Origin of the sequence: Azoarcus sp. PA01, assembly GCA_001274695.2 — a bacterium.
Classification (GTDB): Bacteria; Pseudomonadota; Gammaproteobacteria; order Burkholderiales; family Rhodocyclaceae; genus Aromatoleum.
In genome coordinates this window covers 172317-229987 of the sequence record LARU01000001.1, presented here as the reverse complement: position 1 = coordinate 229987, position 57671 = coordinate 172317, and the positions used below count along the sequence as shown (strand labels likewise).

Annotated in this window: 52 protein-coding genes and 2 pseudogenes (2 of these 54 cut by a window edge); 21 read left to right on the top strand and 33 right to left on the bottom strand. The window is 62.4% G+C overall.

All coding sequences use genetic code 11. From position 1 onward, the window contains the following. From PA01_18405 to ilvD, 3 genes are all read right to left on the bottom strand, one after another. Positions 1-64 carry the 5' end (the start) of a VOC family protein gene (locus tag PA01_18405; GenBank protein ID KAI5913759.1) on the bottom strand. Its footprint begins 110 nt before the window's first position, so the window shows 64 of its 174 coding nt (coding positions 1-64); its start codon is at positions 62-64; the stop codon falls past the left edge of the window. Between the two features lie 123 nt (positions 65-187). Then, positions 188-1318, bottom strand: coding sequence for a cytochrome P450 (locus PA01_01085; protein ID KON82645.1), 1131 nt, complete (start codon positions 1316-1318; stop codon positions 188-190). Between the two features lie 376 nt (positions 1319-1694). After that, positions 1695-3398: a dihydroxy-acid dehydratase gene (gene ilvD, locus PA01_01080; protein ID KON82644.1), complete on the bottom strand. Its 1704-nt coding sequence runs from the start codon at positions 3396-3398 to the stop codon at positions 1695-1697. Positions 3399-3594: 196 nt separating this feature from the next. Between ilvD and PA01_01075 the strand changes: the two genes are divergently transcribed. Next, entirely contained in the window at positions 3595-4239 is a 645-nt protein-coding gene (locus tag PA01_01075) for a rhomboid family intramembrane serine protease (protein KON82643.1), read from the top strand. Between the two features lie 804 nt (positions 4240-5043). On the opposite strand, the gene PA01_01070 is transcribed toward PA01_01075, so the two are convergent. The 5 genes from PA01_01070 to PA01_01050 form a co-directional block, all read right to left on the bottom strand. Continuing rightward, positions 5044-5937 (bottom strand): DNA/RNA non-specific endonuclease, encoded by an 894-nt coding sequence (locus tag PA01_01070; GenBank protein KON82674.2) that lies wholly within the window; start codon positions 5935-5937, stop codon positions 5044-5046. A 190-nt stretch (positions 5938-6127) separates the two neighbouring features. Then, positions 6128-7405 (bottom strand): Y-family DNA polymerase, encoded by a 1278-nt coding sequence (locus tag PA01_01065; GenBank protein ID KON82642.1) that lies wholly within the window; start codon positions 7403-7405, stop codon positions 6128-6130. Between the two features lie 6 nt (positions 7406-7411). After that, entirely contained in the window at positions 7412-7849 is a 438-nt protein-coding gene (locus PA01_01060; GenBank protein ID KON82673.1) for a S24 family peptidase, read from the bottom strand. 406 nt (positions 7850-8255) lie between these two features. Further along, the gene (locus PA01_01055) at positions 8256-8921 is read right to left on the bottom strand and encodes an SOS response-associated peptidase (protein KON82641.1); all 666 of its coding nucleotides are present in this window, start codon (positions 8919-8921) and stop codon (positions 8256-8258) included. A 384-nt stretch (positions 8922-9305) separates the two neighbouring features. After that, the gene (locus PA01_01050) at positions 9306-9953 is read right to left on the bottom strand and encodes a BBE domain-containing protein (protein KAI5913755.1); all 648 of its coding nucleotides are present in this window, start codon (positions 9951-9953) and stop codon (positions 9306-9308) included. A 96-nt stretch (positions 9954-10049) separates the two neighbouring features. Between PA01_01050 and PA01_01045 the strand changes: the two genes are divergently transcribed. Further along, a complete protein-coding gene (locus tag PA01_01045; GenBank protein ID KON82640.1) occupies positions 10050-10496 on the top strand; it encodes a nucleoside deaminase in 447 nt (148 codons plus the stop codon). 428 nt (positions 10497-10924) lie between these two features. On the opposite strand, the gene hflX is transcribed toward PA01_01045, so the two are convergent. Both hflX and PA01_01035 read right to left on the bottom strand, forming a co-directional pair. Further along, positions 10925-12247 carry a GTPase HflX gene (gene hflX / locus PA01_01040; protein KON82639.1) on the bottom strand — a complete coding sequence of 441 codons (1323 nt, stop codon included), beginning with the start codon at positions 12245-12247 and terminating at the stop codon, positions 10925-10927. Positions 12248-12498: 251 nt separating this feature from the next. Continuing rightward, complete coding sequence (locus tag PA01_01035; protein ID KON82638.1) at positions 12499-12732, bottom strand: hypothetical protein; 234 nt, start codon at positions 12730-12732, stop codon at positions 12499-12501. Positions 12733-12738: 6 nt separating this feature from the next. On the opposite strand from PA01_01035, the pseudogene PA01_18400 reads away from it, so the two are divergent. Then, positions 12739-12877 (top strand): annotated as a pseudogene (locus PA01_18400) (transposase). 116 nt (positions 12878-12993) lie between these two features. Here PA01_18400 and idi read toward each other — a convergent pair. After that, a complete protein-coding gene (idi, locus tag PA01_01030) occupies positions 12994-13563 on the bottom strand; it encodes an isopentenyl-diphosphate Delta-isomerase (GenBank protein ID KON82637.1) in 570 nt (189 codons plus the stop codon). A 227-nt stretch (positions 13564-13790) separates the two neighbouring features. Between idi and PA01_01025 the strand changes: the two genes are divergently transcribed. The 8 genes from PA01_01025 (at position 13791) to PA01_00990 (ending at position 23768) form a co-directional block, all read left to right on the top strand. Then, entirely contained in the window at positions 13791-14579 is a 789-nt protein-coding gene (locus PA01_01025) for an IclR family transcriptional regulator (GenBank protein KON82636.1), read from the top strand. Between the two features lie 453 nt (positions 14580-15032). After that, complete coding sequence (locus PA01_01020; protein KON82635.1) at positions 15033-15632, top strand: UbiX family flavin prenyltransferase; 600 nt, start codon at positions 15033-15035, stop codon at positions 15630-15632. 49 nt (positions 15633-15681) lie between these two features. Continuing rightward, positions 15682-17265 carry a UbiD family decarboxylase gene (locus tag PA01_01015; protein ID KON82634.1) on the top strand — a complete coding sequence of 528 codons (1584 nt, stop codon included), beginning with the start codon at positions 15682-15684 and terminating at the stop codon, positions 17263-17265. A gap of 73 nt (positions 17266-17338) precedes the next feature. Then, positions 17339-18484 (top strand): CoA transferase, encoded by a 1146-nt coding sequence (locus PA01_01010; protein ID KAI5913754.1) that lies wholly within the window; start codon positions 17339-17341, stop codon positions 18482-18484. After that, positions 18481-19701, top strand: a complete 1221-nt coding sequence (locus tag PA01_01005; protein ID KON82633.1) for a CoA transferase — start codon at positions 18481-18483, stop codon at positions 19699-19701. The genes PA01_01010 and PA01_01005 overlap by 4 nt, the downstream gene beginning before the upstream one ends. Positions 19702-20010: 309 nt before the next feature. Beyond that, positions 20011-20991 (top strand): TAXI family TRAP transporter solute-binding subunit, encoded by a 981-nt coding sequence (locus tag PA01_01000; protein ID KON82632.1) that lies wholly within the window; start codon positions 20011-20013, stop codon positions 20989-20991. A 244-nt stretch (positions 20992-21235) separates the two neighbouring features. Further along, on the top strand, positions 21236-23158 hold the full coding sequence (locus tag PA01_00995; protein KON82631.1) for a TRAP transporter fused permease subunit: 1923 nt from the start codon (positions 21236-21238) through the stop codon (positions 23156-23158). Between the two features lie 34 nt (positions 23159-23192). Then, positions 23193-23768 carry a hypothetical protein gene (locus tag PA01_00990; GenBank protein KON82630.1) on the top strand — a complete coding sequence of 192 codons (576 nt, stop codon included), beginning with the start codon at positions 23193-23195 and terminating at the stop codon, positions 23766-23768. A gap of 136 nt (positions 23769-23904) precedes the next feature. Here PA01_00990 and PA01_18395 read toward each other — a convergent pair. The 4 genes from PA01_18395 to PA01_00970 all read right to left on the bottom strand — a co-directional run bounded on the left by PA01_18395 (position 23905) and on the right by PA01_00970 (position 26468). Then, positions 23905-24697, bottom strand: a protein-coding gene (locus PA01_18395; GenBank protein KAI5913753.1) for an IS5 family transposase whose coding sequence is annotated in 2 segments (ribosomal slippage) — positions 23905-24204 and positions 24206-24697 — 792 coding nt in all. Because the reading frame shifts where the segments join, the coding sequence is not laid out codon by codon here. Positions 24698-24901: 204 nt separating this feature from the next. After that, a complete protein-coding gene (locus PA01_00980) occupies positions 24902-25336 on the bottom strand; it encodes a conjugal transfer protein TraM (protein ID KON82629.1) in 435 nt (144 codons plus the stop codon). Then, entirely contained in the window at positions 25336-26061 is a 726-nt protein-coding gene (locus PA01_00975; GenBank protein ID KON82628.1) for a conjugal transfer protein TraL, read from the bottom strand. Before PA01_00975 ends, PA01_00980 begins: the two co-directional genes overlap by 1 nt. After that, positions 26061-26468: a TraK family protein gene (locus PA01_00970; protein KON82627.1), complete on the bottom strand. Its 408-nt coding sequence runs from the start codon at positions 26466-26468 to the stop codon at positions 26061-26063. The genes PA01_00975 and PA01_00970 overlap by 1 nt, the downstream gene beginning before the upstream one ends. 375 nt (positions 26469-26843) lie before the next feature. Between PA01_00970 and traJ the strand changes: the two genes are divergently transcribed. From traJ to PA01_00925, 9 genes are all read left to right on the top strand, one after another. Further along, positions 26844-27218 carry a conjugal transfer transcriptional regulator TraJ gene (traJ, locus tag PA01_00965; GenBank protein ID KON82672.1) on the top strand — a complete coding sequence of 125 codons (375 nt, stop codon included), beginning with the start codon at positions 26844-26846 and terminating at the stop codon, positions 27216-27218. A 33-nt stretch (positions 27219-27251) separates the two neighbouring features. Next, entirely contained in the window at positions 27252-29474 is a 2223-nt protein-coding gene (locus PA01_00960; GenBank protein ID KON82626.1) for a relaxase/mobilization nuclease domain-containing protein, read from the top strand. Then, positions 29471-31375 carry a type IV secretory system conjugative DNA transfer family protein gene (locus PA01_00955; protein ID KON82625.1) on the top strand — a complete coding sequence of 635 codons (1905 nt, stop codon included), beginning with the start codon at positions 29471-29473 and terminating at the stop codon, positions 31373-31375. Before PA01_00960 ends, PA01_00955 begins: the two co-directional genes overlap by 4 nt. Continuing rightward, positions 31372-31908, top strand: coding sequence for a conjugative transfer signal peptidase TraF (gene traF, locus PA01_00950; GenBank protein ID KON82624.1), 537 nt, complete (start codon positions 31372-31374; stop codon positions 31906-31908). The genes PA01_00955 and traF overlap by 4 nt, the downstream gene beginning before the upstream one ends. A 14-nt stretch (positions 31909-31922) precedes the next feature. Further along, positions 31923-34004 carry a DNA topoisomerase 3 gene (locus PA01_00945; protein ID KON82623.1) on the top strand — a complete coding sequence of 694 codons (2082 nt, stop codon included), beginning with the start codon at positions 31923-31925 and terminating at the stop codon, positions 34002-34004. A gap of 5 nt (positions 34005-34009) precedes the next feature. Then, the gene (locus PA01_00940) at positions 34010-34249 is read left to right on the top strand and encodes a conjugal transfer protein TraD (GenBank protein ID KON82671.1); all 240 of its coding nucleotides are present in this window, start codon (positions 34010-34012) and stop codon (positions 34247-34249) included. A 4-nt stretch (positions 34250-34253) separates the two neighbouring features. Beyond that, positions 34254-37910: a zincin-like metallopeptidase domain-containing protein gene (locus tag PA01_00935; protein ID KON82622.1), complete on the top strand. Its 3657-nt coding sequence runs from the start codon at positions 34254-34256 to the stop codon at positions 37908-37910. A 192-nt stretch (positions 37911-38102) separates the two neighbouring features. Then, positions 38103-38429, top strand: coding sequence for a type II toxin-antitoxin system RelE/ParE family toxin (locus PA01_00930; protein ID KON82621.1), 327 nt, complete (start codon positions 38103-38105; stop codon positions 38427-38429). Then, on the top strand, positions 38426-38707 hold the full coding sequence (locus PA01_00925; GenBank protein ID KON82620.1) for a helix-turn-helix domain-containing protein: 282 nt from the start codon (positions 38426-38428) through the stop codon (positions 38705-38707). Before PA01_00930 ends, PA01_00925 begins: the two co-directional genes overlap by 4 nt. Positions 38708-38743: 36 nt before the next feature. Here PA01_00925 and PA01_00920 read toward each other — a convergent pair. The 18 genes and pseudogenes from PA01_00920 to PA01_00840 form a co-directional block, all read right to left on the bottom strand. Further along, positions 38744-39959: pseudogene (locus tag PA01_00920) on the bottom strand (IS701 family transposase). Between the two features lie 233 nt (positions 39960-40192). Next, entirely contained in the window at positions 40193-40543 is a 351-nt protein-coding gene (locus tag PA01_18390) for a c-type cytochrome (protein ID KON82670.2), read from the bottom strand. After that, positions 40540-41679 (bottom strand): hypothetical protein, encoded by a 1140-nt coding sequence (locus tag PA01_00910; protein ID KON82619.2) that lies wholly within the window; start codon positions 41677-41679, stop codon positions 40540-40542. The genes PA01_18390 and PA01_00910 overlap by 4 nt, the downstream gene beginning before the upstream one ends. Continuing rightward, on the bottom strand, positions 41676-42185 hold the full coding sequence (locus tag PA01_00905) for an FAD-dependent oxidoreductase (GenBank protein ID KON82618.1): 510 nt from the start codon (positions 42183-42185) through the stop codon (positions 41676-41678). The genes PA01_00910 and PA01_00905 overlap by 4 nt, the downstream gene beginning before the upstream one ends. Continuing rightward, positions 42185-42730: a hypothetical protein gene (locus PA01_00900; GenBank protein KON82617.2), complete on the bottom strand. Its 546-nt coding sequence runs from the start codon at positions 42728-42730 to the stop codon at positions 42185-42187. The genes PA01_00905 and PA01_00900 overlap by 1 nt, the downstream gene beginning before the upstream one ends. 149 nt (positions 42731-42879) lie before the next feature. After that, entirely contained in the window at positions 42880-43887 is a 1008-nt protein-coding gene (locus PA01_00895; protein KON82616.1) for an NAD(P)-dependent alcohol dehydrogenase, read from the bottom strand. Between the two features lie 44 nt (positions 43888-43931). Further along, the gene (locus tag PA01_00890) at positions 43932-44249 is read right to left on the bottom strand and encodes a hypothetical protein (GenBank protein KON82615.1); all 318 of its coding nucleotides are present in this window, start codon (positions 44247-44249) and stop codon (positions 43932-43934) included. A 39-nt stretch (positions 44250-44288) separates the two neighbouring features. Continuing rightward, the gene (locus PA01_00885) at positions 44289-45473 is read right to left on the bottom strand and encodes a lipid-transfer protein (protein ID KON82614.1); all 1185 of its coding nucleotides are present in this window, start codon (positions 45471-45473) and stop codon (positions 44289-44291) included. 37 nt (positions 45474-45510) lie between these two features. Next, positions 45511-46257, bottom strand: coding sequence for a glucose 1-dehydrogenase (locus PA01_00880; GenBank protein KON82669.2), 747 nt, complete (start codon positions 46255-46257; stop codon positions 45511-45513). A gap of 41 nt (positions 46258-46298) precedes the next feature. Continuing rightward, the gene (locus tag PA01_00875; protein KON82613.1) at positions 46299-47102 is read right to left on the bottom strand and encodes a glucose 1-dehydrogenase; all 804 of its coding nucleotides are present in this window, start codon (positions 47100-47102) and stop codon (positions 46299-46301) included. A gap of 22 nt (positions 47103-47124) precedes the next feature. After that, entirely contained in the window at positions 47125-48660 is a 1536-nt protein-coding gene (locus tag PA01_00870; protein ID KON82612.1) for an FAD-binding oxidoreductase, read from the bottom strand. A gap of 127 nt (positions 48661-48787) precedes the next feature. Then, positions 48788-49669, bottom strand: a complete 882-nt coding sequence (locus PA01_00865; protein ID KON82611.1) for an HAD hydrolase-like protein — start codon at positions 49667-49669, stop codon at positions 48788-48790. Next, a complete protein-coding gene (locus PA01_18385; protein ID KAI5913752.1) occupies positions 49662-50492 on the bottom strand; it encodes a hypothetical protein in 831 nt (276 codons plus the stop codon). Before PA01_18385 ends, PA01_00865 begins: the two co-directional genes overlap by 8 nt. Next, a complete protein-coding gene (locus tag PA01_18380; protein ID KAI5913751.1) occupies positions 50489-51148 on the bottom strand; it encodes a hypothetical protein in 660 nt (219 codons plus the stop codon). Before PA01_18380 ends, PA01_18385 begins: the two co-directional genes overlap by 4 nt. Before the next feature lies 1 nt (position 51149). After that, positions 51150-52532, bottom strand: a complete 1383-nt coding sequence (locus PA01_00855; protein KON82610.1) for an acetyl-CoA carboxylase biotin carboxylase subunit — start codon at positions 52530-52532, stop codon at positions 51150-51152. Next, a complete protein-coding gene (gene accB, locus PA01_00850) occupies positions 52529-53020 on the bottom strand; it encodes an acetyl-CoA carboxylase biotin carboxyl carrier protein (GenBank protein KON82668.2) in 492 nt (163 codons plus the stop codon). Before accB ends, PA01_00855 begins: the two co-directional genes overlap by 4 nt. Beyond that, positions 53017-54261, bottom strand: coding sequence for a Tm-1-like ATP-binding domain-containing protein (locus tag PA01_00845; GenBank protein KON82609.1), 1245 nt, complete (start codon positions 54259-54261; stop codon positions 53017-53019). The genes accB and PA01_00845 overlap by 4 nt, the downstream gene beginning before the upstream one ends. Positions 54262-54295: 34 nt before the next feature. Continuing rightward, positions 54296-56290 (bottom strand): acetoacetate--CoA ligase, encoded by a 1995-nt coding sequence (locus PA01_00840; GenBank protein ID KON82608.1) that lies wholly within the window; start codon positions 56288-56290, stop codon positions 54296-54298. A 342-nt stretch (positions 56291-56632) separates the two neighbouring features. Here PA01_00840 and PA01_00835 point away from each other — a divergent pair, with 342 nt between their 5' ends. Next, positions 56633-57671: the 5' portion of a sigma 54-interacting transcriptional regulator gene (locus tag PA01_00835; protein ID KON82667.2), read on the top strand. Its footprint extends 773 nt past the window's final position; the window shows 1039 of its 1812 coding nt (coding positions 1-1039); its start codon is at positions 56633-56635; its stop codon lies beyond the right edge, outside the window.

Below are 57671 nucleotides of genomic sequence, written 5' to 3'. Positions count from 1 at the left end.
ACTTGTTTTTGCACTCGCCGCATGCGCTTTCCTGTCCGTCATTTTCTACAGTCGCATTCCACAGGCGGTCCGTTTCAGTCTGGTCGTTGGCCCAACCTGAAATCCCACGGCAACAGCATCTGCGGGCGCCGAGTTAATGCTAGGGGGCACGTGCCAGCATCAAACTCATGCGCCAAGGCGAACGGGGTTACGCCAGCACGATCGGTACCATGGCCCAGCCGCCAACTGGAGACACTGCCCGCTCGGCTGGCCGCTGCGAGTCGAGTGCAATCGACGACGTCGCGGCGAGGAGTTCTTGCATCGCGATGCGCATTTCCAGCGTCGCCAGCAAGCGTCCGGCGCACGCGTGCCTTCCGATGCCGTACACCAGGTTTCGGTCGGCGTTACGCTCCGGACCCATGGCGTCCGGGTCGCCGAAGACCGCCTCGTCCCGGTTCGCGGACGTCCAGTTCAGTTTCACGCGTGCGCCTTGCGGCAGTTCCGCGCCACCGATCGTGACAGGGCACGTCGTCACGCGGCGATTGGACACGAACGGGTCGTCGATCCGAAGGATCTCATCGATGATGGCATCGATCTCGGCGTCAGGTACGCCCGAGCGCAGATGATCCTGCACAGCTGGGTGCGTCGCCAAGTAATGGACCAGCACACCGATACACTGTGCGATGGAGCCCAGGTCCCCACCCGTCCAGTTACGCAGAGCCGACACGATCTCCGCGTCGGTCAGCGGCCGGCCGTTCACTTCGGTCCGCATCAGCCCGGCGGTGACATCGTCCGCGCCGTCCTCGCGCGCAGCGCCGCGGCGCGGCTCGAGCACGGAGCGGATCAGGTCGTCGAACGACTCTGCCACCCGCTGCGTCCACGACCGATCGCCCGAGCGCGTCGCGGCATGGTTCTCGGCAACCCAGTCCACGAGGCGATCTTCGAGATCGGCCGGCCAGCCCAGCCACGCGCTTTGCACCCGGACCGCAAACCGGACGCCCACTTGGGACACGGCGTGGACGGCAACGCCCCTGGGCAGCGACGCGACCAAGCCGGTCGCCACCCGACGGAATCGCTCACGGAAGGGCGCGAGCGCCTCCGGGGTGAGGAAGCCGTCCAGGGCCTGCCGGTATGCCGTGTGCTCGGCCGAGTTCATGCCGTTCGGGACGTGGAGATGGCTCGACACCGCGCTGGAAAACCGGTCATCGCTCAGCGCAGCCTGCACGACCAGTTCGTGTCTCAGCAACACCCACTCGCCATGGACGTTGCGTACGACGCCGTGCCGGGGACGCAGCTCGTCGGTGTAGGCCCAGGTCCCTGCCAGTGGCAGACAGGTCATCAGGCATGTGGTCGGTCATCCCTATCTCCTCCATGCGTTCCAGGCAGACGGCGGTCGATGCCCGGGTCACCAGAACAAATCGCCGGTGCCACTGGGGTGGCGCTACCAAAAGGCGATTCGCCAAGCAGCACCGGCGCGGGCACCCCGTCGGTGACGGTTGCTGTACCGGGCGGGCCTGGACAGGAATCGGCCCGGCACCGAGACTGTGTGTGGCTGATAGAAGCGCGCTCCGGCGTCAGATTCCCGACGGCAACAATTCGAGACCGCCTGTCACCGACCGGCGTGAGAACGCCTGCTGCGACTTCTCGCGATCTGCGCAAGATGGGCTTCGCCAGGCCCGATCCCGCGGCCTCCGGCCGGCTCTGCGGGTCACCACCTACAAGTCCAGATCCGTAACCGCACCCTTGCTGGCGGAACTGGCGAGCTTCGCAAACTTCGCGAGCACGCCGCGCGTGTAGCGCGGGGACGGCGGCGTCCAGTCGGCGGCTCGGCGCGCGAGCTCTTCCTCGCCGACATTGAGCTGGACGAGCTGCCGGTGCGCATCAATCGTGACCGAATCCCCGTCGCGGACCAGCGCAATCGGGCCGCCGACGAACGCTTCGGGGGAAACGTGGCCGACGACCATGCCCCAGGTGCCTCCCGAGAACCGGCCGTCGGTGATCAGCCCGACCGACTCTCCGAGCCCCTGCCCGACGAGCGCCGACGTCGGGGCGAGCATCTCGCGCATGCCGGGGCCGCCCTTCGGCCCCTCGTACCGGATCACCACCACGTCACCCTCTACGATCTTGCGCGCCATGATCGCCCCCATCGCGTCGTCCTCGGAGTCGAAGACGCGCGCCGGGCCGGTGATGGCGGGATTCTTCAGACCCGAAATCTTCGCCACGCAACCTTCCGGCGATAGATTGCCCCTGAGAATTGCCAGATGGCCCTGCGCGTACAGCGGATCGGACAGCGGATGGATGACGTCCTGATCGGCACGCGCCGCCGCCGGAACGTCCGCAAGCAGCTCCGCGATCGTCCGCCCGGTGATCGTGACGCAGTCGCCGTGCAGCAGCCCGGCCTCGAGCAGCAGCTTCATCACCTGCGGAATGCCGCCTGCCCGATGGAGATCGGTCGCGAGGTACTGCCCGGACGGCTTCATGTCGACGATCACCGGCACGCGTCGCCGGATGCGCTCGAAGTCGTCGATCGTCCACGGCACCTCGGCCGCGTGGGCGATCGCCAGAAAGTGCAGCACCGCGTTGGTCGAGCCCCCCGTCGCCATGATCACGCTGACGGCGTTCTCGATCGCCTCCCGGGTGACGATGTCGCGCGGGCGAAGGCCACGTTTGATCGCCTCCACCAGCACCCGGGCGGACTCGGCGGCGCTCGCGAGCTTCTCGGCGTCCTCGTTGGCCATAGTCGAGGAATACGGCAGGCTCATGCCGAGCGCTTCGAACGCGGCGCTCATCGTGTTGGCCGTGTACATCCCGCCGCACGAGCCACTGCCGGGGCAGGCACGCTTCTCGATTTCCTTGAAATCGATCGGATCGAGCCGCCCCGCGGTAAATTCCCCCACCGCCTCGAAAACCGAGACGATGTTCAGATCCCTGCCCTTGTAATGCCCCGGTTTGATCGTGCCGCCATAGACGTAGATTCCCGGCACGTTGGTGCGGACAAGCGCGATCATGCCGCCGGGCATGTTCTTGTCGCATCCGCCGATCACCACGACCCCGTCCTGCCACAGCCCATTGACGCAGGTCTCGATGCTGTCGGCGATCACTTCCCGCGACACCAGCGAATACTTCATGCCCTCGGTGCCCATGCCGATGCCATCGGACACGGTAGGAGTGCCGAACAGTTGGGGATTGGCGCCGGCCTCCTTCAAGGCTGCGACGGCAGCATCGGCCAGCGGTTGCAGCCCGCTGTTGCACGGCGTGATCGTCGAATGTCCGCTCGCCACGCCGACCATCGGCTTGCCGAAATCCGTTTCCCGATAGCCCATCGCGTAGTACATCGATCGATTGGGCGCGCGCATCACGCCTTCGGTCACGTTGCGCGAACGTTCATCGATCCGGGCTGGACGGGTGGGGTCGGACATATCGTCTCCTTGCGGGTAGCGGTTCGCATCCCCGGCTTCAGGGCATCGGCCGCGCCCCGACGTTTCCTGAGAATCATAGGCCGGGCCGCCCTCGGCCGCACTGGCCGGCTGCGCCGCCCATCCAGGTCGCGAGCGAGCCTAGAATGAAGCAAGACGCGCACATAGCGGGCCGAAGTCGGCCGATGAGGCAAGGACGATGGACGTAGACATTCCCGACCCGGCCTACACGAGCTCCGAGCGCGCCCGCGCGAGCTTCCGCCTTGCGTTCAGGATCGCACTCTGCCTGGTCGCTTTCCTGTGGCTGATCCAGGTGGTGAACACGGCGCTCGACTTGGGCCTCGAGAGGTTCGGCGTGCGCCCCCGCGAGTTGAGCGGACTGCCCGGCATCGTACTGGCGCCGCTGCTGCACGGCAGCTTCGGCCACCTGATCGCCAACACGGCGCCGCTGCTGGTGTTGCTTACGGCGATGCTGCACCTCTATCCGGGCTCGGCCGTCCGGGCACTCCCGGCGATCTTCCTCGGCCCCGGCGCCGCGGTGTGGCTGCTCGGCCGCGCATCGGTCCATATCGGTGCGAGCGGTGTGGTCTACGGCCTGGTCGCCCACATTTTCCTGGCCGGCGTGATCCGACGCGATCGGCGCGCGATCGCCGCGTCCCTGCTCGTATACTTTCTCTACGGCAGTCTGGCCTGGGGAGTCCTACCGATTCAGCAGGGGCGGTCGTGGGAAACTCATTTGGCGGGTGGCCTGATCGGCGCGCTGTCGGCGATAGCGCTGCGGCGTCTCGATATCCCGCCTCGCCGCCGCTATGCCTGGGAGGACGAAGAAGGCGAGCGCGAATGATCCATTGCATGGCGCGACGAAAACCGGCCGCCCGCGCGTGAAGCGCCGCGCGAGCGTCCCTTGCGGTCATTTCTGCCGCCGCGCCGCCGCGATGAATCGCCCCCACTCGCATCCACGGCAACATCACGTTGCGTCAGGAGAACGTCTGGATGAGTTGACGTAGACGGTCGCAGGCGACGGGGAGATGAGCTTCGGGTGTGGTGGCAACACCGAGAAAAAGCCCCGGGCGTTGAATTCCGGCGGGACTGAACCACGCAGACAGTGGAGACGGCGCCAACCCGAAGGCCAGTGCTTCTCGGGCGATAACGCTGTCACGCGCCCCCCGACCGTCGGCAATTCATCAGGGTATTGCGGCGGGAGCGCGGTGGCTCCAAGCCGTGTGCAGGCAAACTTCCGCATCGCCGCGAAAGCCGCAGCATTTTTGACACCTTTTCGGGTTGCCAGCGTGTGCCTCGACGCCTGAAGGTCTGCTTCTGCGGTCCACGCCCGACCGATTTGGGTCGAAAATTCGAGTTCCTCGACCGAAGAAGCGGTCAGTGGCCGCCATCAGCGGCTGAATGGCAGTTGACCGGCAGCTTACCGCCCGACATCGCCTATCAGATCAACGACCGTTCAGGACGAAGTCCCACCGTTCGCGAGGATTCCGGGGAAGGGGGCGGCCTCGAGAAACCTGGCGGCCAACTGACGATAGGTGATGGCCGCCAGCCACAGATCCGGGCCTTTCTTGCCGCGGTCGAGCCTTGTCCTCCTTCCTCGTCTGGGAGTGGTCTAGGAGTCGGAGATAGAGAAGGCCGCTTGGGCGGCTCACCCGCGGCGCTTCGTGCTGCCAGTGACAGTCACTTCGTTGAGCAGGGGCCAGCCCGTGCGCTCCACGAACTCCTCGTAGCTAACCGGTGGACGGACACGCGTGTGCGCTGTGTTCTCGATGACGTACGCCCATGCCCGTCGACTTCGCTCGTCATAGACGAGTTTGAATAGGTGGCTTGGTACCCGCACCCGGTTGGCGCCGATCGTCTTCTTTTGACCGGTGAATAGTGGGCCGGTGAAGACGTACACGTCGCCCCCCGCGCGTCGTGCGAATTTCCTGACGTCGGATTCGATCTTGGACCAAATTTTCCGGTTGTTGGTCGGGTCCTGCGGGACGATGTTCGAGAGTGCAAAGGACTGCGCCATTGAAGTCTGGTCGGGTTGCTCGCCCGCAGGCGCAAGATGACCACGGTCGAAGCCGCTGCCCGCGTAATCCTGCAATTCGGCGCGGGTGTCGTGAGGCAGACGGGGATCAGCGAAGAACGCGTCGGTGCGGCGTTCGTTGCTCGCGTCGTTGAGCTGACGGGCTGTCAGGCGTTCGATAACCAGAAGGGGAGTTCGTGTAAGGCCCGAATACACGACCGCAAAGCTATTCGAACACAGGCCGATCGGGCGCCAATGCTGGGGAAGACGTCCCAGATCGAGCGGTTTGGCAGCGGGAAAGAAGTGCGTACAAGCGGCGAGCCCGGTTTTCTTCTGCGCTCGCGAATAAAGGCTTTCGCCGAGTAGATCGCCGACAAAGCGTCCGAGCAGGTCATTCTCTGCACCAGCGGTGGGCGAGAGGCAGAACCCGGCCAGAAATACAAGGAGGGCACGGAGGAAACGACGTGAAATCAGCATGTAGGGTTCGATGAACAGATCAGTGGCAATGACGCCGCCGCCAAGGCGCATGTCAAGACGAGCCGTACGGGGATCCAGCTCATTCCAGCCGGCCGCCGATCAAGACGATTACGATGACGTGTCGCGGTCGGTGATGTTACGGTCCACGACGCCGCGGCGAAGCTTGTAATATGTGTTTTACGCGGCATCGCAGATGACGTCTCCTGAAGGGCTGACCGGCCCGCAGCACCTTTGCGGGGGGTCATTTCGCACGCACCACCGGCAGCTCGTCCCACGATGTCGTATACGCTGGCGACAACCGCTCGCGACGCATCCTCCAGCCCTGATCGACACCCGTGGCAGAGGATCGCAATGTTCCGCGCCCCCAGCGTCGATTGATGGCATCCATTACCGTCATCAGCTCTCGTGATCGATCTACTTCTGTCACGTCAGCCGCGAAGAGCTCGCCCTGTGTGTGGGCGCGCGGGACGAGCTGACTCAGCATCACCCCGGCTTTGTGGTAGGCGTACCCCGGGCGGTAGATGCGTGTGAGGATGCGCGTCGCGGCGGCGATGAGCGCTCGCGAATCGCTCGAGGGTGGCGACACGGGATCGGTCACTGTCCGCTGATACTGGGGCTCGTCAGATTTGAACGGGTTGGTCCGGATCAATACCGACAGGGCGCCAGCATCGCATTGCTGCTGCCGCAGTTTCTCCGCCGCGCGGCTGGTATGGGATGAAATCGCCTCGCGCAGTTCGTCCAGATCATGGAGGAGGTGCCCGAAGGATCGGCTTGCCATGATCTGCTGCTTTGGGGGAGCGACTTCCTCCAGGGCGAGACAGGAGATGCCGTTCAGTTCCCGCACGGTGCGCTCCAGAACCACCGAAAAACGCCGCCTGATCCAGTCAGGATCTGCACGAATGAGATCCAGTACGGAGCGGATCCTCATCTCACCGAGCCGCTCGTTGATCTGTCGGCCCACGCCCCAGACTTCGCCGACATCGAGTTGAGCGAAGAGCGCCGCCCGAGCCTCAGGTGCAAGACGGGTCAGATCGCAAACGCCCGCGAAACCCGGCTGTTTCTTGGCAACGTGGTTGGCGAGCTTCGCCAGGGTCTTTGTCGGTGCAATGCCGACGCAGACCGGCAGCCCGAGCCACTGTGCTATCCGGCTTCGAATCTGCTGTCCATAGAGAACACGGTCGAGATTGCGGAATCCGGATAGGTCGAGAAACGATTCATCAATGCTGTAGACCTCGACGCGTGGCGAGAACGCGCAGAGCACCTCAACGACGCGGTTGCTCATGTCTGCGTAGAGGGCGTAGTTCGACGAGAGCCCTACGATGCCGTGTTGTGCGGCCAGTTGGCGCAGCTTGAACCAGGGCGCCCCCATCGGCACGCCCAGCAGCTTGGCTTCGGCCGAGCGCGCGACGACACACCCATCGTTGTTCGATAGGACGACCAGGGGTCGGTCAGCGAGCGCGGGATCAAACAACTTCTCGCATGACGCATAGAAGTTGTTGCAGTCGACAAGGGCAAACATCCGGGACTAGGCGGGGAGACGTTTGAACTTTCCAACCACGACGCCCCAGATCTCGAGTTCATTGCCCTCGGCAAGCTCAAGTACCGGGTAGGCGGGGTTTTCCGCAACGAGTGCCACACGGCCGCCGCGGCGATACAAGCGCTTCACGAGGCGTTCGCCGTTCACGAAGGCCACCACAATGTGGCCATGAAACGGGGTGACGCTGCGATCGACGACCAGGATGTCGCCATCGAATATCTCAGCGCCCTGCATCGAGTCGCCCTTCACAGGAAAGAAAAACGTCGAGACCGGATTGCGCACCAGGAAGTCGTTGATGTCGAGTCGCTTGGCCTCGTAATCTTCGGCGGGGGAGGGGAAGCCAGCGGAGACGGGAGTCAGCCCGAGCGGGAGGCAGAGCACCGGCGCATCGAGCGCGGCGCGCCAGAGATCGCCAGGCAGCGGCATGCTCGCGTCAAACATCGGCGTCTGCACCCCCATGCGAGGGAAGGGCGCCTCCGGTTCCTGCTTCCGATTCCTTGGCCGCTGGTGCCCCAGGCATCGGCATCGAGAAGTCACACTCCGGGCAGATGCGATAAGTGTGAGCCCCGCTCGAGGCGTACTCGTATCGGTCGACGCGGATCGGGGTATGGCAGTAGGGGCAGGTGAGGGTCGTTGGCATGGCGGGCTTCCTATGCTGTAATTTTATACAGTATCCCGCTTAGAGCAAGTCTATCGAAGGTGCGAAACACGCCTAGGTTAAGTATTCGTTAATCCATTCAAAGGCTTAACGACAGAGCCCTTCTGCGAGAGTTGAACCAGGACGACGCTAGGTCTACGCCACCGATGCCCACCCCCGTGAGTCCTGTCAAATTTACTCGCCGGGCGGATTACCATCAGCCTCGGTCTTTGCACCCCGCGCCGGCCGCGGATCCGCCGTGGCAGTCATCAAATCTGGGTCAAAGGAGCGCAAAAATGACCGCACGTGGGCTTCCGATGTCGCACTGAGCCAATCCCGCCATTCGTCATCCGGAATGATCACGATGGAACGCTTCTCGTCCCCAGGCTTGTGGAAGCGACGCATGAACGGGTGTGCGTCAGCGTTGATCGTCAGCATGGACATCGACCAACGCGGAAGCCCATCGTCTCGAAGTCGCCGTTCCCAAATGCCGGCAATTCCAAAGGGCTCGCCGTCGGCGCGCTCGATGCGCCATCGGACGGCCTTGCCCGACTGGTAGTTGGGTTCGTAGAAGGCCTCGGCCGGGATGATACAAAGCTGGCGCTGCTTCCAGGAATGCCGAAACGATGGTTTCTCGGCGACTGTTTCGGATCGTGCGTTGTACGTGCGACGAGCGATCGTGGCGTCCTTTGCCCAAGCCGGCACCAATCCGAATGCTGCCGGAAGCCAGACCGAGCGGTCGAAATTCGTCAGCACGGGCGCCGTGCGCCCGGGGTAAGCTTCGCCGTAGTCGAAATCGGGCAGTTCGAGCTGGTACTTCTGCAGCAACTGACGCGCAGCCGGACGGTAGTTTGAGCACATAGCAGGGCAACCTCTTACGTATCACGGGTAGCGCGAAAGTAATGCCTAGGGTAAGTGATCTTCCCCGAGTTCGCGGGCTCGCCCTGGCGCATTCCGGGCCGAATCCGTCGATCGTGATACGCGAATGCCTGATTCGTGGTCTGCCCCAGGCCTGAAAGGCCATGGCGAGCTTTCAGACTGATCCGGGCATTGATGATCGATTTCCGGCGCCTCTTGGCCTGGTTGGCCGTTCGCGTTTGCAAGGGGCCAGTGAGTTGTCACGGTCTGTGGACGGCGGTCGACCCCAAGCGGAAGTGGCAGTTGCACGAAAGCAGCCTTTGAGCGCCGCTGCCGATGTGCAGCGACGTCAGGCGTCCGCACCATTGTTTGGCGCGTGATCTCCTCTCAAACCGGCTTGATGTTCTGGTTCATCCGGAAGAGGTTCGTCGGGTCGTACTTCTTCTTGAGCTCCACCAGCCGGTCGTACGTCCCCCCGTAGGCGAACGCGATGCGGTCGGTTTCGTCCTGAGTGAGGAAGTTGATGTATGCGCCGCCGCTGGCGAACGGCTTTGACTTGGCGAAAAAATCGCGCGCCCAGGCGATGCAGCGTTCGTCCTCGGCGGAGGATTCCCAGCGGGCGTGCACGTTCATCACGTAGTTGGCATCTCGGGCCGAGTAGGCCATCGCCTCGGGCGCTACACGGGCCGTCTGGCCGCCGATCGTGGCGACGAAAATCTCGCACTGCGGCGACGGCAGCGTGCCGGCGTATTCGATGATCGCGTCGATCGCGCCCGCGCTGAGCTGCGAGAAGTTATGCGACTTCCAGTAGTTGCGCGCACCGGGCGTCAAGAGGGGATCGAAGGCCTGCTGCCAGGCGGTGTACGGCTGCACGCCGATGTGCTCGCCGAGCGTCGTGCCGAACCCGCGCAGCGGCTCGATCAGTTTCTCGCCCTCAATGGGGTCACCCGCATAGCACAGGGCGAGCACGACGATCTCTTTCCCGTGGACGTCTTCGGGCAGGAAGGGCAGCGGGGGCGCCTTACGGGTGACCATCCCCCATGAAGCGACGAGCGGCCGCTCACGGGACCGATGCTGCCAGGGTGGCACATCGGCTATATTCCCGAATTATCAGTGTAGGGGTGAGCGACCATGGATCCATTCATGCTGGCGGCCGTCGAAGAAGCTCGGTCAGGAGGGGCGGAAGGTGGCATTCCGATCGGATCGGTGATCGTCCATGGCGGAAAAATTATCGGTCGAGGGCATAACCGAAGGATCCAGCAGGGAAGCGTCATTAGACACGGCGAGATGGATGCCTTCGAAAACGCTGGCCGACAGCCGGCGCAGATCTATCGCGAGTCTGTGCTTTACACGACCTTGTCGCCCTGCGCGATGTGCAGCGGCGCGATCCTTCTTTATGGCATTCCCAAGGTCGTCGTCGGGGAAAATCTGACCTTTATGGGCGAGGAAGAATGGCTGCGTTCCCGGGGCGTCGAAGTCACCGTCCTTCAGGATCAGGTTTGTGTGGATTTGATGCAGAACTTCATCGCCAGAAATCTGGAACTCTGGCATGAGGATATTGGCGAGACGTCGGCTTGAATCGCCACGGGAAAGTCTGGCGCTAATACCTGCCCTTGATTAGGCATACCGACAGACCGCTCCACTCAGTTATCTGATCTTGAGCAATTGGAACTGAGAAAGGCCGGATGGGGTCGGGTCCGACTGTAAGGTGAAATTCGAAGCGGACGTAGCGGCCGACATGCGGAGCTACATCCGCTGACCGGCCCGTTACTGCCTTTGGCGGCGACATACCTTAACGACGGTTCAGGCCGAACTGCACTATCTGGCAATGCGGCAAATGGCAGAGTCGAGCGGGCGCTCGAATGTCGCCTCTGAAGCCGAGGGGACCGAACGGAAGTGGCCGAACGAGCTTCGCGGCATACTGCTTGGCAGCGGAGCGCACCGCCTGTCTGTCAAAGTGGACAGGCGCTGGTTCTTCGCTTGCTTGTAGAGCCGATACCCTCAGCTCATCGCACCTGCTCGAACTGCTCGCGCAGGTTCTCCACGGTGTCGCGCTCCCCGCGCACGTGGAAGAACGCGCCCTCGTCGTCGGCCCGCTCCTCCATCACCTCGCAGTTCGCGTAGATGTCCTTGCGCCATTGCTGTGCCGACCAGGGAAGGAAGAGTTCGGCGGCGACAAGGTCCTGCTGGAAAAAGGCGACGATCCGTTGGCGCAGCTTCGCCACGTCTTCGGGACGACGGGCGCTCATCACGACGCAGTCCGGGTACTGCGCCCGCAACGCCGCTTCGCGTTCGGCTTGCGCCTGGGCATCGCCGACGTGGTCGATCTTGTTGAAGACGCGCAGGCGCGGCAGCACATCGGCGCCGATTTCCGCAAGCACCTGGTCCGTGACCTCCCGCTGGCGCTCGAAACCGGGATCGCTGGCGTCGATGACGTGGAGCAGTAGCGATGCATCCAGCGCTTCATCGAGCGTCGACTTGAATGACGCGACGAGCCCGTGCGGCAGGTTCTTGATGAATCCGACCGTGTCGCTGACGAGCACCCTGGGCACGCTCTCCGGGTAGAGGACCCGCACGGTGGTGTCGAGCGTCGCGAAAAGCTTGTTGGCGACCAACACCTCGCTGCCGGTGAGCGCCCGCATCAAGGTCGACTTGCCGGCGTTCGTATAGCCAACGAGCGCCACGTTCGCGAGGCTCTGACGCCCTTGCCGACGCGCGCGCTGCGTCTTGCGCTCGACCTCCATCGCATCGATTTCCTCCTGCAGTTCGGCGATGCGGTCTCGCACTTTGCGTCGGTCGAGCTCGGTGTGCGATTCACCCGCCCCGCGGCCGCCGGTGCCGCTGCGCTGCCGACCTTGCGGTCCCGCGAGCTTCGCCGCCTCACGCAGGCGCGGGGCCATGTAGCCGAGGCGCGCAATCTCCACCTGCGCGCGGGCTGCGCGGGAGCGCGCATTGCGATGGAAGATTTCAAGGATGACCATCGTGCGGTCCGTCACCTCGCAGCCCACCTCCAGCTCGAGGTGGCGCGCCTGCGACGGCGAAATCTCGTGGTCGACCAGGATCACGTCGATCTCGTGGGCCTTGCCGTCGACGACGCCACCGCCATTGATGAACTCGTGGATCTCCTGCCGCTTTCCGGTGCCGAGGTAGGCGGTCGTATCGAAGCCGGAACGCTTCTGGATGAAGGTGTGGACGACCGTCAGCCCCAATGTTTTCGCAAGTTCGCGCAGCTCGGTCAGTGACGCCTCGAACTCGACATCACTCACGTTCGGCAGTTGTACGGCCGCGACGACGGCGTACGTGGGCTTTCCCTGGACTTCGCTTTGCATTAGGAGATTGCGTCTCGTGAGTGGGCAAAGCCGGATAGTACACTTCGACGACGGCCTATTCGGTGAACTTCGCCAAAGCACGTATCCTTGCGTCCGTCCCGATTCGGTCGAGCTCCGCAGTGCGGTCGCCGCGCGCGTTCTTTTCCCTATCCGCCCGCAACCGCAAACCCCCCTATCAGGGCCCTAATTTCATGATCACCCTCAAGGTGCCGAAAGCTAACGCAGCGGCTGGCCCGAGAATGCCAAGCACATCACCGGAAGCCGTTCTCCAGGAATGAGTGGTCCGAAGAAATCAGGCAGGTCAGGACGATGCCCGCACACAGCATGCGCACCACCTGTCGCACTAGAAAGGCGTGGTGTCGCCGCGCATCCTCTTCGCTCATCACGATGTCGTTGAGCTGCGGCGCCGGTTCCCCGTTCTCATCGGCCACCAGCTCCATCAGCAGCACGCCTTCGTGGAAGTTGTACGGTATCGGCACGCGCACGCCGGCCGCCGCTGGATCGTCGAGCGCAGCTCTGCCTGGCTGGAAAAGAACAGGCGACTATGGAAAAAATTGCGAGCGGCTGCTCAACACCAGCTTGCAGTTCATCCACCTCGCATTCCTGGCCCTTTTGCTCAAAAGACTCTGAACAGGTTTTCAGCGACGTCCGGTGCCTCTCGGGTCGATGCCGCACCCGATTCGGAGGTCTAGTGGCGTCCCCGCGCCGGCGACACTGTTGGACTTAAGCTTTATCCCTGGCAGCACTCATGCCATCAAAGTGCTTGTCGATCCAATTTTCTGTGCTGCCGCCCCGGCTCCTTTCAAGGACCGACAGCTGATGACACGATCGAGGCAGGCCGCCAGCCAGAAACTGTACGTTTCGGGGCGCTTGCGGACGTCAACAGTCAATTCCGTCAAGTCCACCCACTTCCAGTCGTCGGCCTCGTCCGGATTCAATACCGGACGACCGTCATGGTTGCCGAAGAACACGTGATCGAATTCGTGTTCGATGAGACCGCTGCCGAACTTTGTCCGGTACACAAAGCTGAACGCCTTCTTCAGTTCGCAATCGACGCCCATTTCTTCCCGCAAGCGACGATGTGCCGCATCGGAGCTTTCTTCGTTTGGACGGGGATGGCTGCAGCAGGTATTGCTCCAGAGGCCGCCAGAATGATATTTGGCTGATGTGCGTCGTTGCAGCATCAGCCTGCCACAGGAATCGAACACGAATATCGAGATGGCGCGGTGCAGCGCGCCGCGCTGGTGCGCCGCCATCTTGCCCGCGAAGCCAACCTCATTGTCATGCTCGTCCACCAGAATCACTTGGTCTTCCATTGGGCCTCCTGAACACAGGATAGAGATGCACCGCCTGCCCGGAACCTGGCAACGCCCCGGATCAGACTTCGCCTGATGTAACAGTCCGGAATATGAACTATTTCCAGTACTGATACTGCCAATAGAACCCTGCGTGTCAATAAATCTAATCCTTGAACTGAGCATTGACAAGGCGAAAGTGGCCGATAAAATTCCAGAACATGGACTTATGTAAGGGAAGCTTCCGCATGAGCGACAGCAATGGCCCCGGTGCAGGAACACAAAGTATCCAGCGCGCCGCGCACGTCTTGCGGATCCTCGCTTCACGCAATAGCACGGGGTTGCGCCTTGTGGATATCTCGTCCCACTCGAGACTTGAGCGACCCACTGCCCATCGGATATTGAAATGTCTGATCGTCGAAGGCTTGGTCAAGCAGGATCCGCAGACGCGCCGCTATTTTCTTGGGCACCTGGCTTTCGAGCTTGGACTTGCTGCCTCATCGAGCTTCAATCTGCGCGACATTTGTCGGCCGGTCCTCGTGAGACTCGCCGAAAAGACCGGCGACACGGTATTCCTCACGATACGAAGCGGCTTTGATACGGTATGCATAGATCGCGCCGAGGGTTCCTTTCCGATCAGAACGCTCACTCTCGACATCGGCACTCGACGGCCTCTGGGCGTGGGGGCGGGGGGGCTGGCGTTGCTGATGTCCTTGCCGGATCAGGCCATCGACGACGTCGTTTCCGCCAACGCTCTGAGATTAGGGGCGTACAACAACCTCACGGTCCCGGCGCTGATGCGCTTGTTGAGTCGGTGCCGAGAACTGGGGTACGCGCTTAACGATGCCCGGATAACACCTGGCGCCACCTCAGTCGGGTTGCCGATACGCTCCCGGTCGGGCGAGCCGTTTTTAGCGATCAGCATCGGGGCAATCTCCAGTCGGATGAGCGACGAGCGTCAGAAGGAGCTGGTCGCGCTAATTCGCGCCGAAATCATTAATCTCGAGGCTGCCGTGAGCGACACGGCCCACCCTTGAGGCCCGCTCCACACGCGTAAGCACTCAGCTCACCTGATGCCTTGGTGGCATCCGGGAATTCATTTGCGCCTCGATTTCGCGTGCGTCGCCAGTTCTGCCGACGTCGAACGCGCTTGCGTTCCTTGTCTGCGCAGTCGCGTATGTCCAATTGACCTGGCTTCGTAACCCGACCGGCTGCGGCGAGTCAATTCAAAGCACCTATGCATTCAACTCCGTCTCCCATTTCGCGGGAGCGGAAGCACCTTCTTTACCTACAAAGGGTCTGATAACAACAGTCCAAAATATGGAATGAAAAGTCCGAAAGACGGATTGTCTGCTTGCGTGATCCTCTCTAGAGTTGCTTCGAAACCGTAAATATCGCGGCTTAGGCACCGAACAGGGTTGTTTAAAAAGTCCATAATATGGATTATCGGTTCGAGCTGAATATACGTTGACTCCTTGAGTGAGAGGCATATGAAAAGACTGATAGTGGGGATCACGGGGGCGACGGGGGTGGTGTTCGGGGTTCGGTTGCTCGAGGCGCTGCAGGGCAGCGACGTGGAGACGCACCTGGTGCTGAGCAAGTGGGCGATCCAGACGATCGAGCACGAGACGCCCTACACGGCCAAGCAGGTGCGCGCGCTCGCCGCGGTCGATCACGTCGAGGGCAACATGGGCGCGTCGATCTCGTCGGGCTCGTTCATGACCGAAGGGATGGTGATCGCGCCGTGCTCGATGAGGAGCCTCGCGGCGATCGCGCACGGCACGGGCGACCACCTGGTGCACCGGGCGGCCGACGTGATCCTCAAGGAGCGGCGTCGCCTGGTGCTCGTGACGCGCGAGATGCCGCTCTCCGACATCCATCTCGAGAACATGCTCAAGCTCTCGAAGATGGGCGTGACGATCATGCCGCCGATGCCGGCGTTCTATAACCACCCGCAGACGGTCGACGACATCGTGGATCACGTCGTTGCCCGGATTCTCGATCAATTCGGCCTGCCGGCCGAGTTCGCGCGGCGCTGGGAGGGGGAGATGCGCAACCGCAAGGTTGCCAATCTCCAGCCGCAGAAGTAATCGCACATACCCCCGAAATTCCCGAGTAAAGCAACCTGGAGGTAACACGATGAACGATCTGGCAACGAAAGAAATCGATGCGGTGGCCCTGCGGGCCGGGGTCAAGGACCTGCGCGAAGCGCTCGAGTGGTTCCGCACCCAAGGCTACTTGGTCGAGACCGACAAGGAAGTCAATCCTGACCTCGAGATCACCGGTCTGCAGAAGATCTTCGACGGCAGCCTGCCGATGCTCTTCAACAACGTCAAAGGCATGCCCCATGCCCGCGCGATCACGAACCTCTTTGGCGACATCCGTGTCGTCGAAGGCCTCTTCGGCTGGGAGAACTCGCTCGACCGCGTCAAGAAGGTCGCACGCGCGATCGACCATCCGCTCGCGCCGATCATCATCGGCCAGGACGAGGCGCCGGTGCAGGAAGAGGTGATCACCGATGACCTCGACGTCAACAAGTGGCTGACGGCGATCCGCCATACGCCGCTCGAGACCGAGCTGACGATCGGCTCGGGCATCTCGTGCGTCGTCGGCCCGTACTTCGATGGCGGCAGCCACATCGGCTACAACCGCATGAACTTCCGCTGGGGCAACGTCGGCACGTTCCAGATTTCGCCCGGATCGCACATGTGGCAGGTGATGACCGAGCACTACAAGGACGACGAGCCGATCCCGCTGACGATGTGCTTCGGCGTGCCCCCGTCGTGCACCTTCGTCGCCGGCTCGGGCTTCGACTACGCGATCCTGCCCAAGGGCTGCGACGAGATCGGCATCGCCGGCGCGATCCAGGGCTCGCCGGTGCGCCTCGTCAAGTGCCGCACGATCGACGCCTACACGCTCGCCGACGCCGAGTACGTGCTCGAAGGCTATCTGCACCCGCGCGACAAGCGCTACGAGACGGCCGAGTCGGAAGCGGCCGACGTCCAGGGCCGTTTCCACTTCCATCCGGAGTGGGCCGGCTACATGGGCAAGGCGTACAAGGCACCGACGTTCCACGTCACCGCGATCACGATGCGCCGGCGCGAGAGCAAGCCGATCATCTTCCCGCTCGGCGTGCACACGGCCGACGACGCCAACATCGACACTTCGGTGCGCGAGTCGGCGATCTTCGCCCTGTGCGAGCGGCTGCAGCCGGGCATCGTGCAGAACGTGCATATCCCGTACTGCATGACCGACTGGGGCGGCTGCATCATCCAGGTCAAGAAGCGCAACCAGATCGAGGAAGGCTGGCAGCGCAATTTCCTCTCCGCGATCCTGTCGTGCTCGCAAGGGATGCGCCTGGCGATCGCGGTGAGCGAAGACGTCGATATCTACTCGATGGACGACATCATGTGGTGTCTGACCACCCGCGTGAATCCGCGCACCGACATCCTCAACCCGATCCCGGGCGGGCGTGGCCAGACCTTCATGCCGGCCGAGCGCATGACTTCGGGCGACAAGCAATGGACCGCGTCGAACACCCAGTTCGAAGGCGGCATGGGGATCGACGCGACGGTGCCGTTCGGCTACGAGAGCGACTTCCACCGCCCCGTCTATGGCGTCGATCTGGTCAAGCCGGAAGCTTTCTTCGGCGAGGGCGACATCCGGAAGATGCGCTCGCGCATGGAAGGCTGGGTGCTGTCCCTGGCGCGCACGGGACGCTGACCGCTGCTGCCACCACAAAGGAGTCCGTGATGCTTAAAGCATACCGGGTCCTGGATCTGAGCAACCGCACCGGATGGCTCGCCGGACGGTTGCTCGCCGATCTCGGGGCCGATGTGATCAAGGTGGAGGCGCCGGGGCCGGTATCGACGATCCGGACTGGCAGGCCTACAACGTCAACAAGCGGCTGCTGCGTCTCGATCTCGAAACGCCCGAAGGCCGGTCGGGCTTCGATCGGCTGATAGGCGGCATCGACATCCTGATCGAATCGGCAACGCCGGGCGAGCGCGCCCGGTGCTTGGATCCGACCCGGCTGCGCAACCTCAACCGAAGACTGATCCACGTATCGGTCACGCCGTTCGGCTCGACCGGTCCGCGCTCGGACTGGCTCGCGTCCGACCTCGAGTTAATGGCCGCGGGCGGCGCGATGTCGCTTGCGGGCGAGCCCGACGATGCGCCCAAGCGCGTGACGGTGCCCCAGTCGTACTGCTGGGCGGGCGCGCAGGCGGCCGTCGGCGCGCTGACGGCCCTCCTTCATCGCACAACGACAGGGGAGGGGCAGCATGTGGACGTGTCGGGACAGGCGGCAGTGATCCTTGCGCTGTCGCACGCGCCGGCGTTCTGGGACATGGAAGGCAGCGTTCCGACCCGCGCCGGCGCCTACGTCACCGGTCGTTCGATCAAGGGGGCACGCTATCGCGCCTTCTGGCCCTGTGCGGACGGCTATCTGAATTTCGTGCTCTACGGCGGCCCGGCCGGGCGGCGCACGAACGCGCAGCTGGTCGCGTGGATGCGCGAGTGCGGCGCCGAACTCGGGGATCTCGCGCAAATCGACTGGAAACGATTCGATCCGAGGCTTGCGACGCAGGAAGAGGTCGACGGGCTGGAGCGGCCGATCGCCGCCTTCTTTCTCCGACTCACAAAGCGGGAATTCCTCGACCAGGCGAGCTGCCGCGAGATGCTCGGCTATCCCGTGTCGACGATGCGGGACATTGCCGACGACCCGCAACTGGCGGCCCGGGAATTCTGGCACGACCTGAAGACGCCGAACGGCGAGCCGCAGCGGCATTGCGGCAGTTTTGCGATTATCGACCAGCTACGTGCGCCGCTTCGCCATGCGCCGGGTTCGGAAATCGATCTGAACGCATTGCTGGCCGAACTCGGCCTCGGCGCCGCCGCAGGCGAAGCTGTCGATACGGCAGAGGAGGGGCAATTCGTATGAGCGCGATCTCTCAAGCCCTGTCGGGTGTGAAAGTGGCGGAATTCGGCGCGTATGCTGCCGGGCCGCATATCGGCAAGATGCTCGCGACCTTCGGCGCAACGGTCGTACACGTCGAATCCCATCAGCGTCCCGACGGGTTCCGCAACGAGTACCCGCCCTACAAGGATGGCCGCCCCGGACCGGATCGGAGCGGATGCTTCGCGATCTTCAACGACTCCAAATATGACGTGACGCTGGACCTGAAGACTCCCGCCGGAGTCGAGGTGGCGCAGCGACTGATCACGTGGGCCGACGTCGTCATCGAGAACATGCGCCCCGACGTCATGTCGCGCCTCGGCCTTGGCTACGAGACGGCCCGCCAACTGAATCCGGGCATCGTCATGATCTCGAGCTGCAACATGGGGCAAACCGGCCCGCGCGCGCAGACGCCCGGCTTCGGCTCGCAGCTGTCGGCGCTTGCCGGCTTCTGTGGCCTGACCGGTGATCCCGACGGGCCGCCGATGCTGCTGTACGGGCCGTATATCGACTTCATCGCCTCGACACTCGGGGCCAGCGCGGTCCTTGCGGCACTCGATCGTCAGCGGAGGATAGGCCAAGGGGCGTGGATCGATCTGGCGCAGTACGAAAGCGGACTGATGTTTGTCGCCGGCGCGCTGCTCGATTACCACACCCACGGACGCGTGGCGGAACGGGCGAACAACACCGACCCCGGCGCGGCGCCGCACGACGCCTACCAATGCAGCGGCGGCACCTGGCTCGCGCTTTCGTGCTGGTCTGACGAGGAGTTCGCGCGCCTCGCCGCAGCACTGATGCGCCCCGATTTGCCGGCCCATCCACGTTTCGCGACGCTGGCGGCGCGCAAGGCAAATATTGCGGAGCTCGATGCAATCATTTCCTCGTGTCTGGTCACGCAGGACGCCGAGGAGGCTGCCGTTCGGTTCCAGGCAGCGCAGGTTCACGCCTACCCGGTCAACACGATCGCCGATCTTTTCCGGGATCCGCAGCTCGCCTACCGCCGGATCTGGCGCCGCCGTCTGCACGGCGAAATCGGGGATGTCGCGTGTTATTTCTCGGCATTCGATCTTTCGGCCACGCCCGGCGATGTGATGGCCGCAGCGCCTTGTCTCGGCCAGGACAACGAACTCGTGTTCCGCGAATTTCTTGCCATGACCGACGTCGAGTATGCGGACTATCAGATCGAAGGAGCGTTCCAGTGACGCTCTGCTCGTTGCGCGCCGATCATCACGTCCGCGGTCAGGGTTCGCGAAAGGGCCGAATCTCCAGTGCTCGCGCGTCAGTTTCGCTTATCAGGCGTCGAGTCGAGATGAAAATTTCCCTGATGGATCGAGCGTCCGAGTGGTGGACGTTTAATTGGATCCGACGCGCCGCGCGTCCTTGTTGCGGGGAAACTGCAATGATAATCTGAACATAAGAAGCCGAACTGCTCGTAGGAAAACAATTTATAAGTCCTTGGCTGGGACCTCACTCCGACGTTGTTGGTAATCATTACTAAGGAGGAGACACTCATGTTACGAAACATCGTTTGTGGACTTGCCATTGCATTCTTAAGCCTCGGTGCAGCGGCGGAATCCTACAAGATGACTCTCTCCGGGGCGAGCCCGAGCGGGTTGTGGACGATGATCGGGGTAGGCATCGACGGAGCCGTGAAAGACGCCTTTCCTGGATCGACGATCACATATCAGACGTCGGGCGGAGGACTCGCTAATATTGCCCTTCTCGATCAGGGAAAAGTCGAATTGGGAATCGCGCACGACGCCGAACTTCATATTGCCACCCTCGGCGCCAAACCTTTCAGGAAACCTATCACCAATTTGCGTGCAATCGCGCTGCTGTATGACTGGGCGCCAATGCAGATGGTCATCACGAAGGCATTTGCTGAGGAATACGGGATCCGAACTTTTGACGATATTGCGGTGAAGAAACCGCCGATCAGGGTGGCTTTCAACAAACGGGGCAATATCACCGAATATGTCGCAGTCGAGATGTTCAGGGCGATCGGCGTGAGCCTGGACGACATCAAGAAATGGGGCGGCGATGTCATCTATGCGGCATCGGACGAACAGGGCGATCTGATGAAGGACAAGCGGATCGACATGTTCACGAATGGCGTGTTCGTGCGAACGAGTTTCATCGTCCAGGCCGGCGACGCGGTCGAACTCGTTCTGCTCCCAGTGTCGGACAGCGTCATCAAAAAAGTATCCCAGGAGCTGAGTGTCGCCCCGTTTGTCGTGAAGGCGGGAAGCTATTCTTGGCAACCCGCCGATGTCCCGACCGTTGCACTCAGCGCGATATTGGTGGTGAATGACAAGATGGACGACAAAGTCGCCCATGATCTGGCGGAAGCCTTGCACAAGCACATTGAAAAACTTCAGGAAGCGCATGGCAGCCTGAAAGCCATAACTCCCGAGTTCCTCACGAACCAGAAAATCGTCCCCTACCACAAGGGGGCAGAAGCTTACTACCGTGAAGCTGGACTACTGAAATAGATATGACCAATCAGAGCCGCGGTGGATAAATTTCACCGCGCTCCGGTCCTTGTCGAGATGAATTGCGGCAAGGTCATTGATTGCTCTTGGGCGGGTCCGAATAGATCCGTCTGATCGTCGCTGCGTGCAGCTCCGGTTTATACCTCTCGAGCGTTCGTTCATCTTCGACGCGCGACCGGAGATCCATTCCATATGAATGGCCTGCAGACGCTCCTGGCATTGGGGAGAACCGAGCATGTCCAGTATGAGCCTCGATTTCTTTAACAAGTTTTTCACGACCGGTGCGCGCCGAGATCCCGCTAGTTGGGCCGGTCAACTTCTGAAACCCTTTGCGGCCCTGATCGCGCTGGGCATCGTCTGGGTGACGACGATCCAGATTGTCCAGATCTATGCAATGACCATCGTATTCCTTGGCTTGATGCTGGCATTGGTCTTCCTGACGACCGGGGCGACTGCAGCCTCGAGCCGGGAGCGGGTTCCGGTATGCGATCTGCTGTTCTCAGCGGCGAGCATTGGAATTTCCGCTTATTTCTGGTTTCACAATGAGCGCATCGTGACTCGGATCACGCTCCTCGACGAGCTGACTTTGTGGGACATTATTTGCGGAAGCGGGCTGCTGCTCATCACTCTCGAAGCGACGCGACGCACGGTCGGCCCGGGACTGACGACGATCGTGCTGGTGTTCCTTGGCTACAATCTGTGGGGCGACCGATTGCCCGGAGTGCTTGGCCACGGTTCGATCGACTATCTCCACTTTCTCGATATCCTTGCCTTCACGACCGACGGCATCTTTGGTGCGCCGATCAGAGTTGCGTTGACTTATGTCTTTCTGTTCGGCCTGTTCGGAACCTTTCTGTCGCGCACGGGAGGCGGCGATTTCTTCTTCGATGCCGCTTCAGCCGTGAGCGGCAAGAGTCCCGGAGGGCCGGCGAAGATCGCGGTGGTGTCGTCGGGGCTTTATGGGACCATTTCCGGAAGTCCCACGGCCGATGTGGTCACCACCGGTTCGATCACGATTCCGATGATGAAGAAGCTGGGCTACACGGGCGCCCTTGCCGGCGGAATCGAGGTCGCCGCCTCCACCGGCGGCAGCATCCTGCCCCCCGTCATGGGTTCGGCTGCTTTCATCATGGCCGAGTTCACGGGCATCCCTTACACCGATATCGCCGTCGCAGCGATCATCCCGGCATTTCTCTACTATTTCTGCGTTTATCTGCAGGTGCACCTCAATTCCCTCAAGCTGGGAATCGCCGGTCTCGACAACGTGCCGGCCTTCGGCGATACGATGCGACGAGGAGGGATGTTCCTGGTCCCATTGATCGCTCTAGTGGTGGCGCTGCTGATAGGCTACTCCCCCAATTTCGTCGCCGCATTCGGCACCCTCGCAGTGATCGCGGTGGCGATGTACAAGCGCGAGACCCGTCTCAGTTTCAAGGCGTTCTATGAGATTCTCGCGGAAGCGACGTTGCGAGTTGTGCCGGTCGTCGCCGCCTGTGCGGCTGCGGGACTGGTCGTCGGCGGGCTGTCGATGACCGGACTCGGCGCAAAGGTGACCGAACTCATCTTCCTCCTTGCCGGCACGGATCTGTTTTTGTCGCTGGTGGTCGCCGCAGTCATCACGCTGGTGCTGGGCATGGGGATGCCGACCCCCAGCGTGTACATCCTCGCCGCGGTGCTGGTCGCGCCGGCGCTCACGAAGCTGGGCGTTTCGCTGATCGCTGCGCATCTGTTTCTTGTCTATTACGCTAGCCTGTCGGCGATGACACCGCCGATCGCCGTTGCCGCGTTTGCCGCTGCCCCGATCGCGCTCGCCAACCCTCTTGCCGTCGGACTGGCGGCGGTGAGAATGGCGATGATCGCGTTCGTCGTTCCTTTTGCCTTCGTGTATAACGACGGCATTCTCCTCTCGGGGACGCCGCTGCAGATTGCATTTGCCTGTCTGGCGGTGATCCTTGCCGTCGTCTGTCTGTGTCTGGCTGCCGAAGGTTTCTGGAAACGGTCGCTCGACATTGTGCAGCGCTTGTGTTTCCTGGTCGCGGGACTTGGGCTGTTGGCTCCCTCGCCTAAGGTGCAGGTAGCTGGGGGAATTGCCGCAGTATTCGGAGCATGGATGGCGATACGTGTCCGTTCAGGTGTGGACGACTCTCACGGAAAATCGACTCCTTGACGGACAAAGCACAGCAGCAGAGGAGGGAGCGTGATTGATTGCTGAAGAGCAGGTACTCAAGGATCCTGTAACCCTGATGGTTACGCGGGTGCCGAAACTCGGGCGGGAGACGGAGTGGGAAGTCCTCATCGGTGGAGGCGTTCGGGCGGCGCGCCAGTTCCCGGGCAACCTGGGTGCCACTATCCTCAAACCCACCGGCACCGGAGAACGTGCGTACCGAATCATCATGAGTTTCGACAGCTTCGCAAGCCTGCGGCGATGGGAGGATTCTGCGCAACGGCTGGAACTGGTGAGGCAACTCGAATCGGTGGAGAGCGCACCGGTGCTGATCGAGCAGGCCGTCGGTTTGGAAACATGGTTTCAGTTGCCGGCAAACGCCGGCTCGCCCCAGCCGATGATTCCACCCCCCCGCCACAAGATGATGATCGCCAGCGGGCTGGGCGTGTATCTGACGATCACGCCCCTGCTGATGGTATTGCGACCCGTGCTCGAAGGGCTGCCGGTGTATATGGCTACGATGGTGCTGATTCCGATCGCGGTGGTCCTGCTGACGTACGTCGTGATGCCGGTCATCACGAAATTGCTACGTCGCTGGCTCCGAGGGGAGTGAAGGGATGTGTGACCCCTGAAGGCCACGGAAGGCAGGTATAAATCGTCGATTCGAATTCTTTCGCAACACGGGAGAAATGCGATGCACTTGACCAGCCGCTGTTTTCAGGAAAATGGAAGAATTCCTGAGAACCTGTTTAAAGTCTATTGAGCAAAAGGGCCAGGAATGAGAGGTGGATGAACTGCAAGCTGGTGTTGAGCAGCCGCTCGCAGTTCTTCCATAGTCGCATGTTCTTTTCCAGCCAGGCAAAGCTGCGCTCGACGATTCCGCGCTTGGGCATCACCTTGAACGCGTGGGGTTCGCGGCGCTTGGCGATCTGCACCGTCACGCCCTGACCCAGGATCTCGCGCACGCCCTGCGCGAAGGGCTGGCCCATATAGGCGCTGTCGCACAGCACGCTTTGCACCCGCTCGAGCCCAGGCTTGCAACGACGCAGCCGCCTGCAGCGCGCCCTTGCGGTCCGTCACCTCAGCCCTGTTCACCGCCACCGCATATGGCAAGCCTTGGGTGTCGACCGCGATGGGGCGCTTGATCCCCGACACCTTCTTGCCCGCGTCATAGCCCTTCTGGGCCGCCGTATCCGTGTTCTTCACGCTTTGCGCGTCCACGATCAAGAGCGTGCTGCAGGCGTTGCGCTCCAGTCTCTGCCGGGCCGCGCCACCCTGATTTTTTAAAGTCTGCTCCAGCAGGCTACCACCCTCGCGCGGCTCGCTCCAGATGGCAAAGTACGCGTGCACGGTGCGCCATTTGGGAAACCCCTCGGGCAGCATGCGCCACTGGCAGCCACTCCTGAGCAGATACAACACCGCGCAGAACACTTCGTACAGGTCCACGCGCCTCGGACAGGTCTTCCTGCGCGCACTCTCCAGCAGCGGACGGATGAGCTCGAACTGTTCGCCACTGATGGCGCTCGGATAGCTCTTCCTCATTCCTCAAAGTTCTCATAACTCCAGAGACTTTGAGCAGGTTCTTAGGCGCCTGGCTCCCTGAGTCGGCCACGACGGCACTGGCCCCGGCCGCCGCCCAGGAGGTCATCGCCCGGCGCCCGACCCGAGATACCCAAAACGGATTTAGTGTCAAAGCGTCAACCTGAGCCATAAAAAAACCGGTCTGGATCTCCCTATCCGCCGGTTTCATAACGTCGAGAGCAGCGCCATGGCTGCTGCAAAGACAGCCAGGGCGCCCGCGATCATGTTCATGATCGCGATCCGCCGGCCGTCCCGGATTGAGCCGGCGAGCCGCCCGACCGCGGCCTCCACCTCGCAGCGCGCCGATTCGGCGGCCGCTTTCGCACCCTCCTGCATCCCTTTCATCATGGTTTCCTTACTCGCTGTCAGCGCCGCATTCAACGTCCGTTCCGCCTTGCTCTTGGCGTCTTCGCCCCACCGGTGTGCGATGGATTCCAGTTCTTCCTTGAAGCGGTCCAGCGTTTCCTGCTGGGCGACCGCGCTGTCCTGCATCAGTCGCTCATTGATCGTTTGCAGGACCAGGATCGGATCATCGCGGCCAACGGCGATGCCGTGCTTGGCCGCGATCTCCTTGATGATCGACTCGATCTTGTCCGACATCACAGCACCGCCGTATTCTCGAGCTGGGCGAAGAGCTGGCCTTTCACGATCTTGAGCCGCTGCCGCGTCATGATCGTGAGAGAGCTCATCGCCAAGGCCTCATCAAAGGTAAGGCGAGCTTGGAGCATTTCCGTAAAGTCGCGGCCGTAGGTTTCTTCCTTGAGCGACGGAATCTGGATGATGGCCGACACGCGATCCTTGTTCGTGATGTACGCCTTCATTTGCTCGAACCCCTTGCCCTCGTGCTCGATGGCGCCCCAATAGGGGTTCAGCCAGGCGACGAACAGGCATTCGGCGGGGAATTGGCTGGCGAGCTGGGCGAAACCGCTCACCGTATCTTGGAGAGCCTGCCCGCCCGTAATGACGGTGTGCACCACCAGCTCATGCCCCATGTCCCGGAGTAGCGCCGGCACCTGGTTGCTAATGAGGTAGTGCGAGAGCGGCACGAAAGAGCTGGCACCGTTGTCGACGATGACGTCGACCTCGGCGGTGGCGATCTGCTCGACCAGGATATCGAAGTTCCTGGTGTTGATCTCATCGCCCTCCAGGATGTTGAGGCGCCGCACGTCGAGGGCCTTGTATCCCTCGAACGTCGCATTGACCGGATCCGTGTCAATGCATATGGGCTTCTGCCCCTTCCCTGCCTTGTACTGCGCAATGACCGCCGAGATCATCGACTTGCCGACGCCGCCTTTCCCTTGCAGAACCATGTGGATCTTGGCCATTAGAACAAGTCCTCTTTCTTCGGTGTTGCGTTGAACGTGAAGCCTCCCACGGAGGGCAGCGAGGTCTTTCGGGGCTCGCTTTGCGCCTGGTCGGGCTTCGTTGGGGCCGCCAGAACTTGTGGCTTGCTCTGCTCCTGCGGTAGCTGCTGCTCGACTTGGTGTTCGGCTCGAGGCTTGGCCCGGATGTACCGCTTCACATGCAGCGTGAAAGTCTCATAGCGATACTCGATGCGCTTCGTTTCGTGCAGGTGCTCCCAGATGGTTTTCATGGAGTAGCCTGCATCGAGCGCTGCCTTCACGTCGCCCTTCACGGCCAAGAACGCAACGATGTTCTTGTCCTGGCGCGGTCTTTGTGTCTTGTGTTTGCTCACCCACCCGGCAAGTTCTTCGGTGTAGCTCTTCGCCATCGTGCTCGTTCCATAGGTCCCGTCGCTTCAATTCTTGCGCTATGCGGCGTGTAACAAGACCGCGAAAAGGTGCAACTACATCGTGTCCATACCATTACGGCACAGGGATTATGGGAGCGTTCACGTAATTTCGCTATATCCATTAAATGTTTTACACTTGTTTTGCGCGCCACTGCGGATAAATCAAAAGTGATGGCGTAGACTTTTCCTGGGGTAATGAACGCCGAATGGCGGGCAGGATGGGCGAAGTTAGCTAACCAGCGGAGCCGGTTATCTAACTTCGCTATCCCTTATTCGCGCCGGGGGCGCTCAACGGGCATCCTGCTCTGCGAGGCTGGGCCGGCTACCGCCGGCATGACAAGCGAGGTTTGGACGATGCGGAAAGGCGCAAGGCCAACCGCCGGGAAGCGCAAGCACCACCTACGGGTGCCTGTGTTCCCGGAAGAGAAGAAGCTGATCGAAGATCAGGCCCGGCGAGCCGGGATGAGCGTTGCCCGCTTTCTGCGCGAAGTCGGGCAGGGCTACCGCATCGGTGGTGTGGTCGATTACGAGCAGGTGCGCGAACTCGCCCGAATCAATGGCGATCTTGGCCGCCTCGGCGGGCTGCTGAAGCTTTGGCTCACCAACGACGAGCGCACCACGCAGTTTGGCGAGGCGACTATTCGCGCGGTCCTGTCCCGCATCGAGGCGACCCAGGACGAGATGGGGCAGGTCATGATGACCGTCGTCATGCCGAGGGCCGAGCGATGATCCTTTTAGCCGCTAAAACGCCGGGGCTCGCGCGTGATCGCGAAGCACGTCCCAATGCGGTCCCTTGCCAAGAGCGACTTCGCCGAGCTGGTAGAGTACATCACCGACGAGCAAGACAAAACGGAACGCCTCGGGCAGGTCACAGCTACGAATTGCGAGGCCGCCACCCTGCAGGCGGTCATCGGGGAAGTGCTTGCTACGCAGCGGCAGAACACCCGGGCGGCCGGCGACAAGACCAGTCACCTGCTGGTGAGTTTTCGGCCCGGTGAACACCCGAGCGTGGAGACTTTGAAAGCGATTGAGGAACGTATCTCTGACGGCCTCGGTTACGGCGAGCACCAGCGTGTCAGTGCGGTACACCATGACACCGACAATCTTCACCTTCACATCGCCATCAACAAGATCCACCCGGAGCGGCACACGATGCATGAGCCGTTCCAGTCCTATCGCATCCTTGCGGATCTGTGCGCCGTGCTCGAGCGGGATTACGGGCTGGAGCAGGACAACCACCAATCGCGGCGCTCGATGGCCGAGGGGCGCGCCGCGGACATGGAGCGTCATGCGGGCGTCGAAAGCCTAGTGGGCTGGGTCCGGCGGGAATGCTTGAAGGAAATGCGCGGGGCGCAATCGTGGACCGAGCTGCACCAGGTCATGAGGGAAAACGGCCTTGCGCTGCGCGAGCGCGGCAATGGCTTGGTTGTAGAAGCGGCAGACGGTACGCGAGTCAAAGCCAGCACCCTCGCCCGTGAGCTTTCCAAACCGGGTCTTGAGGCCCGGCTTGGTCCCTTCGAGCCGTCGCCGGATCGGCTGGCGAAGCCGAAGATCCGGCGGCAATACGAAAAGTCTCCCATTCGCCTGCGCGTCAATACGGTCGAGCTCTATGCGCGGTACAAGGCCGAGCAGCAGACCCTCACAGCGGCACGAGCCGACGCGCTGGCGAAAGCCCGGCGCCGCAAGGATCGTGCTGTAGAGGGTGCGAAGCGGGCCAACCGGCTCCGGCGCGCGACCCTCAAGGTTGTCGACAGCCAGGGCGTCGGCAAGAAGGTGCTCTATTCGCAGGCCAGTACTGCCCTGCGCGACCAGCTGACCGAGATCCATGAGGAGTATGCGAAAGAACGGGAAAAGCTCTACCAGGGCTTCCAGCGGCGGGCGTGGACGGACTGGTTGAAGCAGGAGGCCCTACAGGGCAATGCGGACGCGTTGGCCGCCCTGCGGGGTCGTGAGGCGGCCCAGGGCCTCAAGGGCAACACCGTCGCCGGACAGGGTGCAGCGAAGCCCGAGCGCGCCCATGTTCTGGACAACATCACCAAGAAGGGCACGATCATCTTCCGCGTCGGCCAGTCGGCTGTCCGCGACGATGGCGACAAGCTCCAGGTTTCCCGCGAGGCCACGCGCGAGGGGGTGCAAGCCGCGCTGCGTCTGGCGATGGAGCGGTATGGCAGCCAGATCACCGTCAACGGCACCCCCGACTTCAAGGCTCAAGTTATCAGGACTGCCGTCGATTCCCAGCTACCTATCACGTTTGCCGATTCCGCTTTGGAATTGCGGCGGCAACAGCTTTTGAGCAAGGAGAAAGCCTATGAGCGAGCGGCACGAACTGAGCGAGGACGAACTGATCGACGCCGCCTTGGCGGCGCTGGACCAAGCGCCGCTGCCGACGACAACCTTACCCGAACCGGGGCTGGAGCCGGCCGAGGCGGCAACGACACCAGAGGCGGGGCGGGCATGGACGCCTCCGCCCATGTCGGCCGCAAGCCCAACGTTGGAGGCCTTGGACGAGTTCCGCCGCCCCAAAGCCAGCACCGTTTGCGAGGAATGTCCGAACTCGGTGTGGTTCGCATCGCCAGCGGAAGTGAAGTGCTATTGCCGCGTGATGTTCATCGTCACGTGGAGCAGCAAGGAGCCCAATCAGATCACGCATTGCGACGGGACGCTGTTGGGGCAGGACGGCTGAAACCCGCGCAACAGGCTGCAGCGGACAAATCCCTCGCCGAGGGCAAAGATAAGCACCTAAAATACTTCGATATAACGAAAAACAGTCTATATAATGTGAATGCCCGTGGTTTTTCATTTGCTGGCCTTCGTCATGTCGAGGGTCAGACGTCGGCTCTTCTCAGGCGAGACGATGCTGACGTTGTCATGGTTCTGTCCATCGACCACGCCACGGCCCGGCGCTTGTCCCGTGTAGCGGTCGGCGATCCCGTCACCGTCACCCCCCGGGGTTCGATCCAAACGTCGAAGGGAAGGAGTCGATGAAGATCAAGATGAACAATGCGGTCGGGCCTCAAGTTCGCACCAAGAAAGGCGCGGGCGGCAAGTTGTTGCCCGTGCTCGGGGCGGTGTCGCTTGGGGGGGGATTGCAGTCTGCTACTCAATTTTTCGCCCACACCTTCAATTACCCGGCGAACCTCGGCGACCATTTCAACCACGTCTATGCGCCGTGGTCGATCCTCGAGTGGGCCTCGAAGTGGTATTCCCACTATCCGAACGAAATCATGCAGGCGGGGAGTATCGGCCTGATGGTTTCCACGGTCGGGCTGCTGGGCGTGGCGGTGGCGAAAGTCGTGTCCTCGAACTCGTCGAAGGCGAACGAGTACCTGCACGGCTCCGCACGTTGGGCCGGGAAGAAAGACCTCCAGGCGGCCGGATTGCTGCCCCGGCCCCGCCGCCTCTTCGATGTTGTCAGGGGCAAGGACGCTGCCCTGTCCACGGGCGTCTATGTCGGCGGCTGGGAGGACAAGGGCGGGAATTTCTATTACCTGCGCCATAACGGCCCGGAACACGTCTTGAGCTATGCCCCTACCCGCTCGGGCAAAGGTGTCGGCTTGGTTGTTCCGACGATGCTGTCTTGGGATGCCAGCGCCGTCGTCACCGATCTGAAAGGCGAGCTGTGGGCAATGACTGCCGGGTGGAGGAAGAAGCACGCCAAGAACAAGGTGCTGCGGTTCGAGCCGGCTACTGCGAACGGGAGCGTGTGCTGGAATCCGCTGGACGAAATCCGGCTGGGTACTGATTACGAGGTTGGCGATGTTCAGAATCTCGCGACCCTGATTGTCGACCCGGACGGGAAGGGCTTGGGTTCGCATTGGCAGAAAACGGCGTTTGCACTCTTGGTCGGCGTGATCCTTCACGCGCTCTACAAAGCGAAAGATGACACCACCACGGCCACGCTGCCATCGGTCGATGCGATGCTGGCCGATCCGAACCGCGACATTGGCGAGCTGTGGATGGAGATGGCGACCTATGGGCACGTCGCCGGGCAGAACCATCCTGCCATCGGTTCCACCGCCCGCGACATGATGGATCGGCCTGAGGAAGAAGCGGGCTCGGTCCTGTCTACAGCGAAGTCCTACCTCGCCCTGTACCGCGATCCCGTCGTGGCCCGCAACGTGAGTCGCTCCGAATTCCGCATCCGCGATCTGATGCATTCGGATGACCCGGTGACGCTCTACATCGTCACGCAACCCAATGACAAGGATCGGCTGCGGCCCTTGGTTCGCGTCATGGTGAACATGGTTGTCCGTCTGCTTGCGGACAAGTTGGATTTCGAGAATGGGCGGCCGGTGGCGCACTACAAGCACCGGCTGTTGCTGATGCTCGATGAGTTTCCCAGCCTTGGGAAATTGCAGATCGTGCAAGAGTCGATGGCGTTCGTGGCGGGCTACGGCATCAAGTGCTACCTGATCTGCCAGGACATCAACCAACTCAAGAGCCGTGAAACGGGGTACGGACCCGATGAAACCATCACCTCCAACTGCCATGTGCACAACGCCTATCCCCCGAACCGTATGGAGACTGCCGAACACCTGTCTCGGCTGACCGGACAGACCACCGTAGTCAAGGAGCAGATCACGACCAGCGGGCGCCGCACGGCCGCGATGCTCGGGCAGGTTTCCCGCACGTTCCAAGAAGTGCAGCGCCCCTTGCTGACACCGGATGAGTGCTTGCGGATGCCCGGTCCTCGGAAGAACGCGGACGGCCACATCGAAGAGGCGGGCGACATGGTGGTGTACGTGGCCGGTTATCCCGCCATTTACGGCAAGCAACCGCTCTACTTCAAAGATCCGGTCTTCCAGGCGCGCGCTGCGGTGGAGGCGCCGAAAGCCAGTGATCGCCTGATCCAGTTTGCGGAAGCAGGGGAGGGGATCACGATATGAGCACCCTCTTCAAGAGGATCGCCGCGGGGGTGGCGCTGGTCGGCGCGGTCAGCATGGCCGGTGCGGCGCTGGCCTATGCGGCCGGCGCTCGCATCAACACCACGAAGAGCATCCCGGTCGGCCTGTACTGGACGAGCCGCGCAGCGGTGGAGAAGGGCGCCTATGTCTTGTTCTGTCCGCCGCAAGTCCAGGTCTTCAACGAAGCGCGAGAGCGAGGCTACATCGGCGCCGGTTTTTGCCCCGGCGGCTACGGCTACATGATGAAGCGCGTTTTAGCGGCTAAAGGTGATGACGTCGCCGTATCCAACGAGGGCGTACGCGTCAATGGCGAACTGCTACCCATGAGTGCCCCCAGGGCTGTCGACGCTGGCGGACGTCCGCTGCCCAGGTTCCACGCAGACCGCTACACCCTTCGCGCCGCCGAAGTGCTGCTCATGTCCGACGTCAGCGGCACGTCCTTCGATGGCCGTTACTTCGGCCCCATCAATCGTTCGCAGATCCAGACCGTCGTTTCCCCAGTCATTACCTGGTAAGGGAGGACAGGACAATGCGATTGTTCATCGCGGAAAAACCGTCCGTCGCAAAGGCCATCTCAAGCGAGCTGGGTCAGACCGGAAAAGGCCACGGCTTCATCCAGTGCGGCAACGATACCGTGACCTGGTGCTTCGGGCATATGCTCGAACAGGCCGAACCCGACGACTACACGCCCGACGAGATGCCCCGCAACGGCAGCGGCAAGAAAGTCTGGCGGATCGACGAGCTGCCCATCATCCCGACCGACTGGCTTCTCAAGCCGAAGGACGACGCGAAGAAGCAGCTCGCCGTGATCGGCAAGCTGCTCAAGGAAGCCGCCGAGATCGTCAACGCCGGCGACCCCGACCGCGAAGGCCAATTGCTGGTCGATGAGGTCCTGGAATACTTCCGTTGCAACAAGCCTGCGCGCCGCTTTTGGGTATCCGCCCAGGATTCCGTTTCCGTGAAGCGTGGCCTTGCCGCTCTCAAGGACAACGGCGCTTATCGTTGCTGGGCCGCTGCCGCGCGGGGGCGGCAGCGGGCCGACTGGCTGATCGGGATGAACCTCAGTCGCGCCTATACCCTGCGCGCGAAGCGCGGCGGCTCGCGGGCGCTCCTCACGGTGGGCCGTGTGCAGACGCCGACCCTTGCCCTCATTGTCGCTCGAGACAGGGAAATCGAGGCGTTCAAGCCGGTCCCGTATCACACCATCCGGGCCGAGATTCAGCATCCTGGCGGCGCTTTTCTCGCCTCCTGGCGAGCGAAGGAGAATCAGCCGGGCCTTGATCCCGAGGGGCGGCTCGTCGACACCGCCGCGGCAAATGCGCTGGTGGCGAAGGTGACGGGCAGGGCCGGCGCCGTCGCGGAATACAAGCAAGAAGCCAAGAAACAGCACCAGCCGCTCGCGTTCGCACTGTCGGACATCACTCTGCTCGCTTCCAACAAGTTCGGGTACAGCGCCGAGGACGTGCTGAACGCCTGCCAGGCGCTCTACGAAACCCACAAGCTGACTTCATACCCCCGTACCGATTGCGCCTACCTGCCCGAGTCGCAGCACGCCGACGTGCCCCGCGTCCTCGAGGCGATTCAGCACGTGAACGCGGAGCTGGCCGGCCTGGTGGCCGGCGCCGATCCGCGCTTGCAGTCCAAGACATGGGACGACTCGAAGATCACCGCGCACCACGGGATCGTCCCGACCCTGCACAAGGGCAGCAAGGCCGGCCTGAGCGAGAAGGAGCGCAACATCTATGACCTGATCGTGCGGGTGTACCTGGCGCAGTTCTATCCCGTCCATGAGTACCTGAGCACTACGGTCGGCGTAGATATCGAGGGGGAAACCTTCGTTGCCGCTGGCAAGGTTGTTACCCGCAACGGATGGCGCGACGTGTATCAGGAAGTCGACGAGCAGGACGCGGACAAGGACACCGACGAGAGCGTGAACCAGAGCCTTCCCGCCATGAAGAAGGGCGACGGCGTGACCTGCAAGCACGCCACCCGGAAGGATGCCAAGACGAAGCCGCCGGCCCGTTTCACCGAGGGCACGCTGATCCGGGCGATGGAGAACATCCATAAGTTTGTGCCTGATCCGGAGCACAAGAAGATGCTGCGAGAGGGCGACGGCATCGGTACGTCCGCCACCCGTGCATCCATCATTTCCGAGCTGAAACGCCGCGAGTTCCTGGCATCCAAGGGTAAGCAGATCGTTAGCACGACTTTGGGGCGCAGCATGATCGACGCCCTGCCGGAAGTGGTGAAGAGCCCCGTTCTGACTGCCCTCTACGAACGCATGTTGAAGGGCATCGAGCAGGGCACCGCCGAGCTGGCGGCCTTCAGCGCCAAGCAAGAGGCTTTCATTCGCGACCAGGTAGCGAAGGCGAACGACGGCGCCGTGACCATTACCGGCGGCCGCGAGGCCTTGCCGATTTCCAGCCTCTACAAGTGCATGGCGTGCGGGCACGGCCTGATCCGCCGGCCCACCAAGAAGCCGGGCGTCTTCTGGTGGGCGTGTAGCAACTTCCCGATGTGCAAGCAGAGCTATCCCGAGAGCAAGAACCCGAAACTCAAGGACAGACCCGACTACAGCGCCAGCCGCCACAACAACCACGAACAGGAGTAGTGACCATGACAGAGGAGATTACCGATCCCAAAGCCGCGATCCTCCATGATCTGATGAATGCGATGGACGTGATCCGCGAGAAGCTGATCGACGCCCAGACACCCGGTTATCAGGCCGAGTTCGATCCGGATGAGGCCGAGCGCGTTGGCGCCTTCGCGGAAGACGCCTTGAGCGAACAAGACGCGCTCGACAGCGATGTTGATCTGGTTGACGCGACCGTTCCGACCGAGCGGCAGGAGGGTTGATGTCATGGCAGAGGCCAAGAAACCGTTCCATGAAACGGTCGCGGAGAACTTGATTGAACAGCTCAAGGCGGGCACGGCGCCGTGGCAACGGCCTTGGGAGCCTGGAGAGCCCGGCGGCTTCCTGCCGTTCAATCCTACGACTGGCAAGCGGTACAAGGGCATCAACGCGATCCACCTGATGAGCCAGGGGCGCACGGATAACCGCTGGATGACCTACAAGCAGGCGGCGGCGGCCGGCGCCCAGGTCCGCAAGGGTGAGAAGGGTACCCCCGTTCAATACTGGAAGTTCAGCGAAGAGCAGGAGAAGCGGGACGAGCACGGCAAGCCCGTCCTGGATGGCGACGGCGAGCCGGTCAAGCAAAGCGTGATGCTGGAGCGGCCGCGCGTGTTCTTCGCCACCGTTTTCAATGCGGAACAGATCGAGGGTCTTCCGCTCATCGAGCGCAAGGAACAGACGTGGGATGCTGTCGAGCGGGCCGAGCACATCCTGAAAGCTTCGGGGGCAGTCATCCGCCACGGCGAGAATAATCGCGCCTTCTATCGGCCGGCGACCGACAGCATCCACCTTCCTGACCGGGGCCAGTTCCAGACCGCCGACAACTACTATGCGACGGCGCTGCACGAGCTCGGGCACTGGACCGGGCACGCGTCCCGGCTGGACCGCGATCTGGTGCACCCGTTCGGCAGCGAGGGGTACGCCAAGGAAGAGTTGCGCGCGGAGATCACGTCAATGATTGTCGGCGACGAGCTGGGCATCGGCCATGATCCCGGCCAGCATGCCGCGTATGTCGGTTCGTGGATCAAGGCTTTGGAGGACGACCCGCTGGAGATCTTCCGGGCCTCGGCCGAGGCCGAGAAGATCAAGGACTATGTGATGGCCTTCGAGCAACAACAGGTGCAGGAGCAGGGCCAAGGGCAGAGCCAGGCGCACGAGGAAGCCACCGTTGCCCAAGCGTTGGCGGTGGACATCGTCGAAGTCCTTAACGACCCGGCCCTGACTTTCAGCCACTACGAAGCCTTGCAGGGGGCAACCCTGGAGGAAGCCTTGCGCAGCCGAGGCTTGACGACCGTGGGCAGCGTCACGGGGCACGATCCCGGCCAGTTTTGGGAGAAGGCGCATGATCGCCTTTCCCCCGTGTTCGGCATTAACCCGGAGCACTCGGAAATGGGTGCCCCCTATCTGGAGCGCAAAGGGTTGGTCCAGGCGTTCACATTGAAGGCCGAACAGCTCTTCCAGATCATGCAACAAGGACAGGAGGCGAGCATGCAGCAGGCACCGCAGCAAGAAGCGGCCCCGGATGTAGCCGAGGCGTGGACGATGGGACACCTGGAGCGTGGCACGCTGGCGCACGCCCTCGATACCGCGAACCTTGCTCAGATCGAGCGCGCCACCAATGTCCTTAATGCGATGCAGCCGCTTAACACGCAAAACAAGTTCTGGACACGGCATGAGCTGCCGGCGGATGTCGATGCCCTGGACGCGCAGATCGAGGCGGTCATCGAGCCGGTGGAACAGCTTCTACGGGAAGCGCGCGTTGCCGAGGTCCGGAAGATGGGGGACATGGGAGCGTTCGATGTTGCGGCGAGCGATGTTTTCGATCTGCCGCCCAAAGAGCGACTGCCGCACGACTGGAATGGGGTGATCCAGGTTCAGGCCAATGCGGAGCATGAGGTGGACGGCGAATGGTTCGTGGCAGCTGCGGCAGACTTGGGCGTCGCCCCTGAGTTCTGGAGCGTCTATACCCAACGCGCCGATGGGCGCTTCGAAGTCGTGAAGGACTTTGACACTCCCAAGGATGCCGAGCAGCTTGCATACCGTCTGGCGGTTGTCGTTGCCAATTCGACCGACAACGAGCACGAGCGGGACGCGATCCTGGCTCGCGCGCATGAGGATCGGGTTCGGCGAGATCCCAGCAGCACGGACGAGGACATTTCAGCGGCTAAAGAGGCGCGCAAGGCAGCGGAAATGAACGCGACGCTCAACGACGCGGACATGCAGAAGCGGATCGCCGAGCTGGAGCAGCAGCAGAAGCAGGCGGCGGATCGGCACGCCCAGGACGAGCGGACCTATCTCGATGTTCCGTACAAGGAGAAGGACGAGGCCAAGGCCCTCGGGGCGCGCTGGGACCGCAAGGAACAGTCCTGGTACGTCCCGTCCGGTGTCGACGCAGCGCCCTTCGCCAAATGGGCGCAAGGAGCCGCCCAGGCCCGCACAGCCGACATGCCGGCCCAAGACCAGGGCGCAGGCCAGAAGGCCGCCCAGGAGCGCGTCTATCTGGCCGTCCCATATGGCGAGCGCGGCGCCGCGAAGGCGGCCGGCGCCGCTTGGGACAAGGCGGCGAAGTCCTGGTATGTCGGGCCAAAGGCCGACATGGAGAAGCTGCAACGCTGGTTCCCCGACAACGTGCCGGCGCAGCAGGCCCCCGCGATGAGCCCCCGCGAAGAGTTCGCCGATGCCTTGCGTTCGATGGGCTGCGATGTGAACGGCGAGCACCCCAACATGGACGGTGCGAAGCACCGGATCGGCGTTGAGGGTGACAAGAAGGGCGAGCAGGCGGGATTCTATGTCGGCCACCTGGACGGCCATCCCGCCGGCTACATCAAGAACAACCGCACCGGGATCGAGATGAAATGGAAGTCGAAGGGCTATTCCCTCGATCCCCAGAAGAAGGCCAAATTGGCGGCCGAGGCAGCGAGCAAGCTGGTCGCCCGTGCCGAAGAGCAAGACCGCCTGCACGAAGCGAGCGCGCAGCGCGTCGGCAAGCAGATGGCCGACCTGGTGCCGGTTGGCGATCTGACCCCTTACATGCGCAACAAGGGCATTCAGGCCCATACCGGGGTCTTCACCGACAAGGACGGGCAGAAGACCTACATCCCGGCTTTCGACGTCGATGGCAAGCAGTGGACGATGCAGTACATCCAGGACGACGGCACCAAACGCTTCGCCAAGGACAGCAAGAAGGAAGGTTGCTTCCATCCGGTCGGCGGCATGGACGCGCTGGCCCAGGCCCCGGCGCTGGTCCTTTCCGAAGGGTACGCGACGGCGGCCACCAACGCCGAGGCGCTGGGCTTCGCCACCGTCGCGGCGTTTGATTCCGGGAATCTGCCCGCAGTGGCCCAGGCTCTGCACGAGAAGTTTCCCGACAAGCCGGTAATCATCTTGGGCGACGACGACCGGCAACTGGAGCTGACGCAGGGCGTCAATTCCGGCCGTTTGAAGGCCCAGGAAGCCGCAAAGGCCGTGGACGGGAAAGCCTTCTTCCCGATCTTCGCGCCGGGTGAGAACGCTTACCCGGCCGCCCTGGCCCCGATTACCCCGCACATCTACCGGGAGCACTTGCGGGCCACCAAGGCCCTGGAGGACGCGCAGAAGGACCCCGAGGGGGGGAAGCTCACCGAGCAGCAGACGGCCGAGCTGAAACGCGCCCAGCTCAGTGACAAGCAACTGGCCGCGCTGGAGCAGATGAAGGCGCATACCGATTTCAACGATCTTGCGACGCGCAGCGCGCTCGGCAGGGAAGGGGTCGAACGCCAAGTGAAAGCCGAGGTCGGCCGTGTGATCCGCGAGGCCGAAGAGAAGCGCGAGCGCACCCAGGCGCAGGAGAAGAAGCACGTTCAGGAACACGAGCAGAAGCCGAGGCGCACGGCGCGGATCGCGTGACTGATGCAACTCTCTTACCCTAGCCCGCCTCATGCCGAGGCAGTTTTTTCGCTTGGCGCGGTCACGAGCTCGGCGAGGTCGGTATTGCTCCACAGGGGTAGTCGGAGGGAGATCGATTCTGTCAACGTGGCGCGGCCCCGACGGCAGTCTGCTGGGCTTGCGTTTTATATCCAAACGGATATGATTTAAGCCATGAAGCTACTTCGATTCCTCGGCGACTCGCTCAAATGTCTGCGGGAGTTTCCCGAGGATGCCCGGCACGATGCCGGCTACCAGCTAGACAAGGTGCAGCGCGGCGAGCAGCCTGACGACTTCAAGCCGATGCCGAGCATCGGCAAGGGCGTCGAGGAACTTCGAGTATGGGACGACTCGGGCACGTACCGCGTGATCTACACCGCACGCCTGGCCGATGTCGTCTATGTGCTTCATGCTTTTCAGAAGAAGACGCAGGCCACCGGCAAGCGCGACGTGGATCTGGCCCGGAAGCGATACACTGACCTGATGAGAGGTGCCGAATGACCAATGCAGAGACTTTCAGCAGCGTGTGGGACGCTGTTGCCGATACCCCCCAGCAAGCCGCCAACCTTCAAGCACGGGCCGAACTGATGCGGCAAATCGCCGCGATCATCAAGGCGGCCGAATGGACGCAGGCCGAGGCGGCCGAGCACTGCGGCGTTACCCAGCCGCGCATCAACGATCTGCTGCGTGGGCGCGTTTCGCGTTTCTCGCTCGATGCCTTGGTGAATATCGCCACGGCCCTCGGCCGGCGCGTGCACCTGGAACTCGAGGCGGCCTAGTACTACAACCGGAGTTGTTCTCAGGCCCCCGTTCTCTTAGCCCAGTGACATTGCTTGGCGCGCTGCTGGTGTCGGCGTCGCCATCGTGACCACATGCGGATAGCCGCCGGCGCGATTCTGCGAACCAGGACCAACGCGACGAGCAGCCGGCGTACTTCGGGCACGGTGAGCGGCAAGAGCGCGCGCCACAGCGCGGGACCGGCTTTTTTTCCCGCTGCTGTGAGCGCGTACCACCGCCAGGTAGGCATGCGCGAGCAACGCGAGGGTGATGTGTCGATACCAGCCGTTATAGCGGCGCACTTCGTACTGATCCAGGCCGACTTCGCCCTTGGCCTGCTCAAATCCAGATTCGATGGTCCAGCGGCTGCCGGCGACCTCGACGAGTTTCTCGAGCGTCGTGCCGAGCGGGGCGTACGTGACGTAGTAGGCACGCTCACCATGGCGCCGCCGGTGGCGCCGGACCAGCAATCCGAGAATGAAGCCCTCGCTTGGCTTTGCCTGCCGATATGCCCATTCATACAGACGCGGCCCCTTGGCGCCTGCCCCACAACTGATCTTCCCGCCAAGCGTCGGCGGGTAAGGACGCGGCGTGCTCGGCGACCGTCTGGTACGGCCATCCCCATACTTGGCCGCTCGTGACGGCCAGGACATAGCCGCGCCCGGCTGGAACAATCGTCTGCCGCAGCGACCACGTGCTGCCATAGACGCTGTCGGCGGTCACCCAGGCAAAGGGCACCGCCGTCTCGATGGCGCGCTCGAGCAGGGCCTGGCCAATCTGCGGTTTGATATGGAAGGCAACTTCATGGGGCACGTGCCTTTCGCGCCGCTGTTTCGCATCCTGCGCCCACGATTTGGGCAGGTACAGTTCGCGGTCGATGAATGCATAGCCCTGTTGGCTTGCATAGGTCATGAATACGCCGATCTGGCAGTTCTCGATGCGCCCGGCCGTGCCCGAGTACTGGCGTTGGACCCCGACGCTGTGCTCGCCCTTCTTGACGAATCCGGTCTCATCGAGCACCAGCACCCCATCCGGATCGCCCAAGTGCTCAATCACATAGGTCCGCAATTGGTCTCGCACCGCATCCGCGCTCCAGCGGGTGCGTGCCAGAAAATCCTGCACGCCATCGGGACTGCGGTCGCCCGCAGCCTCAGCCAACTGCCAACCGTTCTTACGCTCGAGCGGTTCGAGCAGAACGCGAAGATACACCCGCGCTCGATCACGCGGTTCGCTGCGCGCAAAACAGTCGGCGATTCACTCGTTGACGCGCTCGAACTCCGACTGCCACGCTCTTACTCAGAAGACAGTTAGTTAGGTAACTCTTTCGTCCATAGTTTGAACGTAAGATGCTGAAAATAAGTAAAAATACATTGTATTTTGTCGCCTTACTTCCCGTCTTCTGAGTAACAGTTTCGCTTGTATCTCTGAGCCTCCCATTTCTGGCTCTTACCGATCTGCAAACGACGTTCCCAACTCCGGCTGTAGTACTAGTGTGGGTTATTGCGCGACAGGTAGGCTCCCAGAGCATCGAGTTCGGCATCGCTGATCTCGGTCTTGCGGAAAAACGGCATGACCGAAATGCCGTTCCGCACGAATGCCTCGACGGTCTCGGGGGTCAGGTCGAGGCGCTGTTCCAGCGCCCCCGGCAGCGAGCCCTGATAGCGAAGATCAAGGGCCTGCGTTCCCGGATGACCGGGGCCGGTGCCGTGGCAGGAAACACACCATTCCTGGAATACTGCCTGGCCGCGCTCGGCCCCTGTCTGTCCGCTGGCTCCTACCGGGCAGGATGCAATCATTATCAACATGGCGGCGCACGCGCCAAGTAAATTTTTCATCATGAATTCTCCCGGTAGCGTTTGGGCCAGATCCCGCCACGCCCTGGCGCTAGGATACCGCGAGGGTCGATGGCGTCCTTGAGCTGCTCCTGGAATTTCAGCAGGATGTTGTTGTTGAAGGAGTAAGTTGCTGCAACCGCATCTTGGAATATGGGGGCAGTGCGATATTCTGACCAGCCGTTTTCGGCGGCTAGTTTGATCAGCTTGTTGAAGTCGTCTATGGATTTCCTGTTGCGCTCCTTGTCGGAACGGGAAACGAAAACCGGGAACAGGTAAAGGTAGGTGCGGTACTGCCATGACATCGGGACGTTGGTGACGCTGATTGGGGCCGAGGTGATGTTCATTTCGCGCGCGGCCTTGGTGAAGACCCCGTGTGCGTAGATGAATTCTTCACCATTGCGCGGGACGATCGGTGAAAACCATGCATGGCCGTCTCCGGGTTGCGGCATCGCCGCGGAGCGCGCGCCGATAGAAAAGATCGACATGTTCGGAATGCCCAGCGCGACCTTGTTGCGGACCTTCTTGATGGCTTCCGGGTTTTCGAGCGGAAACGCATAGTTTTCGATTTCTTCGAAGCGGACGCCGGGAATGGAGGCGAAAACCGTTTTTTTCGCGTATTCCCAGTTGGCAAAGACGGTCTCCTTCGGGCCGTAAAAATTCAGCACGACGTTCCAGAATTCGTGGCCCTGTTTTTCGGCGTAGGCCTGGTATTCCTCGACCGATGAGCCACCCGGATGGCTGTTGAGCGCCATCAGTTCAGGCGTGGGTTTGTATATCTCCGGCTCCATCTGCATGCAAAGCGGATCCATCGGGCAACTGTAGCGCGGATGGCCGACCAGGCCCTGGTCTTCCATCTTGTTGACGCCGTCGATCAGAGGGATCAGGTCGCGGTATTTCGGGACCTTCACCAGGCAACTCAGGAAGTGATCCGGCTGCGGTTGCATCCAGAAGCCCATCTTGGTGACGATGCCGAAATTGGACTGAGCAAACAGGCCATCGACATAGGCGCCATAGCCGTATTTGTTTTCAGCCCAGGTCTTGGAACCCGGTATCGCCGCCATGCCGGTGCGCATGACCTCGCCGTCGGGGAGCACCACTTCCATGCCGCAATGAGAGCCGAAGTGGTCGCGATAATTCATCCACGTGTAGCCCACGCCATGGTCGAGCGCATTGCCCAGCGGGCTGCCCCAGCCGGGTCGGGTACGTCCATCATGACCTTGAAGCCGCGCTCATGGATGTACTTGTACAAATCGAAGTAGGAGACGCCCGGCTCGACGATGCAGAAGTTCCTCTTGTCATCGACTTCGATGACCTTATTCATGCGCTTGAGATCGACAATGACGTTGCCCGCCATGTTCGGAGCAGAGCCGCCGTAGCCCAGGTTCTTGCCGGTGGAAATGGCGAACAGCGGGATACTGTATTTGGCGGCAACGCGTACCACGCCCTGGACCTGCTCGACATTTTCCGGAGCAACCGCCGCGGAAGCGACCAGTTCATTGGGCTCTCCCCACTGCAGGGAATAGGCATCCCGGTAAAGATGCATGTCCTCGTCGCTCATGAAAAGCCATTTTTCACCCACGACACGACGAAATTCTTCTAGTGCGGCGTTAAAGTCTTCAGCCTTGACGTCTTTCGGAAGTTTCATTAGAGGATCCTCTCGACAGTATCAAAATCATTACATGCGGAAGCAAAGGAAGACTGTGGGGCAATGACCCACGAAACCAGCGGGATATTGCCGTGATCGCTGCCCGCTCCGGGGCGGGACCGCGCCATGATCGACGTTGCTGATGAAGCCTGTTCCGCAGCGTGACAATGGGACAATATTCCAGCCACGCAAACGCCAAGGCTGACATCCCGCGAAATGGCGGCTTCGAACGCATTCAGCATGGGAGCGGGGCCGGACAACCGATGTTCGAGATGGCCGTGGGCCTGGACGTCATGGCGAGCGCGAAAAATGACGCGCAAACCATGATCCCAGCCCAGGCGTTCGAGCACGAACAGAGCGCTGGCGTGGGTCAGACCGGCAATCGCCACGGGCGCGCGCTGCCACTGTTCGGCAAGGTGATCCATCCAGAATCCGGCGACGTCTCCTTCGATGTCATGGATCGAGTGGCCTTGCTGCCTCGCTGCAGCGCCAAAAGCTGCGCTGGCGGAAAAACCGCCGTCGTAGATTGCGGAAAAAAGGGACAAGGAGGTCTTGTCCTGGCCAAGGGCTGGAGCGGAAGAGAGGGCGGGGAGCGAAACTCCGGCAAGTGCCAAACCTCCCATTGCCATCGACCCTTGTAGAAAAACTCTTCTCGAGATCACTGTGAGTCTCCAGGAAGGCTATCGGGATGCGGTCAAAATTCCAGGCATATTTTCCCGAAGTGCCGTCCCGCCTGTTGCAGACGGAACGCATCGGCGATGTTTTTGAGCGCGAATGAGCGGTCGATGACTGGCGTAATCCCGGTCGCTTCGATGGCACGGACCAGTTCGTTCTGATGTTGCCGATTGCCGACAATCAGCCCTTGCAGGCGCTGCTGGCGCTTCATCAGCGCCGCCGTAGGCACGGACCCTGCTCCCCCTGTGAGCACGCCGATCAATGCGATGTGACCTCCTATCCGGCAGGCCTGGATCGATTGAGCCAAGGTGCCGGGTCCTCCGACTTCGACAATGTGATCGACGCCGCGGCCGCCGGTGAAATCGAGCACGCGCGAAGCCCAATCCGTTTCACGGCGGTAATTGATGACGTGGTTGGCGCCGAGAGCTTTGACACGCTCGAGTTTTTCGTCCGAGGAAGAGGTCGCGATCACGGTCGCGCCCATCGCCTTGGCGAACTGGAGCGCAAAGATCGAAACGCCGCCCGTACCCAGCACGAGTACGCTGTCGCCGGCTTTCAGGCCGCCGTTGCAGATCAGCGCACGCCATGCGGTGAGTCCGGCCGTGGTCAGCGTGGCGGCTTGCGCGTGGCTGTAGTGACGCGGTGCGTGCGTGAAGGCAGTCGCTGGCCGAACGGCGAACTCGCATGCATAGCCATCGGCGCCGTCGCCGGGAGTGGTCGAGAAGTCAGCGATGCGGGGCTCGCCCTCCAGCCACTGCGGAAAGAAAGTCGAGACCACGGCATCGCCCACGGCGAATTCATCGACTCCTTCACCGATTGCCTCGACCACTCCGGCGCCATCGGACATCGGGATGCGCCCGTCGGCCGCGGGCATGGCGCCGATGACGACCCCAAGGTCGTGGAAATTGAGGGAACTGGCGTGAATCCTCACTCTGATCTCGCCCGGTCCGGGCTGGCCAGGATCGGGAAGCTCGACCAGCTCAAGGCGGTCGAGGCCCGCGGGGTTACGTAATCTGATCGCTCTCATGCAATTTACCTTTTGTGAAAAGCGCTGCGGTATTTGCTGCCCGCTCAGCTGCTGAAAACAGCGACTTCGCCGGTCGTGTTGTCGAGGGTCATGAGCGTATCGACATGCCTGAGCGTGGGGCGGCATCCAAAAGTCTTTTCGAACGCATGAAGCATTTCTGGCGTGAAGAAAGCTTCCGCGCACGACAAGTTTTTCCAGATGTAAACGCTCGTCCCCGTGCCGTCGGACGAGTCGTAGCAGAAATATTTTTTCAACAAGCCTTCGGTGTTGATGAATTTTTCCCGGGCTGCTTGGAATTTTTCAAGGATTTTTTCCCTGCCCAGGGCGGAAGGAAGCTTGTATTCGACAATTGTCGTGATCACGATCCCACCCTCGCTCGAATAAAGTGAATGCGATTCCGATCAGGCGTTTTTCCCGTACAGGGTCACGACACAGGCGCCGCCCAGCCCCAGATTATGCTGAAGCGCAAGGCGCGCGCGATCCACCTGCCGCGCGCCGGCTTCCCCGCGCAATTGCGACACCAGTTCCGTACATTGAGCGAGGCCGGTCGCACCCAGCGGATGCCCTTTGGACATCAGCCCGCCGGACGGATTGATGACGTATTTGCCGCCGTATGTGTTGTCGCCGCGCGCGATGAAGCCTTCGGCCTCGCCCTCGCCGCAGAGTCCCAGCCCTTCGTAAGTGATGACCTCGTTCGAGGTGAAGCAGTCATGCAGCTCGACGACGTCGACGTCCTGCGGGCCGATCCCCGCCTGCGCGTACACCTGCGCGGCGGCGTTGCGGGTCATGTCGGCGCCGGCGAGATCGATCGAATTGTCGTTGCGGGCCGGACGGTCGGTCGCCATCGCCTGGGCGAGGATCGGGATGCCGCGGGTGAGGCCGTGACGACGGGCGAAGGCTTCGCTGCACACCACCGCCGCGGCCGCGCCGCAGGAAGGCGGGCAGGCTTCGAGGCGGGTCAGGTAAGGGGCGAAAATCACCGGCGACCGCATGACCTCGTCGACGGTGAGCGGCTGGTTGAACATTGCCAGCGGGTTGTTCATCGCGTGCTTGCGGGTCTTCACTGCCACCTTGGCGAAGATGTCGGGATTGGCGCCGGTCTTTTCGATGTAGGCCAGTGCGGCGGAGCCGAACAGGCGGTGGGCGTTGGATGCCGGCGGTACGCCCGGCACGATCTTTTCGAGCTGATCTTCCATCTCGAGCAGCGGCGAAGTACGGTCGTTCCACACCGCGCCCAGCGCGCCCGGGCGCATTTCCTCGAAGCCGAACGCCAGCGCGCAGTCGACGCTGCCGGAGAGCACCGCCTGGCGGGCGAGGAACAGGGCCGACGAGCCCGACGAGCAGTTGTTGTTGACGTTGAACAGCGGGATGCCGGTCATGCCGACCCGGTACAGCGCGGCCTGGCCGCAGGCGCTGTCGCCGAAGACGTAGCTGGCGTAGGCCTGCTGGATCTTGTCGTAGGGCACGTCGGCATCCGCGAGGGCGGCGCGAATGGCTTTCGACGCCATGATTTCGTAGGGCTCCTGGGTGCCGGGCTTGACGAACTTGACCATGCCCACCCCAATTACCTGAACCTGCTCGGACATTGATATTCCTTTGATTGATTTTAATGGGCGATGACGGTCATCGTGCCAGGTAGCCGCCGTCGACCGCGTAATAACTGCCGGTGACGAAGCTGGCCTTGTCGCTGCTCAGCCAGGCGACCAGATTGGCGACTTCCTCGGTTTCGCCGAGGCGGCGCAGGGCGTGCATCTGTTCGAGCTGCTTGCGCGTTTCGGGAGGAACGTTCTGGACCAGCGTGGTATTGATGAAGGCCGGGCCGACCGAATTGATGCGGATGCCCTTGCTGCCATATTCCCAGGCGACCGTTTTCGTCAGGCCGACAACGCCGTGCTTGGCGGCGGTGTACGGGGTGATTCCTTCGATCCCGATCTGCCCGGCGATGGAGGAAATATTCACGATCGCGCCGCCGCCGGTTTCGAGCATCGCGCGCAGCTGTGCGCGAACGCCGTAGAACACGCCCGACAGGTTGATGTCGATGACGCGTTGCCACTGGGCATCGCTCGTTTCAGCCGTGGGGGTGAATTCGCCGCTGATGCCGGCGTTGTTGCAGGCCACGTCGAGGCGGCCGAAGTTGCGTTTGGCCGCGGCGATCAGGACGTCATGGTCTTCGGCGCGGGCGGTGTCGGCGCGCTGGAAAATGGCCTTTCCGCCCTTGGCTTCGATCAGGGCGAGCGTTTCCCGGCCCCATTCGTCATTGATGTCGGAAACGACGACATTTGCGCCCTCGGTAGCGTAGGTGAGGGCAATGGTGCGGCCGATGCCGTTGCCGGCCCCGGTGACGAGTGCGGTCTTTCCTTCGAGCAGCATAATGTTCTCCTTTGGTCTGGCTTGTCCGGGCGGGTGGGGGATCAATTAATCGTCATGCCCCCGTCCACCACGATTTCGGTTCCGGTGATCCAGCTCGATTGTTCGCTGGCGAGGAAGAGGGCGGCGTTGGCAATGTCGCCGGGGACGCCGGTGCGGCCGATGGGATAGGTTTCGCGCATTTGCAGCAGCGCCGTTTCGCGATCGGCGAAAACTCCGAGGCCGACGAAATCATCCACGAGCTTGCTGCCCATGTCGGTATCGACCAGGCCCGGATGGATCGAATTGACCCGGATGCCGTGGCCGAGACGGCCGCACTCGACCGCGGCCGCCTTGCTGAGCAGCCGCACTGCGCCTTTCGAGGCGCTGTACACGCCCAGCGCCGGGGTGCCGATCAGTCCGGCTACCGAGGACAGGTTGATGATGCTGCCGCCTTTGCCCGCGATTCCGCCCGGGCGCATCATCCGGATGGCGTGCTTGTGGCCGAGGATCACGCCGGCCACATTGACGGCGAGGAGCCGGTTGATGTCGGCGAGCTCGACGTCGGCGAGGAGGCCGGTCTGCTCGATGCCCGCGTTGTTGACGAGGATGTCGAGCCCGCCGAACTGCGCGACTGCGTGTGCCAGCGCGCGTTCCCATTGCGCTTCGTCGGCGACGTCGTGGTGAATGAATGCGGCCCTGCCGCCCTGGTCCCGGATCTGTGCGGCAAGCGCCTCGCCGCGTGCCTCCTGGACGTCCCCGAGAAGCACCGACGCGCCTTCCTCCGCGAAAGCCCGGGCAATCGCGGCGCCGATTCCCGCCGCCGCACCGGAGACGTAAGCGACTTTTCCAGTCAGATTCTGCTTCATGCAATGCACCTCCGCTGCCCGGTCATGAGCGATGGGCCAGGTCGATTCCCGACTTGCCCGGCGACAGGATGTTGTTCGGATCGAAGAGCTGTTTCAGGTCGTGGCAGATGTCCCGGAACGGCCCGAGCTTGCGCATCAGGTAGTCGCCGGTGGACAGTCCGGTGCGGTAGGGCAGGTAGCCGACCTCGCAGTAGCGGTCGTACATTTCCCGCTCGCACAGCTCGGCGCGGCGGCGCTCTTCGGCATCGCTGCGATCGAACAGCAGCCAGATGATATGGTGCAGATCGCGGCCGGTCCCCAGGATCAGCTCCGCGGCATAATGGAAGCCGTACTTCGCGTAGGTCTCTTCGGCGATCCGGATCTGCTGTTCGACGGCCTCGTTAGTGACCGGAGCGACCGGCGAGATCCACAGCGCCCCCGCCTTGCCTTCCCAGTCCGACATGTCGAATTCCCACAGCGGCTCGCCGCGCATCGCCTTTTCCCGTGCCCGCCAGTAGGGGCTCGCCGCCTGTTCTTCCGCACTCAGGAAGCGGCAGCCGGGAAGGGCCGAGCGGAACGCGTCTTCGACGATTCCGCGATAGGTCCGGACGGTTTCCGGCAGGCCGTAGAGCGCGCCGGCGAAGTTCCATTCACCCAGCGCGTACGTCTCTTTCAATGCCTTCAGGGTTTCTGCCGGGTAATCGAAGCGCCGGCTGACCCGGGGCAGGATGTTTTTCCCCTCGCCCCAGCACGCCGTCAGTCCCAGCGCCTTGCGCACGTGGGTGACGCAGGCACCGTTGGGGATGACCATGTTGAGCTTGAGCGGACGCAGGATTTCGACCGCCTTGTAGGCCGCCTCCGGATCGTCCATGGTCACCGCGAGCGGTTCGTAGGCCGGCGGGCGCGGCATCAGCCAGAAGCCGGCTTTGGTGACGATGCCGAAATTGGACTGTGTAAACAGGCCGTCGAGCGACGGTCCGTAGCCCCACTTGAAGACCTGCCAGGTCTGCGAGTTCGGTAGCGTTCCGGTGCCGGTGCGCAGCACCTGTCCGTCGGCGAGGACGACTTCCATGCCGCAGCTGAAAAGAAACTTCTCCCCCAGCGGGGTGTACCCGGCGCCGCGCTCGGTGATGTTGCCCAGGCACGAGCCTTCGGGGCTGCCGCTCGGCACATCCATCCACAAGGGAATGTCGTTGTCCCTGAGGTAGCGGTAGAGCTGGGCGAAAGTGACGCCGGGCTCGACCAGGGCGTAGGCGAGCTCGACGTTGACCTCGAGGATTCGGTTCATCCTTTTGAGGTCGATGATGAGGGTCCCCGGGGTGGCGGCACAGGCCATGCCGTAGCCGCGGTTCTGCCCGCCGCTCAAGGTCCATACCGGCGTCTTGCAGGTGTTGGCAATCTTCAGCACCTGCTGGAGCTCTGCCGTCGATGCCGGCCGCACCACGGCGGCAGGCAGGATGTCGGCGGTGGCGAGCATGTTGACGGAATATCGCGACAGGGTTGCGGTGTCGGTCAGCAGATGTTCCGCGCCGACGACGCGCTCGATCTCCTTCAGTGCCTGTTCTACGGGCGGTTTCATTGCACTGCGCCTCCGTTGCGTGGATCGCTGGACCGGAATGTCCGGCTCGTACTGGAAAAAAGGGAAGGCCGCTGCGAGCCGGCGCCGGGGGGAAGGGATTGATCGGGCGCCGGATGCATGGCGGGCGCTAAAGCGTCTGGCCTTGGAGCACGCGCAGCAGCTCATCGACGCCGTGCACGGTCAGGTGCGGCCAGCGCGCCGGCGGCAGATGCGAGAACGAGTCCGCATCGCCCAGCCCGGTATGGACCGCGACCGCCAGCGCGCGGCCGCGGTGCGCCATCGGGACTTCCAGTTCGGGATCGTCGCCGACGACCGCCAGGTCCTTGGCCCGCACCCCGAGGCGGCGGGCCGCAGCGCTCAGGGCATGGATCGAGGGCTTGCCCACGACCTGCACCCGGCAGCCGGTCAGATCCTTGAGCATTGCCGAAATGGCCCGGGACGTGCCCAGCGTCTTGCCCGCCGCGGTGGCGAAAAACAGCGCCTGCGAAGCGCTGAAGGCCTGTGCCCCGCCCCAGACCGCGTAGCAGGCCGCTTCGAGGTTGTTCATGGTGAATTCGCGGTACCAGCCGATTAGCACCGCATCGGCCTGGGGCCGGCCCACCGGGGCGACGACCTCGATGCCCGCCTTGCGCAGCGGCATCGCCAGACCGTCGCCGCCGAGCACCAGCACGCGCTTGTAGCCGCGCTGGACGAACAGATCCACTGCGCTGCTCGCCGGTGTCATCATCGCCGCATCGGGCAGGGCGAAGCCGAGTTTGCGCAGGGTGGTGGCGTACTCTTCGGGCGAGCGCGTGGTGCCGTTTGTGAAGATGGCAAACGGAATGCCGCGCTCGCTCAGCCAGTGGGTGATTTCCAGCGCGCCCGGGAGCGGCTTCATGTCATGGTTACGCTCGTTGCCGAGCAGCAGCGTTCCGTCCATGTCGAAGACGAAACCGCGGGTGCGGCCGAGGCGGGCGAGCGTGGTCGCGGGAATGTCCGGTCCGGCAAAAGCGATGCTGTCGTCACGCATTGGCGTTCTCCTGGCTGCCGTTGCCGTGCAGTTCGAGGTGGAAATTGGGTTTGTCGATCACGATGTCGGAGACGCCCGGGCGGGTTTGCAGCTCGCGCAGCAGCTTCAGCACCGGTTGCACGTCGGGGTTGTAGTGGCGGCGCGCGGGGCCGGCGGCGATCATGGCCTCGACCTGTTCCGCCGGCATCGTCGCGCGCAGCAGGAACTCTTCGTCCGAAATGCCGGGCGGGAACTGGCGGCGCATTTCCGCCAGCGGCGGCAGCGGCGGCTCGTTCATCAGCTCCTTCGCGCGCGGGCGGGCCAGGATGCGGTCCTTCACCTGGGGGTCGATGACGCCGGTCGGGCGGCCGAAATTGCCGAGGACGTAGCGGATCACCTGGTCCGAGACGTTGGCGTAGCGTTCGTTGCCGATCACGTTGTAGAAGGCCTGCGAGCCGAGCATCTGCGGGAAGGGCGTGACCATGATCGGATAGCCCAGTTCGGCGCGCACCCGGCTCAGCTCTTCCATGACCTCGTCGAAGCGATGTTCGAGCTTCAACTCCGCGAGCTGGCGCCGGGTGGTCGAGATGTAGCCGCCCGCGGCCTGGTGGCGCAGGAAGGCGGCATCGAACTCCTGGGGCATGCCCACCGGCAGGTTCTCGGCGGCGGCGATACGGGTGAAGTAGTCCGACACCAGGGCCAGCGCACGGTCGTCGACGTCCACCGTGTGGCCCAGTTCGCGCAGGTTGGCGACGACGCGCTGCGCGTTCGGCAGCGCCGTGCCGCTGCTCAATGCGCCGCAGCCGACCTGCAGCACATCGATGCCCAACTCGGCGGCAGTCATGTAGGTGATCGGCGCCAGCCCGATGTTGCAGTGCGAATGCAGTTCCAGCGCCTTGCCCCCAGTTGCGCCTGGATCGCCGGGATCAGCGTGCGCGCCCGTTCGGGCGTCAGGATGCCGGCCGGGTCCTTGATGTAGAGGCGGTCGATGTCGGGCGAGCGGGCCAGCTGTGCGGCGAAGCTGGCGTAGTAGGCATCGTCGTGCACGACGCTGATGGTGTAGGTCAGGGCGGCGATGATCTCGCTGGCGCCGGCCTTGCGCATCATCTGCGCCGATTCGAGCATGGCCTGCGCATCGTTCATCGGGTCCATGACGATGAAGCGCGAAATGCCGTTGATCACGAGCCGGTCATACACGAGCTGCATGAACTCGGGGTGCTGGCTCTCCCAGGAGATGAAGCGCAGCCCGGTGCCGATGAATTCCAACGGGGTGTTGGGCATCGCCGCGTGGGTGAGGCGGATGCGCTCCCACGGATCTTCGCGGTGGGTCTTGATCGCCATCCCCATGTGCGTGCTCGAGGCGTAATTGATGGCACGGAAACCGACCCGGTCGAGGATCGGGGCGATCGACAGGATCTGCGGGGTATTGAGCCCGGTTGCGCCCCACAGGCTCTGGTTGCCGTCGCGGATCGAGGTGTCGATGAGCTGGAGATGGGCCATGTCAGCTTCCTTTCGCGACACACGGGTCGCGCAATGCGGTCGCCCGGTTTTCCAGGAACCACGGGAAATAAGCGGTGTTCACGCCGCCGCGGGCGAATTCCTCCTGCTGCATCAGTTCGATGTGCATTGGCAGGTTGGTGCTCACGCCGGAAATCTCGCACTGCGCCAGCGCATGGCGCAGGCGCTGGAGAGCCTGGGCGCGGTCGGCGCCCTGGACGATCAGCTTGGCAAGGAGGGAGTCGTAGAACGGCGGCACGCGGGCGCCTGTCTGGATGTGCGTATCGATGCGCACGCCTTCGCCGAGCGGAAACACCGCGCGGCTCACCGTACCCGGGCTGGGGCGAAAATCCTGCGTCCAGTCTTCGGCGTTGATGCGGCACTCGATCGCGTGCCCGGCGAGACGCACGTCGTCCTGCGTCAGACGCAGCGGCTTTCCTTCAGCGACCGCGATTTGCTCGGCGACCAGGTCGAGCCCGCAGATCGCTTCGGTGACCGGATGCTCGACCTGAATGCGCGCGTTCATTTCGAGGAAGTAGAAGGTGTCGCGCTCGCAGTCGACCAGCAGTTCGACGGTGCCCAGCCCGCGGTATTCGAGATGCTTCGCGAAAGTGATGGCGGCCTCGTGCATTGCGGCCCGCAGTCCGTCGCGCAGGTTCGGAGCCGGGGCTTCCTCGACCAGCTTCTGGTAGCGGCGCTGGATCGAACAGTCGCGCGTGCCCAGATGAATCACGTTCTCGCCATCGCCCAGCACCTGCACTTCGACGTGGCGGCCGGACGCGACATAGCGCTCCAGATAGACACGGGGATCGCCGAACGAAGCGTGGGCTTCGGCCATCGCCAGTTCGATCGTCGCCGCGAGCTTGTCCGGCTCGTGCACCAGCTTCATGCCGCGGCCGCCGCCGCCGCTGACGGCCTTGATCAGGACCGGCCAGCCCGTTTTTTCAGCTAGGGCCCGCGCTTCCTCGACGCTGTCGACTTCGCCGCCCGGCACCACCGGAAGTCCGGCGGCGAGCGCGTGGCTGCGCGCCTTGAGCTTGTCGCCGACGGCATCGAGCTGCGCCTCGGTCGGTCCGATGAAAACGATCCCCGCGGCGGTGCAGGCCTGGGCGAGGCGCTGGTTCTCGGACAGGAAGCCGTATCCGGGATGGATCGCATCGGCTTTCGCCGCACGCGCGGCGCCGACGACGGCGTCGACGTCGAGGTAGCTCGCGGACGATTTCGCCGGCCCGATGCAGATCGTGTGGTCGGCCAGGCGCGCCGCCTGCGAGTCGAGATCGGCCTCGGAGGCGGCGAGGACGGTTTCGATGCCGAGGCGCTGGCAGGTGCGCACGATGCGCACCGCGATCTCGCCGCGGTTGGCGATGAGAATGCGGCGTATCGTCATGCGCCCTCCGGCTCGATGCGCATCAGCACCGCGTCGTGCTCGACGGTGGCCGCATCCTGCGCGCAGATTTCCACGACCTTCCCGGCCGTTCCAGCGTAAATCGAGTTCATCAGCTTCATCGTTTCGACGATGCCGACCAGGGTGTTTTTCTCGACACGGCTGCCCACTTCGACGAAGGCGGGCGCGCCCGGCTTGGGCGCCCGGTAGAAGGTCCCCAGCAAGGGCGTGCGCACCGGAACGAGGTGCTCCGCTTCAGCCTGCGTGGAGTGTTGCGCCTGCGGCGCATCGGAAGCGGCCGGTGTGGCGGCCGCAGTGGCCGGGGCCAGCAGATTGGGCGCGGAGAGGATCTGCGCTTCCTGCGTCCACGTGCCGTCGCCGCCGCGCCGCAATTGCAACTTGAAGCGCAAGGTCTGCAGGTTCAGTTCGTCGAAAGGTCCCGCATCCAGCAGCTGCAGAATCTCGTTCACATCTTCGTTGGTCAGTTTCATTTGCTGGCAGCCTCACTGCGAATGCGGGAATAGGCGATGGCCTGCTCGACCAAAGCGTCGGCGAATTTTTCGTCGTTGATATGCAGGGGTAACTCGACCACCGGCACGTCGGCCCGCATCTTCTGCTTCAGGTGCGCAGCGAACACCGGCGGCAGCGACGGATCGTGGAGATGGCCATCGGGGCTGTCGTGGTTCGAAAAACCTTGCAGCGGCACGAAGAAGCTGACTGGCCCCTTGGCGTCCTCGATCAGGGCTGCCATATGCTCGGCATCGTTGCGGAATTCCTGGGCTTCGGCGCGGACCGCGGTGAGGGCCGGGTTATGCTCGTGATAACGCTTGCCGGGGAATCGCACTTTGGCTTCGGCCAGCGGTCCGGCAACGAGGAAATCGAGGTTGCCGGGGGCGAAAATCGTCGGCACGCCTTTCTCCAGCGCGGCCTTGCCGCGCTCGGGACCGGTCGCGCACAAGCCGCCGTGGAGGTATTCGCTGACCTCGATCAGCGAAAGGTCGATGACCACCGCGACGTCGCGCTCGCGGATGATCTGCTCCATCGCCGCACCGCCGGTGCCGAGGGTGTGAAAAACCATGACCTCGAACCCTTGCTGCTCCAGCGACTGCCGCACGCGCGCGCTGCATTTCTCCGTGGTACCGAGCGTCGAGATGGTGACCAGCGGCTTGTTTCCGGTTTCCACCGACTGGTAGTCGTGGGCCATCGCCGCCGCGGCGAGCGCGCCATTACGGAAGGCGCTGCGGGTGATCGAATTGAGCCCGGAAATGTCGCACACCGGGTTCACCATCACGATGTCCTTGGCGCCGACGAACGGGCGAGTCATCCCCGAGGCCATGGTGGAAATCATGACTTTGGGCAGCCCATAGGGAAAGGTCTGCATGATCCTGGTCGCAAGCGCCGTCCCCATCGAGCCGCCGAGGCCGAGAATGCCGCTCAAACCCACGTCATGGTGCAGCGCGTGAGCGCACTTGAGCGCCCCCCGGGTCATCACTTCCAGACACAAGCCTTCGTGCTTGAGCGCGCGGATTGCCGGCATCGTCATGTCCGCGGCGGCGGCGATTTCTTCGGGTCCGATCTCCGCCTGTTCGTCCAGCGTGCGGCGGACGCTGGGGTCCAGGTGATAGACCTCTACCCCCGCCCCTTCCAGGCATTCCCTGATGTATTTCGCTTCCTGTTCCTTGGTGTCCCGCGTGGCGATGAAAAGCACCTTGGGTTTGGGCTTGTCGGTCATAATTGTCTCCGGATCTTATGACTGCCGTGCGCTGTCAGCCCAGCGAATAGTCCTGCTGGGTCTTCGCGTAATGGAGGAAAAAATCGAGCGCCTGGGGGTTGCCCATGGTGTTCCGATTGACCGCTTTTTCGACCGGAAGGCCCATCAGGATCTTGCGCACCGGTACTTCCATTTTCTTGCCCGTGAGGGTGGCCGGGATGCAAGGCACTTCGAGGATCCGGTCCGGCACATGACGCGGCGTGTATTCCTTGCGCAGCAGCGTGTTGATGCGCTTTTCCAGATCCGCGTCCAGGTGGGCGCCGACCGACAATTTCACGAACAGCGGCATGAAAAACTGGTTTTGTGGCAAGTCGAGGTTCACGATCAGCGCATCCTCGACCTCGTCGAGCGTGGCCAGGGCGCGATAGATCTCCGCGGTGCCGATGCGCACGCCTTGGCGGTTCAGCGTTGCGTCCGAGCGACCGAGCACGAAGCAGCCCCCGCGCCCATTGATGCGGAAGAAATCGCCGTGGCGCCACACGCCCGGGAATTCCTCGAAATAGGCTTCCCGGTAGCGCACATGCCCGGGGTCGTTCCAGAAGCCGATCGGCATCGACGGCAAAGGCTCGGTGATCACCAGCTCCCCGACTTCATCGACGACGGGTTCGCCGCGCTCGTTGAACGCCGCCGCGGCGACGCCGAGCGACGGCGCCTGAATCTCGCCGGCATAGACAGGCAGGATCGGCACGCCGCCGACGAAGCCGGTGCAGCAGTCGGTACCGCCGCTGCCGGTGGCGATCCACAGGTCTTTCTTGACGTTGTCGTAAAACCAGGCGGTGCACTCGGGCGACACCGGCGAGCCAGCCGGCATGATCGCACGCAGTTTCGACAGGTCGTACCTGGCTCCGGGCACGATCCCGGCCTTGTCCATGATGTCGACGTAGGTCGGGCTGGCGCCGAAGAAACTGGCACCGCAGTCCTGGGCCATCTTCCACAGCACGTCGGGGGTCGGATAGGCGGGATTGCCGTCATAGAGTACCGGGCACGCCCCCACCAGCAGCGAGCTTGCGACCACGTTCCACATCATCCAGCCGGTGGTGGTGAAGAAGAAGGTGCGCTCGCCGGCGTGAATGTCCATGTGGAAGGCGAGCAGCTTGTGCATTTCGAGGAGGATGCCGCCATGGCTGTGCACGATGGCCTTGGGCAGGCCGGTCGTGCCGGACGAGAACAGTATCCACAGCGGATGATCGAAGGGTACCTGTTCGAACCGGAACTCGTCGGCCGGTACCGGCGGGTGATCCAGCAAGGTTTCCCACGACCGCACCCGCGCGTCCGCCGGGGCGGCGTTGTGCGTGTCCAAGTACGCCAAGTGTATGACGTGTTCGATGCTGTCGAGCGCGCCGAGAATCTCCTGCACCTCGCCGCGGCGGTCGAAAGCCTTGCCGCCGTAGCGGTAGCCGTCGACGCAAAACAGCACTTTCGGCGCGAGCTGGGTGACGCGGTCGAGAACGCCCTGAGAGCCGAAGTCCGGCGAACAACTCGCCCACACCGCGCCGATGCTCGTCGTCGCCAGCATCGCGACGATGGCCTGCGGGATATTGGGCATATAGGCGACCACCCGGTCGCCGGGTTTGACGCCGAGCCGCCGCAATTGGGTCGCGAGGATGCGCACTTGGCTCGCCAGATTCTCCCAAGACATCGCGGTCAGAGGCTGGCTTTCGCTCAGATACATCAGCGCGTCTTCGCCGGCGCGCTCCTGCCGCAGAATGTGCTGCGCGTAGTTCAGCCTTGCGCCGGGAAACCATTGCGCGCCGGGCATCTTGCGATCGGCGAGCGCGCGCGAAATCGGCGCGGAGGATTCAAGCGAGAAATAATCCCAGAGCGCGCCCCAGAATCCCTCCAGGTCGGTTACCGACCACTGCCACAGATCGGCATAACTCGCGAAATTCGAGCTGCGCGCATCCTGCAGCCATTTCATGAATCTCGTTACGTTCGCGTTTTCAACGCAGTGGGCGCTGGGGGTCCATAACAAATCGCCTTCTTTGATCATCGAAGCATCCCTGTTTTATTAAGCTGTTTTCGATTAGAGCGTCAATCCGGTCTTGCCAAGTTCGTAAGCATCGTAAGCAGCACGGTAGTGGGCTTTAATGACCCTTCGCAGTTGAACGTCGTTTGCCTGGTGCTGCTGTGAAGCAAGACTAGTGCCAAACACATTTTTTAAGAGGAATGCTGCGTGACAACATGGCGATGACACGGCAAAAGAATGGAAATATTGTCCTGCAAGTTAAAAAGTTAATGCAGTGCACCACTCCGGGCTCTTGAAACCAGTTCATAAAATCATCAATATGCCGATAGTTAAAGACGGCGGAATTTAGAAAAACAGGAGGAGACGGTGAAGGAGACACAGCGTGAGAAAAAAATGGGCGCTCCTGTGGAACAGTTCGGGGCTTTTGAAGAATTGAGCAGGAATGTCCGTCTGCCACTCGAAGACGTTACGTCGTGCTTGTCGTTTTCGCCCGAGGAGGGGTACATCTGGCTCAGCGATCAGCGCATGATATTGCTGCACGGCAGCGCATTCGGGGCGTTGCGTCGCGAGCTGATCGATAGCCTCGGGGTGGAGAAGGCGCGTGGGTTGTTTACGCGTATGGGCTATATTGCAGGCGCCCGCGATGCGCGCATAGAGCAGTCGCGGTGGCCAGGCGCCCCTTTGACTGCATTGTATAAAGCGCAACTGCATTCATTCGAAGGCATGGTCAGGGTGGAGCCAGTACGGTTCCATTTCGATCAGGAAAAAGGGCAGTTCGATGGTGAGTACTTGTGGCACCACTCGATCGAGGCGGACGAACATATCGCCGCCTATGGTCTCGGCACTTCGGCTACCTGCTGGATGTTGACCGGCTATGCGATGGGGCATGGGAGCACGTTGTTGGGCCAGCTTGTGATTGCACGAGAGATCAGTTGCCGCTCGATGGGAGATTCGGTTTGCCGGTTGGTGGTCAAATCAGCCGATTTATGGGATGACATTGCAGAAGATATGCGCCGTCTCAATGCCGAGGATTTTGTCGGTTCTCCGGCTTCCCGCGCTTCGACAGTGACAGCGGCTGGGGATTTTTCAAATGACCTGAAAAATGATTCGGCGATGGCGCCGTACCAGACTGCCATGATTGGCGCCTCAGCTGCCTTTAACTCTGCGTGCCATCAACTTCGGCGCGTGGCGCAAACTGACGCGACTGTTTTATTCACCGGGGAGTCAGGGGTCGGGAAGGAAATGTTTGCCAACATGCTCCACCGCATTAGTCCGCGAGCGGATCAACCCTTTGTCGCGGTGAACTGTGCGGCGATTCCAGACACGCTGATTGAAGCGGAGTTATTCGGGGTTGAGCGTGGGGCCTATACCGGAGCGAGCGCCTCGCGTGCCGGGCGCTTTGAGC

What these genes read in the sequence shown, in the direction of transcription:
- PA01_01085 (KON82645.1), bottom strand. Translation starts at nt 1,318, where the DNA reads ATGACCTGTCTGCCACTGGCAGGGACCTGGGCCTACACCGACGAGCTG.
- ilvD (KON82644.1), bottom strand. Translation starts at nt 3,398, where the DNA reads ATGTCCGACCCCACCCGTCCAGCCCGGATCGATGAACGTTCGCGCAAC.
- PA01_01075 (KON82643.1), top strand. Translation starts at nt 3,595, where the DNA reads ATGGACGTAGACATTCCCGACCCGGCCTACACGAGCTCCGAGCGCGCC.
- PA01_01070 (KON82674.2), bottom strand. Translation starts at nt 5,937, where the DNA reads ATGCGCCTTGGCGGCGGCGTCATTGCCACTGATCTGTTCATCGAACCC.
- PA01_01065 (KON82642.1), bottom strand. Translation starts at nt 7,405, where the DNA reads ATGTTTGCCCTTGTCGACTGCAACAACTTCTATGCGTCATGCGAGAAG.
- PA01_01060 (KON82673.1), bottom strand. Translation starts at nt 7,849, where the DNA reads ATGCCGCTGCCTGGCGATCTCTGGCGCGCCGCGCTCGATGCGCCGGTG.
- PA01_01055 (KON82641.1), bottom strand. Translation starts at nt 8,921, where the DNA reads ATGTGCTCAAACTACCGTCCGGCTGCGCGTCAGTTGCTGCAGAAGTAC.
- PA01_01050 (KAI5913755.1), bottom strand. Translation starts at nt 9,953, where the DNA reads ATGGTCACCCGTAAGGCGCCCCCGCTGCCCTTCCTGCCCGAAGACGTC.
- PA01_01045 (KON82640.1), top strand. Translation starts at nt 10,050, where the DNA reads ATGGATCCATTCATGCTGGCGGCCGTCGAAGAAGCTCGGTCAGGAGGG.
- hflX (KON82639.1), bottom strand. Translation starts at nt 12,247, where the DNA reads ATGCAAAGCGAAGTCCAGGGAAAGCCCACGTACGCCGTCGTCGCGGCC.
- idi (KON82637.1), bottom strand. Translation starts at nt 13,563, where the DNA reads ATGGAAGACCAAGTGATTCTGGTGGACGAGCATGACAATGAGGTTGGC.
- PA01_01025 (KON82636.1), top strand. Translation starts at nt 13,791, where the DNA reads ATGAGCGACAGCAATGGCCCCGGTGCAGGAACACAAAGTATCCAGCGC.
- PA01_01020 (KON82635.1), top strand. Translation starts at nt 15,033, where the DNA reads ATGAAAAGACTGATAGTGGGGATCACGGGGGCGACGGGGGTGGTGTTC.
- PA01_01015 (KON82634.1), top strand. Translation starts at nt 15,682, where the DNA reads ATGAACGATCTGGCAACGAAAGAAATCGATGCGGTGGCCCTGCGGGCC.
- PA01_01010 (KAI5913754.1), top strand. Translation starts at nt 17,339, where the DNA reads ATGGCTCGCCGGACGGTTGCTCGCCGATCTCGGGGCCGATGTGATCAA.
- PA01_01005 (KON82633.1), top strand. Translation starts at nt 18,481, where the DNA reads ATGAGCGCGATCTCTCAAGCCCTGTCGGGTGTGAAAGTGGCGGAATTC.
- PA01_01000 (KON82632.1), top strand. Translation starts at nt 20,011, where the DNA reads ATGTTACGAAACATCGTTTGTGGACTTGCCATTGCATTCTTAAGCCTC.
- PA01_00995 (KON82631.1), top strand. Translation starts at nt 21,236, where the DNA reads ATGAGCCTCGATTTCTTTAACAAGTTTTTCACGACCGGTGCGCGCCGA.
- PA01_00980 (KON82629.1), bottom strand. Translation starts at nt 25,336, where the DNA reads ATGTCGGACAAGATCGAGTCGATCATCAAGGAGATCGCGGCCAAGCAC.
- PA01_00975 (KON82628.1), bottom strand. Translation starts at nt 26,061, where the DNA reads ATGGCCAAGATCCACATGGTTCTGCAAGGGAAAGGCGGCGTCGGCAAG.
- PA01_00970 (KON82627.1), bottom strand. Translation starts at nt 26,468, where the DNA reads ATGGCGAAGAGCTACACCGAAGAACTTGCCGGGTGGGTGAGCAAACAC.
- traJ (KON82672.1), top strand. Translation starts at nt 26,844, where the DNA reads ATGCGGAAAGGCGCAAGGCCAACCGCCGGGAAGCGCAAGCACCACCTA.
- PA01_00955 (KON82625.1), top strand. Translation starts at nt 29,471, where the DNA reads ATGAAGATCAAGATGAACAATGCGGTCGGGCCTCAAGTTCGCACCAAG.
- traF (KON82624.1), top strand. Translation starts at nt 31,372, where the DNA reads ATGAGCACCCTCTTCAAGAGGATCGCCGCGGGGGTGGCGCTGGTCGGC.
- PA01_00945 (KON82623.1), top strand. Translation starts at nt 31,923, where the DNA reads ATGCGATTGTTCATCGCGGAAAAACCGTCCGTCGCAAAGGCCATCTCA.
- PA01_00940 (KON82671.1), top strand. Translation starts at nt 34,010, where the DNA reads ATGACAGAGGAGATTACCGATCCCAAAGCCGCGATCCTCCATGATCTG.
- PA01_00935 (KON82622.1), top strand. Translation starts at nt 34,254, where the DNA reads ATGGCAGAGGCCAAGAAACCGTTCCATGAAACGGTCGCGGAGAACTTG.
- PA01_00930 (KON82621.1), top strand. Translation starts at nt 38,103, where the DNA reads ATGAAGCTACTTCGATTCCTCGGCGACTCGCTCAAATGTCTGCGGGAG.
- PA01_00925 (KON82620.1), top strand. Translation starts at nt 38,426, where the DNA reads ATGACCAATGCAGAGACTTTCAGCAGCGTGTGGGACGCTGTTGCCGAT.
- PA01_18390 (KON82670.2), bottom strand. Translation starts at nt 40,543, where the DNA reads ATGATGAAAAATTTACTTGGCGCGTGCGCCGCCATGTTGATAATGATT.
- PA01_00910 (KON82619.2), bottom strand. Translation starts at nt 41,679, where the DNA reads ATGAATTATCGCGACCACTTCGGCTCTCATTGCGGCATGGAAGTGGTG.
- PA01_00905 (KON82618.1), bottom strand. Translation starts at nt 42,185, where the DNA reads ATGAAACTTCCGAAAGACGTCAAGGCTGAAGACTTTAACGCCGCACTA.
- PA01_00895 (KON82616.1), bottom strand. Translation starts at nt 43,887, where the DNA reads ATGAGAGCGATCAGATTACGTAACCCCGCGGGCCTCGACCGCCTTGAG.
- PA01_00885 (KON82614.1), bottom strand. Translation starts at nt 45,473, where the DNA reads ATGTCCGAGCAGGTTCAGGTAATTGGGGTGGGCATGGTCAAGTTCGTC.
- PA01_00880 (KON82669.2), bottom strand. Translation starts at nt 46,257, where the DNA reads ATGCTGCTCGAAGGAAAGACCGCACTCGTCACCGGGGCCGGCAACGGC.
- PA01_00875 (KON82613.1), bottom strand. Translation starts at nt 47,102, where the DNA reads ATGAAGCAGAATCTGACTGGAAAAGTCGCTTACGTCTCCGGTGCGGCG.
- PA01_00870 (KON82612.1), bottom strand. Translation starts at nt 48,660, where the DNA reads ATGAAACCGCCCGTAGAACAGGCACTGAAGGAGATCGAGCGCGTCGTC.
- PA01_00865 (KON82611.1), bottom strand. Translation starts at nt 49,669, where the DNA reads ATGCGTGACGACAGCATCGCTTTTGCCGGACCGGACATTCCCGCGACC.
- PA01_18385 (KAI5913752.1), bottom strand. Translation starts at nt 50,492, where the DNA reads ATGACTGCCGCCGAGTTGGGCATCGATGTGCTGCAGGTCGGCTGCGGC.
- PA01_18380 (KAI5913751.1), bottom strand. Translation starts at nt 51,148, where the DNA reads ATGGCCCATCTCCAGCTCATCGACACCTCGATCCGCGACGGCAACCAG.
- PA01_00855 (KON82610.1), bottom strand. Translation starts at nt 52,532, where the DNA reads ATGACGATACGCCGCATTCTCATCGCCAACCGCGGCGAGATCGCGGTG.
- accB (KON82668.2), bottom strand. Translation starts at nt 53,020, where the DNA reads ATGAAACTGACCAACGAAGATGTGAACGAGATTCTGCAGCTGCTGGAT.
- PA01_00845 (KON82609.1), bottom strand. Translation starts at nt 54,261, where the DNA reads ATGACCGACAAGCCCAAACCCAAGGTGCTTTTCATCGCCACGCGGGAC.
- PA01_00840 (KON82608.1), bottom strand. Translation starts at nt 56,290, where the DNA reads ATGATCAAAGAAGGCGATTTGTTATGGACCCCCAGCGCCCACTGCGTT.